The 56,380-nt window shown below is 64.3% G+C and carries 50 protein-coding genes, 2 tRNA genes and 1 riboswitch (2 of these 53 only partly in view); of the genes, 23 read left to right on the forward strand and 29 right to left on the reverse strand.

All coding sequences use genetic code 11. The features are described 5' to 3' along the window. On the reverse strand, positions 1-170 hold the 5' portion of the coding sequence (locus AAIH46_RS11530) for a hypothetical protein (RefSeq protein WP_430305997.1). Its footprint begins 28 nt before the window's first position; 170 of the gene's 198 nt are visible here — the first part of the coding sequence; its start codon is at positions 168-170; its stop codon lies off the left edge, out of view. A 159-nt stretch (positions 171-329) separates the two neighbouring features. Here AAIH46_RS11530 and AAIH46_RS11535 point away from each other — a divergent pair. Then, a tRNA-Thr gene (locus tag AAIH46_RS11535) sits at positions 330-404 on the forward strand. A gap of 173 nt (positions 405-577) precedes the next feature. Next, positions 578-1,081, forward strand: a complete 504-nt coding sequence (locus tag AAIH46_RS11540; RefSeq protein ID WP_430305998.1) for a hypothetical protein — start codon at positions 578-580, stop codon at positions 1,079-1,081. Positions 1,082-1,104: 23 nt separating this feature from the next. Here AAIH46_RS11540 and galE read toward each other — a convergent pair whose 3' ends face one another. The 3 genes from galE to mscL all read right to left on the reverse strand — a co-directional run bounded on the left by galE (position 1,105) and on the right by mscL (position 4,021). Next, positions 1,105-2,136 carry a UDP-glucose 4-epimerase GalE gene (gene galE, locus AAIH46_RS11545; protein WP_430305999.1) on the reverse strand — a complete coding sequence of 344 codons (1,032 nt, stop codon included), beginning with the start codon at positions 2,134-2,136 and terminating at the stop codon, positions 1,105-1,107. 159 nt (positions 2,137-2,295) lie between these two features. Continuing rightward, complete coding sequence (locus AAIH46_RS11550; protein WP_430306001.1) at positions 2,296-3,462, reverse strand: pyridoxal phosphate-dependent aminotransferase; 1,167 nt, start codon at positions 3,460-3,462, stop codon at positions 2,296-2,298. A 136-nt stretch (positions 3,463-3,598) separates the two neighbouring features. Further along, complete coding sequence (gene mscL, locus AAIH46_RS11555; RefSeq protein ID WP_430306548.1) at positions 3,599-4,021, reverse strand: large conductance mechanosensitive channel protein MscL; 423 nt, start codon at positions 4,019-4,021, stop codon at positions 3,599-3,601. Positions 4,022-4,239: 218 nt separating this feature from the next. Between mscL and AAIH46_RS11560 the strand changes: the two genes are divergently transcribed. Continuing rightward, the gene (locus AAIH46_RS11560; RefSeq protein WP_430306002.1) at positions 4,240-7,743 is read left to right on the forward strand and encodes a PAS domain-containing hybrid sensor histidine kinase/response regulator; all 3,504 of its coding nucleotides are present in this window, start codon (positions 4,240-4,242) and stop codon (positions 7,741-7,743) included. A gap of 179 nt (positions 7,744-7,922) precedes the next feature. Then, positions 7,923-9,143 carry an OpgC family protein gene (locus AAIH46_RS11565; protein WP_430306003.1) on the forward strand — a complete coding sequence of 407 codons (1,221 nt, stop codon included), beginning with the start codon at positions 7,923-7,925 and terminating at the stop codon, positions 9,141-9,143. 72 nt (positions 9,144-9,215) lie between these two features. Here AAIH46_RS11565 and AAIH46_RS11570 read toward each other — a convergent pair whose 3' ends face one another. Next, positions 9,216-10,340: a sensor histidine kinase gene (locus AAIH46_RS11570; RefSeq protein WP_430306004.1), complete on the reverse strand. Its 1,125-nt coding sequence runs from the start codon at positions 10,338-10,340 to the stop codon at positions 9,216-9,218. Between the two features lie 231 nt (positions 10,341-10,571). On the opposite strand from AAIH46_RS11570, the gene AAIH46_RS11575 reads away from it, so the two are divergent. After that, the gene (locus AAIH46_RS11575; RefSeq protein ID WP_430306005.1) at positions 10,572-10,940 is read left to right on the forward strand and encodes a CidA/LrgA family protein; all 369 of its coding nucleotides are present in this window, start codon (positions 10,572-10,574) and stop codon (positions 10,938-10,940) included. Further along, the gene (locus AAIH46_RS11580; protein ID WP_430306006.1) at positions 10,940-11,659 is read left to right on the forward strand and encodes an LrgB family protein; all 720 of its coding nucleotides are present in this window, start codon (positions 10,940-10,942) and stop codon (positions 11,657-11,659) included. Before AAIH46_RS11575 ends, AAIH46_RS11580 begins: the two co-directional genes overlap by 1 nt. A gap of 13 nt (positions 11,660-11,672) precedes the next feature. On the opposite strand, the gene AAIH46_RS11585 is transcribed toward AAIH46_RS11580, so the two are convergent. Both AAIH46_RS11585 and AAIH46_RS11590 read right to left on the reverse strand, forming a co-directional pair. After that, on the reverse strand, positions 11,673-12,287 hold the full coding sequence (locus tag AAIH46_RS11585; protein WP_430306007.1) for a hypothetical protein: 615 nt from the start codon (positions 12,285-12,287) through the stop codon (positions 11,673-11,675). An 11-nt stretch (positions 12,288-12,298) separates the two neighbouring features. After that, positions 12,299-13,474, reverse strand: a complete 1,176-nt coding sequence (locus tag AAIH46_RS11590) for a zinc-dependent alcohol dehydrogenase (RefSeq protein WP_430306008.1) — start codon at positions 13,472-13,474, stop codon at positions 12,299-12,301. A gap of 232 nt (positions 13,475-13,706) precedes the next feature. Between AAIH46_RS11590 and AAIH46_RS11595 the strand changes: the two genes are divergently transcribed. Together AAIH46_RS11595 and AAIH46_RS11600 are read left to right on the forward strand one after the other, a co-directional pair. Beyond that, the gene (locus AAIH46_RS11595; protein WP_430306009.1) at positions 13,707-14,099 is read left to right on the forward strand and encodes a hypothetical protein; all 393 of its coding nucleotides are present in this window, start codon (positions 13,707-13,709) and stop codon (positions 14,097-14,099) included. A 102-nt stretch (positions 14,100-14,201) separates the two neighbouring features. Beyond that, entirely contained in the window at positions 14,202-15,608 is a 1,407-nt protein-coding gene (locus AAIH46_RS11600) for a PepSY-associated TM helix domain-containing protein (RefSeq protein WP_430306010.1), read from the forward strand. A 70-nt stretch (positions 15,609-15,678) separates the two neighbouring features. On the opposite strand, the gene AAIH46_RS11605 is transcribed toward AAIH46_RS11600, so the two are convergent. From AAIH46_RS11605 to AAIH46_RS11620, 4 genes are all read right to left on the reverse strand, one after another. Further along, positions 15,679-17,892 (reverse strand): 3-hydroxyacyl-CoA dehydrogenase NAD-binding domain-containing protein, encoded by a 2,214-nt coding sequence (locus tag AAIH46_RS11605; protein ID WP_430306011.1) that lies wholly within the window; start codon positions 17,890-17,892, stop codon positions 15,679-15,681. Positions 17,893-17,907: 15 nt separating this feature from the next. Further along, positions 17,908-18,291, reverse strand: coding sequence for a cupin domain-containing protein (locus tag AAIH46_RS11610; RefSeq protein WP_430306012.1), 384 nt, complete (start codon positions 18,289-18,291; stop codon positions 17,908-17,910). Positions 18,292-18,293: 2 nt separating this feature from the next. Next, a complete protein-coding gene (locus AAIH46_RS11615) occupies positions 18,294-19,502 on the reverse strand; it encodes an acetyl-CoA C-acetyltransferase (protein WP_430306013.1) in 1,209 nt (402 codons plus the stop codon). A 207-nt stretch (positions 19,503-19,709) separates the two neighbouring features. Then, positions 19,710-21,503 (reverse strand): acyl-CoA dehydrogenase C-terminal domain-containing protein, encoded by a 1,794-nt coding sequence (locus AAIH46_RS11620; protein WP_430306014.1) that lies wholly within the window; start codon positions 21,501-21,503, stop codon positions 19,710-19,712. A gap of 399 nt (positions 21,504-21,902) precedes the next feature. On the opposite strand from AAIH46_RS11620, the gene AAIH46_RS11625 reads away from it, so the two are divergent. The 3 genes from AAIH46_RS11625 to AAIH46_RS11635 all read left to right on the forward strand — a co-directional run bounded on the left by AAIH46_RS11625 (position 21,903) and on the right by AAIH46_RS11635 (position 27,614). Then, a complete protein-coding gene (locus AAIH46_RS11625; RefSeq protein WP_430306015.1) occupies positions 21,903-25,646 on the forward strand; it encodes a peptidoglycan-binding protein in 3,744 nt (1,247 codons plus the stop codon). A 232-nt stretch (positions 25,647-25,878) separates the two neighbouring features. After that, the gene (locus tag AAIH46_RS11630; RefSeq protein WP_430306016.1) at positions 25,879-26,808 is read left to right on the forward strand and encodes a sulfite exporter TauE/SafE family protein; all 930 of its coding nucleotides are present in this window, start codon (positions 25,879-25,881) and stop codon (positions 26,806-26,808) included. Further along, entirely contained in the window at positions 26,805-27,614 is an 810-nt protein-coding gene (locus tag AAIH46_RS11635; RefSeq protein ID WP_430306018.1) for a TIGR02186 family protein, read from the forward strand. The genes AAIH46_RS11630 and AAIH46_RS11635 overlap by 4 nt, the downstream gene beginning before the upstream one ends. Before the next feature lie 32 nt (positions 27,615-27,646). Here the strand turns inward: AAIH46_RS11635 and AAIH46_RS11640 are convergent, their stop codons facing one another. Continuing rightward, on the reverse strand, positions 27,647-28,435 hold the full coding sequence (locus AAIH46_RS11640) for a DUF4394 domain-containing protein (protein WP_430306019.1): 789 nt from the start codon (positions 28,433-28,435) through the stop codon (positions 27,647-27,649). A 223-nt stretch (positions 28,436-28,658) separates the two neighbouring features. Between AAIH46_RS11640 and AAIH46_RS11645 the strand changes: the two genes are divergently transcribed. Together AAIH46_RS11645 and AAIH46_RS11650 are read left to right on the forward strand one after the other, a co-directional pair. Then, positions 28,659-29,201, forward strand: coding sequence for a sigma-70 family RNA polymerase sigma factor (locus AAIH46_RS11645; protein WP_430306549.1), 543 nt, complete (start codon positions 28,659-28,661; stop codon positions 29,199-29,201). After that, complete coding sequence (locus AAIH46_RS11650) at positions 29,198-29,923, forward strand: anti-sigma factor (RefSeq protein WP_430306020.1); 726 nt, start codon at positions 29,198-29,200, stop codon at positions 29,921-29,923. The genes AAIH46_RS11645 and AAIH46_RS11650 overlap by 4 nt, the downstream gene beginning before the upstream one ends. Before the next feature lie 11 nt (positions 29,924-29,934). Here the strand turns inward: AAIH46_RS11650 and pdeM are convergent, their stop codons facing one another. The 5 genes from pdeM to AAIH46_RS11675 form a co-directional block, all read right to left on the reverse strand. Next, complete coding sequence (gene pdeM / locus AAIH46_RS11655; protein ID WP_430306021.1) at positions 29,935-30,663, reverse strand: ligase-associated DNA damage response endonuclease PdeM; 729 nt, start codon at positions 30,661-30,663, stop codon at positions 29,935-29,937. Positions 30,664-30,752: 89 nt separating this feature from the next. Then, positions 30,753-33,299: a ligase-associated DNA damage response DEXH box helicase gene (locus AAIH46_RS11660; protein ID WP_430306022.1), complete on the reverse strand. Its 2,547-nt coding sequence runs from the start codon at positions 33,297-33,299 to the stop codon at positions 30,753-30,755. Between the two features lie 235 nt (positions 33,300-33,534). Continuing rightward, the gene (locus AAIH46_RS11665) at positions 33,535-34,098 is read right to left on the reverse strand and encodes an RES family NAD+ phosphorylase (protein WP_430306023.1); all 564 of its coding nucleotides are present in this window, start codon (positions 34,096-34,098) and stop codon (positions 33,535-33,537) included. 447 nt (positions 34,099-34,545) lie between these two features. Continuing rightward, the gene (locus AAIH46_RS11670) at positions 34,546-35,181 is read right to left on the reverse strand and encodes a YitT family protein (protein ID WP_430306024.1); all 636 of its coding nucleotides are present in this window, start codon (positions 35,179-35,181) and stop codon (positions 34,546-34,548) included. 99 nt (positions 35,182-35,280) lie between these two features. After that, positions 35,281-36,216 (reverse strand): methyltransferase, encoded by a 936-nt coding sequence (locus AAIH46_RS11675; RefSeq protein ID WP_430306025.1) that lies wholly within the window; start codon positions 36,214-36,216, stop codon positions 35,281-35,283. Between the two features lie 152 nt (positions 36,217-36,368). Here AAIH46_RS11675 and AAIH46_RS11680 point away from each other — a divergent pair, with 152 nt between their 5' ends. The 3 genes from AAIH46_RS11680 to AAIH46_RS11690 are packed head-to-tail and all read left to right on the forward strand — an operon-like array spanning position 36,369 to position 38,516. Next, positions 36,369-36,623, forward strand: coding sequence for a DUF6460 domain-containing protein (locus tag AAIH46_RS11680; RefSeq protein ID WP_430306026.1), 255 nt, complete (start codon positions 36,369-36,371; stop codon positions 36,621-36,623). Next, the gene (locus tag AAIH46_RS11685) at positions 36,623-37,117 is read left to right on the forward strand and encodes a CAP domain-containing protein (RefSeq protein ID WP_430306027.1); all 495 of its coding nucleotides are present in this window, start codon (positions 36,623-36,625) and stop codon (positions 37,115-37,117) included. The genes AAIH46_RS11680 and AAIH46_RS11685 overlap by 1 nt, the downstream gene beginning before the upstream one ends. A gap of 49 nt (positions 37,118-37,166) precedes the next feature. Continuing rightward, entirely contained in the window at positions 37,167-38,516 is a 1,350-nt protein-coding gene (locus AAIH46_RS11690) for an MATE family efflux transporter (RefSeq protein ID WP_430306028.1), read from the forward strand. A 239-nt stretch (positions 38,517-38,755) separates the two neighbouring features. Here AAIH46_RS11690 and AAIH46_RS11695 read toward each other — a convergent pair whose 3' ends face one another. Further along, entirely contained in the window at positions 38,756-39,838 is a 1,083-nt protein-coding gene (locus AAIH46_RS11695; protein WP_430306029.1) for a quinone-dependent dihydroorotate dehydrogenase, read from the reverse strand. Further along, the gene (locus tag AAIH46_RS11700) at positions 39,838-40,182 is read right to left on the reverse strand and encodes a DUF952 domain-containing protein (RefSeq protein WP_430306030.1); all 345 of its coding nucleotides are present in this window, start codon (positions 40,180-40,182) and stop codon (positions 39,838-39,840) included. The genes AAIH46_RS11695 and AAIH46_RS11700 overlap by 1 nt, the downstream gene beginning before the upstream one ends. Before the next feature lie 112 nt (positions 40,183-40,294). On the opposite strand from AAIH46_RS11700, the gene AAIH46_RS11705 reads away from it, so the two are divergent. The 3 genes from AAIH46_RS11705 (at position 40,295) to AAIH46_RS11715 (ending at position 42,389) form a co-directional block, all read left to right on the forward strand. Continuing rightward, positions 40,295-40,717 (forward strand): hypothetical protein, encoded by a 423-nt coding sequence (locus tag AAIH46_RS11705; RefSeq protein WP_430306031.1) that lies wholly within the window; start codon positions 40,295-40,297, stop codon positions 40,715-40,717. A gap of 104 nt (positions 40,718-40,821) precedes the next feature. Then, a complete protein-coding gene (locus AAIH46_RS11710; protein WP_430306032.1) occupies positions 40,822-41,469 on the forward strand; it encodes a response regulator in 648 nt (215 codons plus the stop codon). 218 nt (positions 41,470-41,687) lie between these two features. Further along, positions 41,688-42,389 carry a S24 family peptidase gene (locus tag AAIH46_RS11715; RefSeq protein WP_430306033.1) on the forward strand — a complete coding sequence of 234 codons (702 nt, stop codon included), beginning with the start codon at positions 41,688-41,690 and terminating at the stop codon, positions 42,387-42,389. A gap of 18 nt (positions 42,390-42,407) precedes the next feature. Here AAIH46_RS11715 and AAIH46_RS11720 read toward each other — a convergent pair whose 3' ends face one another. Continuing rightward, entirely contained in the window at positions 42,408-43,307 is a 900-nt protein-coding gene (locus AAIH46_RS11720; protein ID WP_430306034.1) for a transporter substrate-binding domain-containing protein, read from the reverse strand. 114 nt (positions 43,308-43,421) lie between these two features. Between AAIH46_RS11720 and AAIH46_RS11725 the strand changes: the two genes are divergently transcribed. Beyond that, positions 43,422-45,329 (forward strand): glycosyltransferase family 2 protein, encoded by a 1,908-nt coding sequence (locus AAIH46_RS11725; protein WP_430306035.1) that lies wholly within the window; start codon positions 43,422-43,424, stop codon positions 45,327-45,329. Between the two features lie 35 nt (positions 45,330-45,364). Here AAIH46_RS11725 and AAIH46_RS11730 read toward each other — a convergent pair. Both AAIH46_RS11730 and AAIH46_RS11735 read right to left on the reverse strand, forming a co-directional pair. Then, positions 45,365-45,438: transfer RNA gene (locus tag AAIH46_RS11730), tRNA-Gly, on the reverse strand. Between the two features lie 123 nt (positions 45,439-45,561). Beyond that, positions 45,562-46,656: a 2'-deoxycytidine 5'-triphosphate deaminase gene (locus AAIH46_RS11735; RefSeq protein ID WP_430306037.1), complete on the reverse strand. Its 1,095-nt coding sequence runs from the start codon at positions 46,654-46,656 to the stop codon at positions 45,562-45,564. A 69-nt stretch (positions 46,657-46,725) separates the two neighbouring features. Then, a riboswitch (SAM riboswitch) is annotated at positions 46,726-46,804 on the forward strand. Between the two features lie 40 nt (positions 46,805-46,844). Between AAIH46_RS11735 and AAIH46_RS11740 the strand changes: the two genes are divergently transcribed. Then, positions 46,845-48,029 (forward strand): O-succinylhomoserine sulfhydrylase, encoded by a 1,185-nt coding sequence (locus tag AAIH46_RS11740; RefSeq protein ID WP_430306038.1) that lies wholly within the window; start codon positions 46,845-46,847, stop codon positions 48,027-48,029. Positions 48,030-48,159: 130 nt separating this feature from the next. Beyond that, the gene (gene apaG, locus AAIH46_RS11745) at positions 48,160-48,552 is read left to right on the forward strand and encodes a Co2+/Mg2+ efflux protein ApaG (protein ID WP_430306039.1); all 393 of its coding nucleotides are present in this window, start codon (positions 48,160-48,162) and stop codon (positions 48,550-48,552) included. Between the two features lie 86 nt (positions 48,553-48,638). Here the strand turns inward: apaG and AAIH46_RS11750 are convergent, their stop codons facing one another. The 3 genes from AAIH46_RS11750 to AAIH46_RS11760 all read right to left on the reverse strand — a co-directional run bounded on the left by AAIH46_RS11750 (position 48,639) and on the right by AAIH46_RS11760 (position 51,995). Further along, the gene (locus tag AAIH46_RS11750) at positions 48,639-49,628 is read right to left on the reverse strand and encodes an Hsp33 family molecular chaperone (RefSeq protein ID WP_430306040.1); all 990 of its coding nucleotides are present in this window, start codon (positions 49,626-49,628) and stop codon (positions 48,639-48,641) included. Positions 49,629-49,829: 201 nt separating this feature from the next. Continuing rightward, positions 49,830-50,747 carry an ornithine carbamoyltransferase gene (argF, locus tag AAIH46_RS11755; RefSeq protein WP_430306042.1) on the reverse strand — a complete coding sequence of 306 codons (918 nt, stop codon included), beginning with the start codon at positions 50,745-50,747 and terminating at the stop codon, positions 49,830-49,832. Positions 50,748-50,798: 51 nt separating this feature from the next. Then, positions 50,799-51,995 carry an aspartate aminotransferase family protein gene (locus AAIH46_RS11760; RefSeq protein WP_430306043.1) on the reverse strand — a complete coding sequence of 399 codons (1,197 nt, stop codon included), beginning with the start codon at positions 51,993-51,995 and terminating at the stop codon, positions 50,799-50,801. A 416-nt stretch (positions 51,996-52,411) separates the two neighbouring features. Between AAIH46_RS11760 and AAIH46_RS11765 the strand changes: the two genes are divergently transcribed. After that, the gene (locus AAIH46_RS11765; protein ID WP_430306044.1) at positions 52,412-52,951 is read left to right on the forward strand and encodes a GcrA family cell cycle regulator; all 540 of its coding nucleotides are present in this window, start codon (positions 52,412-52,414) and stop codon (positions 52,949-52,951) included. Positions 52,952-53,101: 150 nt separating this feature from the next. Here AAIH46_RS11765 and phoB read toward each other — a convergent pair whose 3' ends face one another. The 4 genes in view from phoB to pstA are tightly spaced (at most 48 nt apart) and all read right to left on the reverse strand, a layout consistent with a single transcriptional unit that may run on beyond the window. After that, positions 53,102-53,785, reverse strand: a complete 684-nt coding sequence (gene phoB, locus AAIH46_RS11770; RefSeq protein ID WP_430306045.1) for a phosphate regulon transcriptional regulator PhoB — start codon at positions 53,783-53,785, stop codon at positions 53,102-53,104. Between the two features lie 28 nt (positions 53,786-53,813). Then, a complete protein-coding gene (gene phoU, locus AAIH46_RS11775; protein WP_430306046.1) occupies positions 53,814-54,524 on the reverse strand; it encodes a phosphate signaling complex protein PhoU in 711 nt (236 codons plus the stop codon). A 48-nt stretch (positions 54,525-54,572) separates the two neighbouring features. Continuing rightward, positions 54,573-55,388: a phosphate ABC transporter ATP-binding protein PstB gene (pstB, locus tag AAIH46_RS11780; protein ID WP_430306048.1), complete on the reverse strand. Its 816-nt coding sequence runs from the start codon at positions 55,386-55,388 to the stop codon at positions 54,573-54,575. Positions 55,389-55,401: 13 nt separating this feature from the next. Then, on the reverse strand, positions 55,402-56,380 hold the 3' portion of the coding sequence (gene pstA / locus AAIH46_RS11785; RefSeq protein WP_430306049.1) for a phosphate ABC transporter permease PstA. 338 nt of this gene lie beyond the right edge of the window; 979 of the gene's 1,317 nt are visible here — the last part of the coding sequence; its start codon lies beyond the right edge, outside the window — the gene reads right to left on this strand; its stop codon occupies positions 55,402-55,404.

Raw genomic sequence — 56,380 nt, forward strand, 5'->3', positions numbered from 1 at the left:
GCAGGCAGGCCGTCCGTCATGTCGGCATCGCCGGCGCGGCGGGCGCGCGCCTGGCTTTTGCGGCGCATCAGGTTCTCGCGCAGCTTTTCGGCGGCACGCGCATTGCGACGGTCTACTTCGCTTTGCAGACGGGCCTTGCGCTGCGCTTTCTGGTCGTTCGATTCGTCCATGACAGTCATCCCACTTGCATAACCGAAACCGTGACGAAGCCAAAGAGCGGCGTCAAATCCGGGCTTTCCGCAAAGAAGTGGAATTTGCGGCTTGCACTCCCCGATCAGCTATGGCAATAGGCCGCTCACCCGCAGCGCTGACACAAAAACGGCGCCGATGCTGCTATAGCTCAGGGGTAGAGCACTCCCTTGGTAAGGGAGAGGCCGAGAGTTCAAATCTCTCTAGCAGCACCATTACCCTTCATCATCTTCAAGCACTTAGCCGCCCAGGCGTCCCGAAGGCCGGGCACCGCCGGCCGATCGAAGCCGGATGATCGCCGGCCGGCATGCCTGCAGCCGACTTGGGGTTCGGGAACGTTTCGAGACCAAGCGTTGTTGTCACCGATCAACAATCGGAGTTTATGACCATGCGTCTCCTTGCTGCTGCAGCGCTTGCGTGCGCCACTCTCGTTCCGGCCGGGGCCATGGCCTCCGAAGAGGATTTCCTGAAGTCGATCGCCGGCCAGTGGACCGGCAGCGGCACGGTCCTGCGCAAGCTGGGTGGCGAGAACGTCAACGTCACCTGCAACATGAAATCCAGCGCCAATGCGGCGAGCTATGCGATGGACGGCGCCTGCCGGGCGCTGGTCGTCGTCAGCCGTAGCTTCAATGCCCGCGTCAAGGCGGCGGGCACACGTTATTCCGGCACCTATACCGGCGTCTCGGGCAAGCCGTCGTCGCTGGCCGGCAGCCGCCGGGGCGACACCATCAATCTGGACGTCACCTGGGCCAACGAGATCTACGGCGATCGCAAGGCGACGATGACCATCCAGAAGGTCGGCACAGACGGCCTTCGCATCCGCACCATCGACAAGGATCCGACCTCGGGCAAGTCGATCGTCACGACGCAGCTCAACCTGAAGCGCAGCTGAGCAGCTCCCATCCGGGCGCAGCCTTAGAAATTTGCCGCAAGCTTGCGGTGGATGGCGCGCAGGTCGCCGAGGTTGCGCACCGACAGCGACCGTTCCCAGGCAAGCGCGGTGGAGACGATCTGATCGAGATCGTCGTGGCTCGGCGTCCAGCCGAGCAGCCGCCGGGCGAGCGTCGAATCGGCGATCACGGCGGCCGCATCGCCGGGACGTCGGGGGCCGTAATCGATGTCGAATTCACCGCCCTCGATGCGCTTTACCGACTGCAGCACCTGGAGCACGGAGTAGCCGCGTCCGTATCCGCAATTGGCAACCAGCGGCTCGCCACCCCGGCGAAGGTATGACAGCGCCCGCAGATGCGCCGCGACCAGATCGCTGACGTGGATGTAGTCGCGAATGCCGGTGCCGTCGGCTGTCGGATAATCCGTGCCGTAGACGTCGACGGAGCGACGCTTGCCGAGAGCGGCCTCGCAGGCAATCTTGATCAGATGGGTTGCGCCCTGCGTCGACAGGCCCGTGCGGCCCTTGGGGTCGGCGCCGGCGACGTTGAAGTAGCGCAGCGCCACGTAGCGGAACGGATGCGCGTGGGCGGCGTCGCGCAGCATGAACTCCGACATCAGCTTCGACTGGCCATAGGGGTTCTTCGGCAGCGTCTGGGCATTTTCGCGCACCGGCGCGTCATCCGGCTGGTCGCCGTAGACGGCGGCGGTCGAGGAGAAGACGAAGTGCTCGATGCCGGCCTTGATCGCCGCATCGGCGAGCATGCCGGTCTTCGACGTGTTGTTCTCGTAGTAGTCCAGCGGATGGGCCATCGACTGGGGCACGACGATCGAGCCGGCGAAATGCAGGATCGCATCGATGGCGTTTTCGGCAAAGATCTTCTCGAGCATCTGCCGGTCGCCGACATCGCCGAGATAGAAACGGGCAGCGTCGGGCACCGCCCAGCGGAAGCCGGTCGACAGGCGGTCGAGAACCACCACGTCTTCACCCGCATCCAGCAACGCCCAGACCATGTGGCTGCCGATATAGCCGGCGCCGCCGGTGACAAGTACTGCCATGTCGATGCTCCCTGCCTGTTTTCGCTGGCAGCATCGAACCATGTCCCCCGTTCACCACTGATTACCGTGTGACGGAGCGGCAAACTATTGTTGCCGCTTAGGAAAACGCAAAGTCACGGAAGTCGCTAAAAGTTTAGCGACTATCCCCCGGCGCGACGTTCAGAGCTTGCGGATATAATCCGCCAGCCGGTTTGCCGCCTCCTCAACCTGCTTCGGATCGCGCAGGAAGCAGGCCCTGAGGAAAGCGCCGCCGCCCTGCCCGAAGGCGGTGCCGGGCGCCAGTCCGACGAGCGTCTTGTCGACGATATCGAAGGCGGCGCGGCGCGGATCGTCGATGCCGTCGATCTTCAGGAAGGCGTAGATGGCCCCATCCGGCTTGCGGGTCTGCACGCGGTTGGTAGCGATCAGCGTATCGCAGAGCAGGTCGCGGGAAATGCGCGCCCGCTCGATGTTGGAGCGGACGAACTCGTCGCCCTCATCGAGCGCTGCGATGGCGCCGCGCTGCATGAACGGCGTCACGCCGGAGCTCGAATACTGGATGAGGTTTTCCATCACCTGGCCGATCTCCGGCGGCGCGACGATCCAGCCGACGCGCCAGCCGGTCATCGACCAGTTCTTGGAGAATGAGTTGGCATAGAGGATCCGGTCACCCTCTTCCTGCACGTCGAGGAAGGACGGGGCGCGCGTGCCGCCATAGAAATAAAGGGCATAGATCTCGTCGGCGATGATCCACAGGCCGTGACGCCGCGCCAGCGACAGGATGGCTTTGAGATCCTGCGTGGTGGCCGTCCAGCCGGTGGGGTTCGACGGCGTGTTGACGAACAGCGCCCTGGTGCGCGGAGTGATCGCCGCCTCGAGCTTGGCGACATCCAGCGACCAGCTGCCGTCGACGAAATCCACCGGAACCGCGACCGGCTTTGCACCGGCAATGCCGACGGAGGCCACGATGTTCGGCCAGCTCGGGGTCAGGTAGACGATCTCGTCGCCGGGCGCGGTGACAGCCTGGACGCAGAGGTTGATGGCATGCATGCCGGAGCTCGTGGCGAAGAAATGATCCGGCGAGAGCGTCACCGAGAAGTGCCGTTCGTAGTAGCGCGACAATGCCTGGCGCATCTCCGGAAGGCCGCGCTGCCAGGTGTAGAAGGTTTCGCCGGCGTCCAGCGAGGCCTTGGTGGCGCGATGGATGAAGTCGGGGCTGGGCAGATCGCCCTCGCCTGCCCACAGCGGGATCAGCCCGGCCCTGCCACGCGCATAGTTGACCAGTTCGACGATACCGCTCTGCGGGGCGGCAAGCGCCCGGGCGCTGAGACTTTCCATCAGTGACATGCAAGTTTCTCCATCTCGACGAACAGGAGCTGCCGGTGGCTGGCACGCACCTGACGCCCTCATAGCGCATGCGCCTGGCGAAATCTCATGAGTTTCGGTGAGCGCAGGATTGATAGCGTTGATGGATCAGCCCGCCTCAGCGGGTCTTCAGCAGGTCGCGGATTTCCGTCAGCAGCTGGACGTCGGCCGGCGGCGGCGCGGGGCTTGCTTCCGGCGGCTTCTTTTCCTCATTGGCGCGGATGCGGTTCACGCCCTTCACCATCAGGAAGATGATCCAGGCGAGGATGAGGAAGTTGATGAGCACGGTGACGAACTTGCCGTAGGCGAAGACGGCGCCCTGCTCCTTGGCGGCCTCGAGCGTCGTTGCCGTGACACTGGAATTCAGCGGGAAGAAATAGTTGGAGAAGTCGATGCCGCCGGCGACGACACTGACGACCGGCATCACCACGTCATTGACCAGTGAGTTGACGATGCCGGTAAACGCACCGCCGATGATGATGCCGACCGCCAGATCGACAACATTGCCCTTCGCTATGAAGGACCGGAATTCGCTGATCATCGACATGTGCTCTCCTACTCGACATCTGATGCAACATTTGGCGACGACTATACCCGCTCTTCCGGCAGAGGGAAGGGATGCCCCACCCCGAAATCCGACGGTGAAAACTGCGGATGCATTCAACTTTTTACCGAGACCTCATCGATTTCCCACGCGCCGGTTTTGGCCTATCATTTGCGCAGCAACGGTGATGGCGAGAGCCAGGGAGCGGAGGATCGATGCTGCCAGGCTGGATCATTTTGCTCGCCGCATGCGCCTATGTCCTGCTGCTGTTTGCGGTGGCAAGCTACGGTGATCGCCGCAGCAGGCGCTTCGGCGTCCCCCGCCAGGGCCGGCCGGTCGTCTATGCGCTGAGCCTTGCCGTCTATTGCACCTCCTGGACCTATTTCGGCGGCGTCGGGCTGGCGTCCGAGCGGGGGCTGGAATTCCTCGGCATCTATATCGGGCCGGTGCTGGCCTTCACGCTCGGCATGCCGGTGCTGCGGCGGATCATCGAACTGGCAAAGGCCGAGAAGCTGACTTCGGTCGCCGACTTCATGGCCGCACGCTACGGCAAGAACCCCGCCGTGGCGCTGCTGGTGGCGATCATCTCGCTGGTCGGTGCCATTCCCTACATCGCGCTGCAGCTGAAGGCGGTGTCGAGTTCGGTCGCGGCGATGGTCGATCCGTCCGCCTACGGCATCGGCAGCGGCAATCTCTACTTCATCGACCTGGCGCTGATCGTGACGCTGATGATGGCGTGCTTCGCGGTGATCTTCGGCACGCGCCATACGGATGCGACGGAGCACCAGGACGGGCTGATCCTTGCCGTGGCGATGGAATCGCTGGTGAAGCTCGTTGCCTTCTTCACCGTCGGCCTGTCGGTGGTCTTCCTGATCTTCGACGGTCCGGCCGATCTCTGGGCCAGCGCTGCCGAAAACCTGCTTGTCCAGTCGGCGTTCAACTACCATACGCCGTTGCCGCGCTGGCTGATGCTGATCGGCCTGTCGGCCTTCGCGATCATCATGCTGCCACGGCAGTTCCACGTCACGGTGGTCGAGAACCGGACGGAGCGCGAGCTGAAGATGGCCGGCTGGCTGTTTCCGGCCTACCTCATCGCCATCAACTTGTTCGTGCTGCCGGTGGCGGCAGCCGGTCTGATCCGCTTCGGCGGCTCCGGCGATGCCGACCTCTACGTGCTGCAGCTGCCGCTGACCAATGAACTACCGCTGGTGACGCTGATCACCTTCCTCGGCGGCTTCTCGGCCGCCACCGCCATGGTCATCGTCGCCTCGGTGGCCCTGTCGATCATGGTGTCCAACGACATCGTCATGCCGATCTTCCTCAGGCGCAAGCTGATGACATCCGGCGGTCATCGCGCCGATTTCGCCAAGTCGCTGCTGCGCATCCGGCGCACAGCGATCTTCGTCGTGCTGATCTTCGGCTACGCCTATTACCGGGCTGCCGACAGCCAGACCGGTCTCGCTTCGATCGGCTTGCTGGCCTTCGCCGCGATCGCGCAGATCGCGCCGGCGCTGTTGGGCGGGCTGTGCTGGCGGCGCGCCAATGCCCGCGGCGCGCTGGCCGGCATGTCGCTCGGCTTCATTGCCTGGGGATACCTGCTGTTCGTGCCGAGCCTCGGCGGACCGGACAATTCCGCCTTTGCCGCCACCGTGCTGGACTTCGTCTTCCCCGGCACGGTCGTATTTTCCGGCAACGAGGCCGATCCGCTGGTCAATGCGGTGCTGTTCAGCCTGGTGATCAACACCGTTGCCTTCATCCTCGGGTCGATATCGCGCAATCCGCGCCCGGTGGAGCGGATCCAGGCGGGCATTTTCGTCAAGCGTCACCTGCGGTCGCAGTTCGCCACCCGCGGCTGGAAGACACGCGTTACGGTCGGCGACATGAAGGCGGCCATCGCCCGCTATCTCGGCGAGGAGCGGATGCGCCGGTCGTTCGCCAATTACGAGCGCAATGCGGGTCGGCGACTGACCGACGAAGAGGCCGCCGACATGGCGCTCATCCATTTTTCCGAACAGCTGCTCGGCAGCGCGATCGGGTCGTCGTCGGCCCGGCTCGTGCTGTCGCTTATCCTGCAGAAGGCCGAGGATGCCAGTTCTGACACCGCCTGGCTGCTGGATCAGGCCAGCGAGGCGCTGCAGTACAATCAGGACATTCTCCAGACGGCCCTATCGCAGATGGACCAGGGTGTCGCCGTGTTCGACAGCTCCGACAGGCTGGCCATCTGGAACCGCCGATTCCGCAAGCTGCTCGATCTGCCGGAGCAGGTCGGCCAGGTGGGTTATCCGCTGAGCGACATCGTCGGCGTTCTCACCGATCGCGGCGATCTGGCCGAAGAGGATGCCGACGGCATCATCGCCCGCATCAAGCAGCTCGACGCGCCCTTCTCGCTTGCGCTGCGCGGCGGCGAACGCATCCTCGAGGTGCGGTCGAACGCCATGCCGGACGACGGAATCGTCGCCACCTTCACCGACATGACAGACCGCGTGGCGGCAGCGCTGGCGCTGGAGCAGGCGAACGAGACGCTGGAGCAGCGGGTCGAGGAACGGACCGCCGAACTGATGCGCGTCAACCGCGCACTGGCCGAAGCCCGCTCTGCGGCCGACGACGCCAATCTCGGCAAGACCCGCTTCTTCGCCGCCGCCGGCCATGACATTCTGCAGCCTCTGAACGCGGCGCGCCTGTATTCCTCGTCGCTGGTCGAACGGCTGGGCGATGCCGAGGATGGCCAGCTGGTTCACAACATCGACTCGGCGCTCGAATCGGTCGAGACCATCCTTGGTGCTGTGCTCGACATCTCGCGGCTCGACACCGGGGCCATGAAGCCACGGCTGAGCGCCGTGCCGCTCGGCGAATTTTTCCAGCGCATCGAAACGGACTTCGCCCCGGTTGCCCACAGCAAGGACCTGACCTTCAAGGTGATGCCAACGACGCTGACGGTGCGCACGGATCCCAACCTGCTGAGACGGCTCGTCCAGAACCTGGTGTCGAACGCCATCAAGTACACGATCAGCGGCAAGGTGCTGGTGGGTGCACGCAGGCGGGGCCAGGACGTCGTCATCTGTGTCGTCGATTCAGGGATCGGCATACCCTCCTCGAAGTTCAAGACAGTGTTCAAGGAATTCGCGCGGCTGGACGAAGGGGCACGCACCGCGGCCGGCCTTGGTCTCGGACTGTCGATCGTCGACCGGATTTCCCGCGTCCTGTCGCACCCGGTGGAGCTCAACTCCACACCCGGACGCGGCACGATATTCCGGGTGCGCATGCCGCGCGAGACCAGCGCCGGACGCACAAGGCCGGCCGAGGTTGCCGCGCGCCGCACACCACTGCCGCTGTCGGGCCTCAAGGTGCTGTGCATCGACAACGAACCGCAGATCCTCGACGGCATGGCCGTCCTGCTCACCGGCTGGGGCTGCAGCGTGTCGAAAGCCAGCTCGCTTGCAGCACTTGAAAAGGACATACCGCTGGACGAAGGGGCTCCCGATATCGTGATCGCCGATTACCATCTGGGGGATGGCAACGGGATCGATGCGGTCTTGAAAGTGCGTGCCAGGTATGGTGCGCCGATCCCGGCACTGCTGATCACCGCGGACCGCAGTGTCGACGTGCGGGCGGAAGCGGAAAAACAAGGACTTGGCGTACAGCACAAGCCGGTAAAGCCGGCAGCATTGCGCGCCTACATCACCCAGGTCGCCGTCCTTCGACGGACCGCGGCCGAATGACGGGCTGCCATTCAGCTTCGATTCAGGACCTTCTTGCCAGATTACATCGGCTCTGGTTGAGGTTGCGTTGCGGGAACCGCCCCGCTTAAACCGCGTTACCTGCCCAAATATCCCGCCCGAAGAGGCCAACGGACCGACCGGTGTGACACCCATCGGGCCGCACGACGGAGACGCGACCGATGAAACGTTACGACCTTATCGACGGGATGCGGGGCTACTTCCTCGTCTTCATGTTGATCAACCACCTGATCTTCGCAGGCGGTTACTGGCTCGTCCAGATCAACCACAACCAGCTGGCGTTCGTGGAAGACGCACAAGGGTTCGTCTTTCTGTCGGGCCTGCTGATCGGCATGGTCTACGTGCGCAAGATGGCCAAGAACGGCTATGCTGCCGGACGCCAGGCGATCTATTCGCGTGCCTTCGAGCTCTACCGCTATGCGATGGGCATCGTCATCTGCGTGCTGGCCGCACAGATGGTTCTGCCGGGCGCCTATTACGTCTGGTTCAACTGGCTCGGCTACACGACCTTCGACGACCCGTTGCGTCTGGCTGCCATCGCCACCTTCGTCTTCCAGCCGACCTTCATGGACATCCTGCCGCAGTACATCGTCTACATGCTGTTCTCGCCGATCCTGGTGAAGCTGATCATCGACGGCAAGTGGGCGCATGTAATGGCCGGTTCGCTGATCCTGTGGATGGCCGGCCAGCTTGGCCTGCAGAAGCTCGTCACCGGGCCGATCAACGAGTTCTTCATGCGGCCGGACGAACAGGGCATCCGCGCCTCGTTCAACCTGCTCGGCTGGCAGATCGTGTTCTTCTCCGGCCTTGTGCTGGGGGCGCTGACATCCCTCAACCGCATTCAGTGGACGAAGATCTTCTCGCCTGAAAACACCTTCATCCCGACGATCTGCGTGCTGATCTGCGGCTTCTTCCTGCCGCTGCGCATCATGACCGCGCATGGCCTGATGCCGGCCGAGCTGGCTGGCAAGTTCGCCACCATGGAGATCCGCGCCGATTTCGGCCCGGTCTACCTCATCAACTTCGTCGCCGCCGCAACACTGATCACCTGGCTGATCATTGCCGGCCCGAAGCACAAGGCACTGTGGGTGCAGCGGATCGCCAACGCCATCATCTGGGTGCTGTCGCTGCGCTTCCTGCAGCTCATCGGCCGCCATTCGCTCTACGTCTATGTATGGCATGTCGGCATCGTCTATGGCGTCTACTATCTCGACGGCCGCACGCCGGAGCTCTCCGAGTTGTCGAAGACGGCCATCGCCGCGATCTGCATCGCCCTGCTTGCCGTGCCGGCCCTGTGGCGGGAGCGCGACAAGTGGTTCGGTCAGCCGAGCAACGGCCGCCCGCCGCAGACGCTCAAGGTTGCTACCGGCAACAAGAGCTGAAACTGACTATTCTTTGGAATGGATCGACGGCGCCTTCGGGCGCCGTCTGTGTATTGGGGTGATTGTCGCTCGTCATGCCTGAACGAGTGCGGCCCGCATATCGAGGCTGACGGTCAGGCCCGCCGGCGAGTAGTCGAATACGCTGGTGCCAAAGCTGCTCGCCATGCGCCGGACAAGCTCGGTGCCGAAACCCTGCGTCGTCGGAACGGAAACGACAGGCCCGCCCCTCTCCTCCCAGACGAAGGCTATCATCGGTCCTTCGTCATCGGCGGCAGCGGCCGGCCGGGCGTGACGCCAGGCAATGCGGATGCTGCCACCCTCCCGCGTCAGCGCTCCATACTTCAAGGCGTTGGTCCCGAGCTCGTGGAGGATCAGGCTGAGGGAAATGATCATCGCGCCCTTGAGCTCGATCTTCGGGCCGTCGAAAGCCAGGCGGTCGCCCTCCGTCAGGCCGAGCGGTTCAAGCGCGGAGAGCACGGCCTGGCGCATATCGGCGCTGCCGCCGTGCAGGGAGCCGCGCAGCAGGGCTACCGAGTGCCCCATGGCCTGGATGCGCTGCCTGAGCTGCCGGCCCAGCTGTTCCGGCGTCGTGGCATGGCGTTGCGACAGGGTAATCAGGCCACTGGTGGTGGCAAGCAGGTTCTTCAGCCGGTGATCAACCTCTTCCGAGACCACCTGCTGCATCTGCATGTGACGCGTCAGATCCTCGCGCATGCGCACCTGCGCGCCGTATCCCTTCAGAAGCAGGTGCAGAAGTCCGAGATCGATGGCGACGACGAAGAAATAGAAGCCAAGCGCGGTGACCGACTGGCCGTTCAGGGCAAAGCTCCCGGCCGGCGGAATGAACCAGTACCAGGCGACGCAACCACAGATAATGCTGCTGATGATCGCCGGGCGGATGCCGAAAAAGAAGCCGGTAAGAATGATCGCCGGGAAGAAGGTCAGGTAAGGAAAGCCCGGCGGCAGATACGGATCGACGACGAAACGGACAGCGATGGCTGTCAGGCCGATGGCCAGCGAAATGGCATAGCTCGTCAGGCGTTGGCGAGGGGTCTGCGCCTGCACCATGGACCGGAACGCCGGCAGTCGGGCAAGCAAGGCGGAGAGCCGTCCCTCTCCGATCTCGACGTCCAGGGCGGGCGAGCCGGCATCTACCTTTGCCAATCCGGACACTCCGGTGCCGCCGTCTGTCGCCATCTATGTCGCTTCCTAGCCTGTGTTTCGATAATCCTCTTAACCGAGATCGTCAGCCTACGCAGCACCTTACTCTGCGAAATCTGCGGCTATGATACCGAAAAGCGCCTATGACCGGGGGCATCGTCCTTGTGCCAGTGAACGGTAGGCCCAAGCCCGCGACGCGCTGCGGATGACCCGGGGGAGCGGCTGCGATATGCTTCAGGGACATATCTTTTGGAATGGAGTTCTCCCATGTTGCGCGGTATCGCGGCACTCCTGGTGTTTCAGCTGATCGGCGAAAGTTTCGTCTTCCTGCTCAAGTTGCCCGTCCCCGGCCCGGTGGTCGGCCTCGTCCTGTTGTTTGCCGCCTTGCAGTTCGGCCGCCGGCGCGGCATCGCCTCCTTCCCGCACACCGAAGCGGCTGCAGCCGGACTGCTCGGCAATCTCGGGCTGCTGTTCGTTCCGGCAGGCGTCGGCGTCGTGTCCCTGTGGAGCATCGTGCAGGCGCAAGCCGGACCGATCGCTGCGGTTCTCGTGCTGTCGGCGGTCGTGACGCTTGCCGCGACGGTGTGGACCTTCGTCGCCGCACGGCGGCTGATTGACCGCGGGCGGAAGAACTGATGCGCAGCCCCGTCGAACTCTGGGTCTACCTCTCTACCTCGCCGCTGATCTGGCTGACGCTGACCGTCTGCACCTGGATTGCCGCGACCGAACTGTCGATCCGCCTGAAGCGCAATCCGCTGGTCAACCCGGTGCTGACGTCGATCCTCTTCCTGTCGGTGGTGATGGCCGTGTTCGGCATCCCCTACGAACGCTTCTTCGCCGGCGCGCAGTTCGTGCACTTCCTGCTCGGTCCGGCGACGGTGGCGATCGCCGTGCCGCTCTACAAGCAGTGGCACGAGGTGAAGCGGGTGCTGGTGCCGATCGGCATCGCGCTCACCGTCGGATCGGTTATCGCAATCGTGTCGGTGGTCGCACTCGGCACGCTGGTCGGGCTGCCGCGCGAGGTGATGATCGCCTTCCTGCCAAAATCGGCGACGGCGGGCGTTGCCATGGCAGTCTCGGCATCGCTCGGCGGCAATCCGTCGCTGACGGCGGTGCTGGTGATCCTGACGGGTATCATCGGCGCACTGATCGTCACGCCGATGATGAACCGCATGGGCATCCGCGACTATGCGGCGCGTGGCTTTGCCGTGGGCCTGACGGCTCACGGCATCGGCACGGCACGGGCCTACGACGTGGACCCGACAGCCGGCCTGTTCGCCGGGATCGCCATGGCGCTGAACGCCGTGGCGACCTCGATCCTCGTGCCTGTCGCGGCCAGCCTGCTTCTCGGCTGACCGCTGCTTCTCATCAATGCACCGGCTGCGACGATCCGCCATCCTGCGACGCCGGCTTCTGCGCCGCGGAGGACGCATCTCCCGAGCCATCGGTGCGCATGTCGGCGATCTTGTTGCGCGCCGCGCCGCGGGCGGCAGAGACCCCACCGGGATAGCCGCTGCGGTCGCTGTAGGAGCGGATGGCGCCGCTGCGCTTCGGACGCTGATGGCGGACCGTGGTGGCCTGCGCGGCGATGATGTCGAGAAGCGTGATGCCGACCACCATCGACAGCGCCAGGCCGACATTGCCGCGCTTCGGGTTGTCATGCCGCAGTGCCGGCAGGAGCGTCGCGATGTCCAGTCCGTCGCCGGCGACGCGGCTGACGAGACCGGCCTGCTTGTCGACCGACAGCGTCAGTATGCCGGCACCGATCTCGCGCGCACCATAGGCGCGCATCAGGTTTTCCTTGCCCTGCATGCCGAGTGCTGACGTGATCTTCTCGGGCATCAGGATCTGCGCCAGCCCCAGGCCGATGCTGAACCAGCCGAGGCCGCGGGCGAGCGTGTCGGATGGGCCGAGCGAACTCGGGCCAGTGGAGACGACCTTCGGGTCGCCTTCGGAACGCATGTAATTGGTGAGGAAAGTCATGGAAGAACCTCCTATGGCTTGAGCACGACCTTGATGCAGCTGTCCTGCTTGTCGCGGAACACCTTGTACATCTCCGGCCCCTCTTCGAGGGTGGCTGTGTGAGTGATGACGAAGGACGGATCGATCTGGCCTTCCTCGATGCGGCGCAACAGGTCGTCCGTCCAGCGCTTGACGTGGGTCTGGCCCATGCGGAACGTCAGGCCCTTGTTCATCGCCATGCCGAACGGGATCTTGTCGACGAGGCCGCTATAGACCCCCGGAACGGAAATTATGCCGCCCGGCCGGCAGACATAGATCATCTCGCGCAGCACGTGCGGACGATCGTTCTCCATCATCATCATCTGCTTGGCACGGTCATAGACGGTGTCCGGCTGACCGAGCGAGACATGGCTTTCCAGGCCGACCGCATCGATGCACTTTTCCGGGCCCTTACCGCCCGTCAAGTCGTTCAACCGCTCGATGACGCTTTCCTCCTCGAAGTTGATGGTGATCGCACCGCCGGCCTCGGCCATCGACAGCCGTTCGGGAAGGCAATCGATGGCGACCACCTGCTTGGCGCCAAGCAGCACGGCACTGCGGATGCACATCTGGCCGACGGGACCGCAGCCCCAGACCACCACAGTATCGGTCGGCTCGATGTCGCAATGGACGGCCGCCTGCCAGCCCGTCGGGAAGATGTCGCCAAGGAAGAGCACCTGCTCGTCGGTCAGGCTGTCAGGCACCTTGACGTGGGTGGAATCGGCGAACGGCACACGCATGTATTCCGCCTGTCCGCCTGGATAGCCGCCGGTCAGGTGCGTGTAGCCGAACAGGCCCGCCGTCGTGTGGCCGAAAGCCTTGTCGGCGATCTCCTTCTTGCGGTTGGTGCGCTCGCAAACGGAGAAGTTGCCGCGCCGGCACTGGTCGCATTCGCCGCAGGTGATGGTGAACGGAACGACGATACGATCGCCCTTCTTCAGCTTGCCGCGCATGTCGGAGCCGGTCTCGACGACCTCGCCCATCATCTCGTGGCCCATGATGTCGCCCGGCATCATGGCTGGAATGTAGTTGTGGAACAGGTGCAGGTCCGAGCCGCAGATGGCGCAGCTGGTGACCTTGATGATCGCATCACGCGGGTGCTCGATCTCCGGATCCGTGACGGTGTCGCAGCGGATGTCTTCCTTTCCGTGCCAGACGAGGGCTCTCATGTAGCATTCTCCTGATGTTGCGGCGGCCTGTGGGGCCATGTCGAAGGGATTGGCCGCGCCTTGTCCGCGTCGACGGGGCATGAAACTTGCCAAGTGAAAGACGAACCGGAGAGGCTGGAAAAGGTTTCCGCGATGGCTGCATTTACGTCTGAGGCGGATGGACCTCGTGCCGGATTGCCGCACAGCCGAGATCCCGGGTGACAGTCATCCGAATCTCTGGCATGCGGGTTTCATGAGGTTCTGGCGCGACATCATTGCGGACAGGTATTCGGCGGGACTGCTCGGCGTCCTGCTGACGCTGGCCTTCGTCATCCAGGTGATGGTGGCCGGATGGGCGAATGCCGCGATGCTGGCGCCCGATCCGACGGAGATCATCTGCACCTCGTCTCCCGACGGCGTTCACCAGCCCGCCGGTCCCTCCCAGAAGCACGACTGTCCTTGTAGCCTGCTCTGCGGCGCCGGCGTTCATCTGCAGACGGTGCTCAGCCCCAGCGACGGAACCGGTGCACCGGTCCGGTTTGCCGAGCCGGTCGTCATCTCCGCCGATACCGACACGGGCATGCGGCCCGCTCCGGCCGACGAGCGATACCACGCGAGAGCGCCACCAATTTCCTTGATGACCTGAACCGCCCGGGCCAAGCCCTAGTTCAGTCGGACACTTTCCCATCGCCATGCCATTCACGATGGCCGCGCGGGCGCATCGTGTTCCGGTTTCGAGGTTTCTCACATGACCGAAATTTTCGCATCGTCGCCGGCAGGCGTCTCGACGCTGTCCATCGACACCTACCGTGCCATCTGGCGCTGGCACTTCTATGCCGGCCTGATCGCCGTGCCATTCATGATCCTGCTTGCCGTCACCGGCTCGCTGTACCTGTTCCGCGACGAGATCGACAACACCGCGTTCGCCTGGCGCAATGTCGTCACCCAGCAAGCGACGCACCCGCTGTCACCCATGACGCTCGCTGACACGGCCACGGCCAGCGTGCCAGGCTCGACGCTTGCGGCCTACCGGGAGCCGTCGGGCCCGACCGGATCGGCACGCATCTCGCTGCGCGCCGATGGCGGCACCACTTATGTCTTCGTCGATCCCTACACCGGCAAGGTTCTCGATAGGGTCGCCAAAACCAACGAGTTCAACGAGGTGGTCCGCAAGCTACACAGCCTCCAATATTTCGGGGCCTACGCGAACCGGGTGATCGAGGCGATGGCGGGCTTCGCCATTATCCTCGTCGTGTCGGGATTGTATCTCTGGTGGCCACGCCGGCAGTCAGGCGGTGTCGTCAGCGTTCGGGGTACACCGTCAAAGCGCGTCTTCTGGCGCGATACGCATGCGGTGACCGGCGCCTTTGCCGGCGTGCTTATCGCATTCCTCGCGCTATCCGGCCTGCCATGGTCGTCGTTCTGGGGCGGCAAGCTGACCGAGATCGCGACGGCCACCGGCACCGGCTATCCGGCCGCGCTCTGGGACAATGTGCCAACCTCGGGCGAGCACGCCGAGCATGCGCTGGCGACCGTCGGCTGGACGATGGAAAAGTCGCCGATGCCGGTATCGACGGCCATGCCCGCTGCGATGGATCACATGCACATGCAGCCGACTGCCCCCATGCAGGCGATCGGGCTCGACAAAGCGGTCGAGACGGCCCGTGTCCGGGGCCTTGCGCCGGGGTTCGAGGTGACGGTTCCGGCCGATGACAAGGGCGTCTATACCGCCGCCGTTTTCCCGGACGACCTGCAGAAGGCGCGGACGATGCACATCGACCAGTTTTCCGGGGAGCCGATCGTCGACATCAGCTACGCCGATTATGGTTCGCTCGCCAAGCTGACGGAACTCGGCATCAACATCCACATGGGCCAGGAGTTCGGGCTGGTGAACCAGTTCCTGATGCTGGCGACGTGCCTGGCGATCATCCTGTCTTCGGTCGCCGCAGTCGTGATGTGGCTGAAGCGCCGGCCGGCCGGCCGCCTCGGCGTGCCGCCCTACCCGACCAGCCGGCGGGTCTATGGAGCGCTGTGGGGGATGGCGATCGTCTTCGGCGTGCTGTTTCCGCTGTCGGGCCTACTGATCCTGGCGATGATTGTCATCGACCTCATGATCATCCGCAATGTCGCGCCACTGCGCCGGGTGTTTGCCTGAGCCCAGAGCGCTTGTAAGAACGGAACAGGCCCCGGAGGGCCTGTTTCAACATCAATGGGGCAGTGGTGACTTACGCCGCCTTCTCCACCGCGCCGTAGGGATCGAAGCGGGTGTAGAAGGTGTCGCCCTTGGCGGCCATGTCGATGAGCAGCGGCGTCGGCTTGAAGTGGTCGCCGTACTGGGCAGCCAGCGTCTCGCAGAGTGCCACGAAAGTCTTGACCCCCATGCCGTCGATGTAGGACAGCGTGCCGCCGGTATAGGGCGCGAACCCGAAGCCGAGGATGGAGCCGACATCGGCCTCGCGCGGATCGGTGACGATGCCCTCTTCCATGGTGCGGGCCGCTTCCAAAGCGATGGTGACGAGAAGGCGCTGCTTCAGCACGTTCACATCCACGTCCGCTGCCGGCTTCTGCGGATAGAGGTCCTTGAGGCCCGGCCATAGCGACTTCTTGGCGGGCTTTGCCGGATAATCGTAAAAGCCCTTGGCGTTCTTGCGGCCGCGACGATCGAGATCGTTCACCAGCTTGTCGACCAGCGCCATGTGCTCCGGCTTCACCGAGGCTTCGCCCAGATCGGCAATCGAGGCCTTCATGATCTTCTGGCTGAGATCGACGGCGACCTCGTCGTTCAAGGACAGTGGGCCGACCGGCATGCCGGCCATCTTGGCGGCATTCTCGATCATGGTGGCCGGTACGCCTTCGATCAGCATGTCATAGGCTTCGTTGATGTAGCGGAAGACGCAGCGGTTGACGTAGAAGCCGCGGGTATCGTTGACGACGATCGGCGTCTTCTTGATCTGGGCGACGTAATCCAGCGCCACGGCCAGAGCCTCGTCACCGGTTTCCTCGCCGAGAATGACCTCGGTCAGCATCATCTTTTCGACCGGCGAGAAGAAGTGCACGCCGATGAACTGCTTCGGCCGCTTCGAGTTCTTGGCAAGACCGGTGATCGGCAGCGTCGAGGTGTTGGAGGCGAAGATCGCGCCTTCCGGCAGCACGGCCTCGACCTTTTCGATGACGTCCTTCTTCACCTGGCGGTCCTCGAAGACTGCCTCGACGACAAGCGAGACATCCGCAAGGGTGGAATAATCGGCGGTCGGGGTAATCAGGGAGAGCAGCTTCTCGCCATCCTCCTTGGTCATCCGCCCCTTACCGACCTGGTCCGCCACCAGCTTTTCCGAATGAGCCTTGCCCTTGGCGGCAGCCTCTTCGTCGCGGTCGATCAGCGACACGGCAATGCCGGCGGCGGCCGTGACATAGGCAATCGAGGCGCCCATGAAGCCGGCGCCGACGACGCCGATCTTCTGGAGCTTCTTCTTCTCGATGCCGGCCGGGCGGCGGGCGCCCTTACCGAGTTCCTGCATGGAGATGAACAGCGAACGGATCATCGAGAAGGCCTCGGTCGTCCGCAGGATCTGCGCAAAATATCGCTGCTCAACCTTCAGCGCCGTGTCGAAGGGCAGCTGCAGCCCTTCATAGACGCATTTGAGGATGGCGAGCGCACCGGGATAATTGCCGGCAGTTTCGCGGCGCAGGATCGCGGGAGCGGCAGGCCACAGCTGAGCGGCAGCCGGCGTCCAGATACCACCACCGGGCACCTTGAAGCCCTTTTCGTCCCACGGCGCGATGGGCTTCAGCCCATCCTTGATCATCTGCTTGGCGGCCGTCACCAGCTGGTCCGGCTCGACCACCTGGTGGACGAGGTTCATGGCCTTGGCGCGGCTCGGCGTCAGCGTCTGGCCGGTGGTCATCATCTGCAGGGCATCCTGCGTGTTGGCGAGACGCGATACACGCTGCGTGCCGCCGGCGCCGGGGAAGATGCCGACCTTGACTTCCGGCAGCGCCAGCTTGACCGACTTGGCATTGGAGACCACGCGGCCGTGGCAGGCGAGCGACAGTTCCAGAGCGCCGCCCATGCACACGCCGTTGATGGCGGCAACCCAGGGCTTACCGTTGGTCTCGATCTTTCGCCACAGCCAGGTCATCCGGCCGGCTTCGTCGAACAGCTTCTGCATGGCGGTTTCGGGGTTCTTCGCCTGCTCTTCCTGGAGCAGCGTGAACATGCCGCGGATCATGGTAAGATCGGCGCCGCCGGAGAAGGTTGGCTTACCGGAGGTGAAGACGACACCCTTGACGGCCTCGTCCTTGACGGTCGCATCGACGATCGCATCAATCTCCTGCATCACCTCGACGGTGAAGACGTTCATCGACTTGCCGGGCATGTCCCAGGTGACGAGGGCGATGCCGTCTGCGTCGATCTCGACGGTGAAATTGGTGTAGGTCATGGGTTCTCCTCCCGCTCAGGCCGACAGATGGCTGCGCTGCGCATCCAGTGTCTTGGTCTTTTCGACCACGACATCGCCGGTATGTTTCGTCTCGGACGGCTCGAACAGCATGATCCAGCATTCCTCGGCGGCAACCGGATTGTGCTCGACACCCTTCGGCACGACATGGAAATCGCCTGCCTTCAGGTGGACATGCGGCCGGTCGCGATATTCGATGGTGAGCGCGCCTTTCCAGATCAGGAAAAGCTCGTCCTCGTCGCGGTGGGAGTGCCAGGTCAACTGGTCCTTGACCTTGGCCACCTTGAGGCTCTGGCCGTTCAGGTCGGCGATGACCCGCGGCGACCAATGGTCGGCGACATGGGCGTATTCGTCTTCGATGGTGCCGGTGTTGAAGCTCATGGTCAGACCCTTTCGATGACGGTGGCGGTGCCCATGCCGGCGCCGATGCAGAGCGTGACGAGCGCGGTGTTCAGATCGCGGCGCTCCAGCTCGTCCAGAACCGTGCCGAGGATCATCGCGCCGGTGGCGCCGAGCGGATGGCCCATCGCGATGGCGCCGCCGTTGACGTTCATCTTGTCGTGGGAAATCTCAAACGCCTGCATATAGCGGAGCACGACGGCAGCGAAGGCTTCGTTCAGCTCGAACAGGTCGATATCGGCAAGCGACATTCCGGTGCGCTTCAGAAGCTTTTCCGTCACGTCGACCGGGCCGGTCAGCATCAGCGCGGGGTCGGAACCGATATTGGTGAAGGACTTGATGCGGGCGCGCGGCTTCAGGCCCATCGCCTCGCCGCCGGCCTTCGAGCCGAGGAGGACGGCGGCCGCCCCATCGACGATGCCCGACGAGTTGCCGGCATGGTGGACATAGGTGATACGCTCGACTTCCGGATGCGCCTGCAGGCCGACGGCTTCGAAGCCGCCCATTTCGCCGGGCATCTGGAAGGACGGATTGAGGGCTGCCAGCGACTGCATGTTCGTCTCGGGCCGCATGTGCTCGTCGCGGTCGAGGATGGTCAGGCCGTTCTGGTCCTTCACCGGAATGACGGACTTCGAGAAATAGCCCTTTTCCCATGCATTGGCGGCGCGCTTCTGGCTTTCCACCGCATAGGCATCGACGTCGTCGCGCGAGAACCCGTATTTGGTGGCGATGAGATCGGCCGATACGCCCTGCGGCATGAAGTAGCCGGGGAAGTTGACCGAGGGGTCCATGTACCAGGAGCCGCCGGACATGCCCATGCCGACGCGCGACATCGATTCCACACCACCGGCGATGACGATGTCGTCGGAGCCTGCCATGACCTTGCCGGCGCCGAAGTTGACGGCGTCCAGACCCGAGGCGCAGAAGCGCGAGATCTGCATGCCGGGCGCCCTGTTGGAATAGCCGGCCTCGAAGGCGGCGGCCTTCGGGATGACGGCGCCGGCATCCATGACCGGATCGACGCAGCCCATGATGATGTCGTCGACGGTCGATGTGTCGAGCCCGTTGCGGTCGCGGATGGCTTCCAGCGTTTTCGCGGCGAGCCGGACGGAGGGCACCTCGTGCAGCGATCCATCCTTCTTGCCACGGCCGCGCGGCGTGCGCACGTGGTCGTAGATGAAGACTTCGGTCATTGTTTCTCTCCCTTGCTGGCGCGCAGGGCGCCGCATCGATTTCACTCGCGGAAGCCGCAGGGTTGCCCCTCATCCGCCTGCCGGCACCTTCTCCCCGTCTGGACGGGGAGAAGGGATGTGCGTCACCGTTTTCCTGCACCTAGACCCTTGTGGTGTGCCACGTCCCCTCTCCCGCCTGCGGGGAGAGGGTTAGGGTGAGGGGCTATTTCAAAACGCTTCCGCGGCCAGTTCCATCAGTGTGTCGCTGCCCGCTTCGATGCGGACCTTGCGAAGCTGCGTCTCCGGCATGATCTTGTCCATGTAGAAGCGCGCCGTGACAAGCTTGGCGGCGAGGAAATCGGTGCGTTCGTCGCCGGCGGCCGTCAGATCCTGCGCAGCCTTTGCCATCTTCGCCCACATGTAGCCGAGCATGACGATGCCGAACAGGTGCATGTAGTCGGTGGAGCCGGCACCGGCATTGTCAGGCTTGGCCATGGCGTTCTGCATGAACCACATGGTGGAGGCCTGCAGGTCGTTCAAGCCCTTCTTCAGGGCCTTGGTGAACGGCGCCATTTGCTCGTTGTCGCGGTTCTCCTCGCAGAAATCACCGATCTCCTTGAATGCCGCCATCACCGCGCGGCCGCCGTTCAGCGCCAGCTTGCGGCCAACGAGATCGAGCGCCTGAATGCCGTTTGCACCTTCGTAGATCATCGCGATGCGGGCATCACGGACATACTGGCTCATGCCCCATTCCTCGATGTAGCCGTGGCCGCCATAGACCTGCTGGGCCATCACCGCGTGGTCAAAACCCTTGTCGGTGAGGACACCCTTGAGGATCGGGGTCGCAAGGCCGAGCAGATCGTCGGCGTCCTGGCGCTCCTTCTCGTCGGCGGAGCGGTGGGCGATGTCCGATTTCAGCGCCGTCCACAGCATGAAGGCGCGGCCGGCCTCGTTGAAGGCCTTGATGGTCATCAGCGTGCGGCGGATGTCCGGATGGACGATGATCGGATCGGCCGACTTTTCCGGCGCCTTGGGACCTGACAGCGAGCGGCCCTGCAGGCGATCCTTGGCGTAGGCGACAGCGTTCTGGTAGGCGATTTCTGAGATCGCCAGACCCTGCAGGCCGACACCGAGGCGGGCCTCGTTCATCATCACGAACATGGCGTTCAGGCCGCGGTTCTCTGCGCCGATCAGGTAGCCCGTGGCATCGTCGTAGTTCATGACGCAGGTGGCGTTGCCGTGAATGCCCATCTTGTGCTCGATGGCACCGCAGGCGACGCCGTTGCGCTCGCCGACCGAGCCATCCTCGTTGACGAGGAATTTCGGCACGATGAACAGCGAGATGCCCTTGGTACCGGCCGGAGCGCCCTCGATGCGGGCAAGCACCAGATGGACGATGTTGTCGGTCATGTCGTGTTCGCCGGCGGAGATGAAGATCTTCTGGCCGGAGAGCTTGTAGGATCCATCACCCTGCGGCACGGCCTTGGTGCGCAACAGGCCGAGATCGGTGCCGCAATGCGGCTCGGTGAGGTTCATGGTGCCTGACCAGGAGCCCTCGACCATCTTCGGCAGATAAGTTTCCTTCTGCTGCTGGCTGCCATGCACGAGGATCGCGGCGATGGCGCCCTGCGTTAGGCCGGGATACATCATCAGCGACATGTTGGCGGCGGATGTATATTCGCCGACCATGGCATGCAGCGTATAGGGCAGGCCCTGGCCGCCGAATTCTTCCGGCACGGCAAGCCCGATCCAGCCGCCTTCGCAATAGGCGTCATAGGCAGGCTTGAAGCCCTGCGGCACGGTGACCGAACCGTCCTCGTGGCGCACGCAACCTTCCTGGTCGCCCAAATAATTGACCGGAAACAGCACTTCCTCCGACAGACGGGCGGCCTCCGAGGCAATCGCCTCGATCATTTCCGGCGTCGCATCGGCAAAGCCCGGCAGATTGTTGTAGCGGTCGATGCCGAGCACATCCTTGAGGATGAACAGGCTATCATTCACCGGGGCCTTGTAGACGGGCATTGCGCGAACTCCTCCAGATCAGCGGCCGGACACACCGGCATTCAAGGTTCTACAAAATATTGACGTGCGCGTAAACGTCAATCCCGTCAAAGCGTCGCATCCTGGATATTTCGTCCTCTGCGTTTCCTCAACCTGAGGTCGTTTATTAGGCGCCCGGAAGCAAAACCTGACGCTGCGTTAACGCAGTATTAACTACGTTTCGCGACATGATGCCTCTACGTCGTGGCGTCTTGCGCTTCGGCTGCCGGGAAGCACGGATACCGAGCCCGCGCATGGCGCGCCGCGAACGAATGGTTCAAGGCCGCAGCCACGCCGAGATGCCGATGCCGACACTTTTCGGACCGACGCCTGAAGCATCAGAAATTCCCTCGGGACGCGCGCAGCCGAAGCGAGATCGATATGAACGGATCACGGTTACATTCCCAGCCTCGTGGAGACGGTTCGTCGCTCGACGCGCTGAACCGCACCATCGAGGGGCTGGAGGCGCGGATCGAGGGCCTTCTGAAGGCATCAGGACGCCAGCCCCGCTCGCCGTCCGAGCGGGTGGCGGAGGCGACCCGACACCTGGACCGCAAGACGGCACCGGTCGATGACAAGCCGCTGCTTATCGACACCGGCATGCTGGAGGAAATCCGCCAGCGCCAGCGCCTGCTGGATGCCCAGCGGGAGCCGGTTCGCCGCGATGTCCCGGTCGACCCGCAGCCGGCACCGGCAGCTCAGTCCAACCCCATCGTCCCGCCGCGGCCGCCGGCTGAACCACGTCGCGCCCCGCCTGCGGCGACCGATGTGCGCCCGCCCTACGCCGAACCGCACGTGTTCGCCACCCGAGCGACCCAGCCGCAGCCGCAGCCGGCCGTGCATGATATCGCCCGGGCGCTGGCCGAACTGCGCCAGGAACTGAAACGTGACATCTCCGACAGCATCGCTCGCGAAATGCAGACGCTGCGCGGCGACATTCACTCGATCCGCGATATCTCCGGCGACGGTCACCTGACGCAGGATCTGCGCGAGGAACTTGTTCGACTGGCCGAAGGCGTCGAAGGGCTCAGCCGCCGCGCGCCGTCCGGTGCCGCCGACCTGCGCGCCGATCTCGACGAGCTGAGGCAGATGATCGAGGGGCTGGCGACGCGGGATTCGATCCAGCACATGGAAGTTCGCTGGGACGCCCTGGAAGATCGCTTTCTCGATCTCGACACGGGCAGCATCCAGAAGGAGCTGATCGCGCTCGCCTATCGCATCGACGGCATGAAGGCGGAACTCGGGACCATGGCCGACAGCCCCGCGCTGCGGACACTCGAGGACAAGGTGCTGATGCTTGCAGCGGCCGTCGAGGAGCTGAACGCCCGCCCCGGTACTGGCCAGGATCTGTACACCGACCATTTCTCCCAGCTCGACCAGCGGCTCGACGAGATCAGCCGGGCGGTTGCCGTCAGCGGCCGGTCGCGCAGTTCCGAACTTGAGGAACAGGCGCTGCTGCGCCGGCTTGAGGAGCGGGTCGCCGGCCTGACCGACCGTCTCGACGGCCTTTCGCAGGTGCAGGACGCACATCGCCTCGAGGAACGACTGGACGAACTGGCGGCGAACCTGATGCAGGGCTCGCAGGCCGAGCTGACTGGCTACCTCGCCGACCTGTCGCGCAAGATTGATGCGCTGGCGGGCGAGCAGGGCCAGGATCTCGGTGAGCGGCTGGATGCGCTGACCCGCCGTATCGACGACCTCGCCTACCTGCCGTCGCCGGCCGATGGTTCCACCCACGGCGGCTTCGGTCGCCTGGAAGTGCGGCTGGACGAGATTGCCGCACGGCTCGACGAGGTGTCGCTTGGGCCGCAGGGCGACAACCAGTCGATCCGCAATCTCGAAAAGCAGATCGCCCACCTCTCCACCCTGCTCAGCGAACCGCGGCATGAGGGCGGCCTTGCCCTGCCGAACGACCTCGACGAGCGCATGGCGTCGATCGAGACCTACATGGCCACCAGCGACGAGTACGTTCTCGAAGCGGCACGCCATGCGGCGGAATCGGTGATCGAAACCTATGCCCGCAACGGCCAGGCCGGTGGCATGACCGGACCGGACGCGGCGACCTTCGTTGGGCTCGCCGAAGACCTGCGGCACCTGGAAGCGCTCGCCCGCAATACGGATGAGCGCACGCAGGCGACCTTCGACGGCGTGCACCGCACGCTGGTCAAGATCGCCGAGCGACTGGACACGATGGAGCACCACTTCGTCCCACGGGCCGGCTCGATGCTTTCGGCGCAGACCCGCGACCGGCAGCCGGCACCCGCGGCAATGGCGCCCATGGCGGCGACAGCCGCGGTCGACACCGCTTCCGATCCGCGCGGCGTTTTGGCCAGGGCAAACGACGAACTGATGTCCGAGACCGCCGTCAACCTGGAACTGCTGGAGACGGAGCACCCGTCGCATGCCGAGCCGGAGCCCGCCCGCAAGGGCCTGCTCGGCGGCCTGACGAAGCGCCTTCGCCCAGGCAGCAAGGCAGACGCGCCCAAGCCTGCCCGCGCCGTGGTTCAGCCGACGCCCTCCATCGATCCGGCCGGAGTGCTCGACGTCGAGCCTGCTGAAGGGAACGGCAACGAAAACGAGCTGCTCGAACCCGGCTCGGGAATGCCCGACGTGCGCAAGATCCTCGAGCGCGTGCGCGCCAGCCAGGCGATGAATAGCCAGGGCGCCACTGCCGCCATGCAGGACGATGACGGCGAGCGGGTGGATTATATCGCTGCCGCCCGTCGGGCCGCCAAGGCAGCGGCGCAGGAGACCGAACCGACACGCGCCATTCCGGTCGATCCGGCCGTCAGACAGGAGCGCGGCGCCAAGGGCAAGGCCGCCAGCCGCCTTCCGCAGCCGCAAGCAGCCGGACTGCAGGGCGTGCTCGCCCGTCATCGCCGGCCTATCCTCATGGCGGTTGGCGCGATCCTCCTGGCGATGATGGCGATGCCGCTCGTCAGCACCCTTACCCGCGGCGACAAGACGGCACCCGCCGCCGCATCCAACACGCAGACCCCGACCGTCGCGCCGGAGGCCGCCGCTCCGGAAACCTCAGAGGCATCTCCGGCTGCCGTCCAGCAGCCGACCACGACTGCCGCCTCTACGGAGGCCGAACAGGCCCCCACCTCCACCGCAACCCCTGTTGGCACTGTCGCGATGGCACCGCTTGCCGCCACTGCCGATCCGCTGGCTGTCGAGCCCGGCGCCGCTGCAGAAGCGATGGCAACGGCCGGCACGGACCTGGCCGCCGGCGACAGCATCGCCGATGCTCCGGCCATCGAAATCCCTGCGACCATCGCGCCGAAATCGCTGTCGGATGCTGCAGCCAAGGGCGATGCCCAGGCGCTGTTCGAGATCGGCTCGCGGTTTACCGAGGGACGCGGCGTCACCACCGACCTCGCCCAGGCGGCACACTGGTACCAGCTGGCCTCCGACCGCGGCTTCTCGCCCGCCAAGTACCGGCTCGGCAACCTCTATGAGAAGGGCACGGGCGTCGCACGCGACCTGCCCAAGGCCGCCGGCCTCTATGAAGAGGCAGCCCGCGCCGGCAATGCCAGCTCGATGCACAATCTCGCCGTCCTCTATGCCTCCGGCGCCACCGGCACCGCCAACTACAAGGCGGCCGTCGAGTGGTTCAGCAAGGCGGCCGATCTCGGGGTTGCCGACAGCCAGTTCAACCTCGCCATCCTCTATGCGCGCGGCAACGGCACGGCGCAGAACCTCGAGGAATCCTACAAGTGGTTCGCCATCGCGGCGAAGGGTGGCGACAAGGATGCCGCCCAGAAGCGTGACGAAGTGGCCAATGCACTGAAGCCGGAGCAGCTGCAGAGCGCCCGCGCCAAGGTGGAGCAGTGGAAGGCACAGCCGCTCGACGACCGTTCCAACAGCGTCAACCTGCCCGACGAATGGGTTGGCAAGAGCCTGACCACCGCATCGATCGACATGGAGAAGGCGATCCGCAACATCCAGGCGATCCTCAACCGCAACGGCTACCAGGCCGGGACGGCAGACGGAATGATGGGCAAGAAGACGGTGATGGCGATCAAGGCCTTCCAGAAGAAGAACGGCCTTGCCGAGGACGGCACGATCAGCGAACCGCTGGTGAGAAAGCTGCTTGAACAGAACGAGGCGAAGGGCGCCTGAGGCGTCACGCTTTCGGTCGTTTGCGCCAATCTCAGGCGTCGGTGTCGGCGAAAGGCCCGCCAGCGGCGCGTTTAGGAATTGACTCGCGGACCGCCCGCAGGTCATGACGGAGTGACCGGTTCGGGATCTGCCAGATCCTTGATCCGGCACACAGTTTACGCCGCAACGGGCGGTCCACCCTCTCTCGCGCTCCGCCCGCGACGGCGAAGCTTTTGCTTGTCGTGAGGCGCCCGTGACTGTCTACCTGCCGATTGCAGAGCTCTCGGTGAACATCTTCATCATCCTCGGCATGGGGGCGGCAGTCGGATTTCTCTCCGGCATGTTCGGCGTCGGCGGCGGCTTTCTGATCACGCCGCTGCTGATCTTCTACAACATTCCCCCGGTGGTCGCGGTCGCCACCGGCGCCAACCAGGTGGTCGCCTCGTCGGTGTCCGGCGCCATCAGCCATTTCCGCCGCGGCTCGCTGGACATGAAGCTCGGCTCGGTGCTCCTGGTCGGCGGCCTTGCCGGCGCCACTGTCGGCGTCTGGATCTTCTCCTGGCTGCGCCGCCTCGGCCAGCTCGACCTGATCATCTCGCTGCTCTACGTGGTCTTCCTCGGCACCATCGGCAGCCTGATGCTGGCCGAAAGCATCCGCGCGCTCCGCCGCGCCGCCCGCAATCAGCCGCTGCCGCTGAAGCGACCCGGACACCACAACTGGGTCCACCGGCTGCCGCTGAAGATGCGCTTCAAGAAGTCGAAGATCTACCTGTCCGCCATCCCGGTCATCGCGCTCGGCTTCGGCATCGGCGTGCTGACCTCGGTGATGGGCGTCGGCGGCGGCTTCATCATGGTGCCGGCTATGATCTACCTCCTGCGCATCCCGACGAATGTGGTGGTCGGGACATCGCTGTTCCAGATCATCTTCGTCACCGCCTACACGACGCTGGTGCAGGCGGCGACGAACTATTCGGTCGACATCGTGCTGGCGACGATCCTGATGGTTGCCGGCGTGATCGGCGCCCAGTATGGCGTCCGGGTCGGCCAGAAACTGCGCGGCGAACAGCTGCGGGCACTGCTGGGAATGCTGGTGCTGGCCGTTGGCCTGCGCCTGGCGGTCGACCTGGTGCTGACCCCGGACGACATCTACTCGATCTCGGTCGGAGGGTTTTCCAGCCGATGATCCGCCGACGCCTCACCCGTCTCCTGCTGCTGCTTGCCGCAACGCTTGTTTCGCTGCCCGCCGGGGCACAACTGCTCAACAGCGAAATGCCGACTGTCCGCGAGGGGCTGGAAATCGGTACTTCGACCGGCGAGATCGCCATCACCTCGGATTTCCGGGGCGCCGACCTGACGATCTTCGGGGCGCTGACGAATGCCGACGAGCTGTTCCTGGCGATCGGCCAGTATGATGTGGTGGTGACGCTGGAGGGACCGCGGGATCTGGCGACCGTCCGGCGCAAGGAGCGGGTGTTCGGGATCTGGATGAACACCCAGTCGATGATCTTCGAGCAGGTGCCGGAATCCTACTCGATTGCCAGCACGCGCCAACTCGAGGACATCCAGGGCACGCCGTCGCTCAACCGTATCGGCGTCGGCATCGATCACCTGACACTCTCGCCGGTCGGCTATGTCGGTAACGCCGGGGCGGTGACCGATTTCCGTCAGGCCTATCGCCGTCTCAAGCTGTCGAACGGTCTCTATCAGCGCGACACGACCGGCGTGCGCTTCGTCAGCCCCAGCCTGTTTCGCGCCACGCTGCGCCTGCCGGCCAATGTGCCGGACGGCGTCCATACGGTACATGCCTACCTGTTCAAGACCGGCGACCTGATCATGCAGAAGGACCTGCCGCTGAGGGTGGTCAAGACCGGCCTCGAGCAGGCGATCACCGATGCCGCGCATAACGAGCCGATCGGCTACGGCCTCGTCTGCATCCTGATCGCCATCGTCACCGGCTGGGGCGCCAGTCTGGTGTTCCGCAAGGATTGACGGGGCCGCCACAAGGGCGACCCCATGGTGCATTACATGGCCGGCAGGATGGCGATGTCGCGGATCTGGCCGCTGGTGCCGGTGATGTCGGCGGACTTGGTGGCCTTGCCGGAGGTCAGGTCGACCGTGTGCAGCATGTTGTCGGCGACCAGCCATGCGGTGTTCTTGCCGTCTGCCGTGGTCTGCACGTCGAAGGCGTAGGTCATCGGCTTCATGGTGCCGCCCAGCTTGCCGATCGACTTCAGCGTCCCGTCGTTCGGCTTGGTCTGCTGGATCAGGCCGCCGATCGTTGCGTCGATGTTGTACATCGCAGTCTTTTCCGGCTTGCCATGGCTGTTGGTGTAGGCGGCGGCGGCGATGTTCGGCATCTCGCCCTTGTGCATGTCGCCTTCCTCGAAGGCGAGGCTTCCGTCGACCGTCACGGCACCGGTATCGGGGTGGACGCGGTGGTTGGTGGTGCCGGTCATGAAGCGCAGGCGGTCGGCCATCGGGTTGAAGTCGACGACGACCGGCGCGTCGCCGATGGTCAGCGGCTTGTCCATCCTGGCAACTTCGGTCGCCTTGCCGGTCTTCATGTCGATGGTGACGATGACGCTGTCAGCCGTGACGCCGACCAGCATGTTGTTGGACGGGCGAAGATCGATGCCGACAAGCTTCGTCACGCCCTCGACGTCCATGCTCTGCGACACGGCCGGCTTATCGGTGTCGAACATGACCAGCGTCTTGTCGCCGACCAGGCCGATGGCCGGTGCGGAGAATGCGGCGCCTGCCGAAGCGGCAAGCACGGTGGATGCGATCAGCGCGGTGTGGGTCAGTCTCATGTCAGTTCTCCCGTTGACTGTTTGAAGGAGCGCAATCGACGTCGCCGAATGCCTTCCTGTATCGAAGACACACGGGCGGCGGCCTCTGGATGCAGCGGACCGGAATATTTTTCGGAATTTTTTGCGGCACCTGCATCCGGGGCGGCATTGCCCGGCGTATCGGGTTATGAGACATGCAAGGCGACGACGGCCCGAGGAGCTTGAGGTGGTGGCATTGGAGGCAATGGCGGACGGTCTGGAACGCGAACTTTCTGCCTGCGCCGGTGGCGACCGGCAGGCGCTGAAGCGGATCTTCGATCGCGAGGCGGGCCGTCTGGTCGCGATCGCCGAGCGCATCGTCAAGCGCCGCGACCTAGCCGAAGAGGTGGTTCAAGAAGCCTTCATCGCCATCTGGACCAAGGCACACCAGTACGCGCCCGACCGTGGTTCGGCGCGCGGCTGGATCCACGCCATTGTCCGCAATCGGGCGCTCAACCTCCTGCGGGACGCAAAGCGCGAGGATCTCGTCGACACCGAGCGGCTGGACGCAATGCGCGACGCCGACCAGATCGAGCACGTGCTCTCCGCATTCGCCGCACTCGATCGCAACAGCCGCCTGCGAACCTGCCTGCAGACGCTGGACGACACCCGCCGCAAGGGCATCCTGATGGCCTATGTCGGCGGCTACAGCCACGGCGAGATCGCCGGCCGCCTCCGCCTGCCGCTGGGCACGGCGAAAAGCTGGATCCGTCGCGGCCTCGCCTCGCTTCGGGAGTGCATGGCATGACGTTTGAAGATCTTCCCGCCATCGCCGACGACTACGTTCTGGGGCTGCTGGACGAGGCCGAAACCGCAGAAGTCGAGGCCGAACTGCAGCGCAACGCGGCGCTGAGCCGGGCAGTCGCGGCCGCCCGCGAACGTTTTCTGCCGCTCGACATGACGGCGACCCCCACTGACTTTCCGGCCGATCTGTGGGCGCGCATCGAGGCGCAACTCCCTGGACAGCAGCCAATGGATGTTGTGACGGCTCCTGCGGCAGAGGTTGCCCGACCGGATGCTGCTGCGGCCAACGACAACCGCGTCTGGCGCTGGCGTGCCGGAGCGTTTGCCGGACTTGCGGCGAGCCTGATCCTGGCGGCGGGGCTGACCTTCAGCGTGACCCGCACGGTCGAGCCGCTGGTGGTGGCGGTGCTCGTCAACGAGGCGGGCGATGTGCAGGCCGTGGTCGAGGATTTCGGCTCGGAACGGGCGGTGATCCGACTGCTCAACGACGTCAGCGTACCGGACGACCGGACGATGCAGGTCTGGACGCTGCCGTCGCGCGACATGGGGCCGGTGTCGATCGGCCTCCTTGATGAGCGGCGGTCGGCGCGTCTCGATCCGCCGCCGCTGCCGCTGCCGCAGGACGCGCAGCTCTACGAGATCACGCTGGAGCCGAAGGGCGGTTCGCCGACGGGACGCCCGACGGGACCGATCCTCGCCAAGGGGCTGGCCAAGCTGACGCGGTAGGAGCGGTGGGATTATCCGATCAGGCTGTCGAACCGTACCGAATAGATGCGGTCGCGGCCGAGCAGATGGGCGATCAGCGCGGAGCGGTCGAACAGGCCGTGCATCGCCTTGTGCTTCAGGTCCAGCCCGCCGCTCAGCACGCCGCAGGCCGGCATGACCATGCGGCTGCCATCCGTCGCGAAGCAGGGGCGCCGGACGTATTTGCCGCGCCGGCCAACGGTTGCCGAAGGATGAAGGTGTCCGGCAATCTCGCCGCGGCCGGCAACCAGGCTCGGCTCGTGCCGGAAGACCAGGCCACCATAGACCAGCTCGTCGACCGACTGGCCGGGCAGATCGACCGTGCCGTCCGGATCGTGGTTGCCGTTGATCCAGATCCAGTCGCGGCCGCGCGCCAGGCCGTTGATCATCTGCCGGAACGCCTCGGGCATCAGCGCCGATCCGCGACGGTCGTGAAAATTGTCGCCGAGCGAAACGACCACCTTCGGATCGTAACGGAGGATGACGGCGGACAGGATGTTGAGGGTGGCCAGCGTATCGTAAGGCGGCAGCATCATGCCGCGACGGGCGAAGGCGGAGCCTTTTTCCAGATGCAGATCCGACACCACCAGGACGTCGTGATCGGGCAGGTACAGCGCGCCCAGCGGATCGCACAGGGCGGCGACGCCGTTGACGGCGATCTCTGCAGCGGTTGCGGGGCTGGCCATTTCTGCGGCGGAAAACGCCAGTCTCTGATTCATCATCGTCGTCATCTGTGTGTGGCAGGGCCGGCGCTTGCCGCCCCGCGATGTGTCGAGCACCGCTCGCCTCGCCGTCTATTGCTGCTCGCCGTCTAATGCTGGCCTTCGCCCATCGCCTCGGCGATCAGTTCGTCGGCGGCTTCCTGCAGCACCGCATCCTGTGCTTCGCCGGGAACCGTTTCCCGGCCGATCTCCAGCATGATCGGTACCGCAAGCGGCGATACGCGCTCCAGATCCCGGTGGGTGATGTGCCCCTTGATTCGCGCCAGCATATCGCCAAGCCGGCCGATATCCAAAAGACCAGTTGCCGCATCCCTGCGCGTCGCCTCCAGGAGCACGTGGTCCGGCTCGTGGCTGCGCAGCACGTCGTAGATGAGATCGGTCGAGACCGTCACCTGCCGGCCGGTCTTTTCCTTTCCCGGATGACGGCGCTCGATCAAACCGGAAATCACGGCGCAATTGCGGAAGGTGCGCTTCAGCAGATAACTTTCCGCCAGCCACTCCTCCAGATCGTCGCCGAGCATGTCTTCGTTGAAGAGGTCGGAGAGGCTGAGCCGTCGGTCGGCGACCATGCCGCCCATGTCGTTCATGCTGTAGACGGCCAGCGAATAGTCGGTGGCGACGAAGCCGAGCGGCCGCGCACCGGCGCGCTCCAGCCGGCGGGTCAGAAGCATGCCCAGCGTCTGGTGGGCCAGCCGGCCCTCGAAGCAGTAGGCGATCATGAAGAACCGCTTGCCGCGCGGAAAGGTCTCGATCAGCAGCTCGTCGCGCTTGGGGATCATCGAACGCTCCCGCTGGATCGCCAGCCAGTCGCGCACCTGGTCCGGCAGGACATGCCAGCGGTCGGGGTCGGCAAGCATGCTGCGCACCTGATCGGCGAGATAGGTGGTGAGCGGAAACTTGGCCCCGGCATAGGTCGGGATCATCGGATCGGTGGAATAGGTGTTGGAGACGAAGCATTCGTTCTCGCGGATGGCTTCGAACCGCAGCACCTTGCCGGCAAACAGAAAGGTATCGCCCGGCACCAGCTGTTCGAGGAACTGTTCCTCGACCTTGCCGAGCGACATGCCGCCGCGGCCAAGGCCACCCTTGGCATTGCGCTTCACCAGCCGCACGTTGAGCTCCGTCGCCTCGACGATGGTGCCGAGGTTCAGCCGGTACTGCTGCGCCACCTGCTGGTTGGAGACCCGCCAACGGCCCTCCGCCGTCTTGCGGATCTTGGCATAGCGCTCGTAGGCGCGCAGCGCATAGCCGCCGGTCGCGACGAAATCGACGATGCGCTCGAACATCTCCCAGCTTAGATCCGCATAGGGCGAGGCGCTGGTGATCTCGTCAAACAGCTCCAGCGGATCGAAGGGCTCGGCGCAGGCCATGCCGAGCACGTGCTGGGCCAGAACGTCGAGCGCCCCCTCGCCTACCGGCGGCGTATCCTGCGCGCCGAGATAGTTGGCATCGAGTGCTGCCTGGCATTCCATCACCTCGAAGCGATTGCCGGGAACAAGGATCGCCTTGGACGGCTCGTCCATGCGGTGGTTCGCACGGCCGATGCGCTGGGCGAGACGCGAGGCGCCCTTCGGTGCACCGATATGGAGAACGAGGTCGATATCGCCCCAGTCGATGCCCATGTCGAGCGTCGAGGTGGCAACGACGGCGCGCAGCCGGTTGTCGGCCATCGCCGCCTCGACCTTGCGCCGCTGACCGGCATCGAGCGATCCGTGGTGAAGGGCGATGGCGAGGTTGTCGTCGTTGATCGTCCACAGCGCCTGGAACAGGAATTCGGCCTGGAAGCGGGTGTTGACGAAGATCAGCGTCGTGGCGTGCTTCTTGATCTCGCGATAGACGTCGGCGATGGCATAGGCCGACACGTGGCCACCCCAGGGAATGCGACGCTCGGTCTCAAGGATGCTGATGTGGGGCGGCGCGCCTCCCGTCACATGCACGAGCCCGGCCGGCGGCGCCGGCTCCTCCGCCTCGCCGGCCTTTTGCGGAACAAGCCACCGCTGCAGGTCCATCGGATCGGCAACCGTCGCCGACAGGCCGATCGTCTGCATGCCGGGCGCGTGGCGGCGCAGGCGCGCAAGGCCGAGCGACAGAAGATGGCCGCGCTTGGAGGTGACCAGCGAATGCAGTTCGTCGAGCACGACGTATTTCAGGTCCTTGAAGAACCGCTCCGCCTCCTTGTTGCCCAGCAGCAGCGCCACCTGTTCGGGCGTCGTCAGCAGAATGTCGGGCGGGTTGAGCTTCTGGCGCTGGCGCTTGGCTTGAGGCGTATCGCCGGTGCGGTTCTCGACCGTGACGGACAGCCCCATCTCGCTCACCGGCTTCATCAGGTTGCGCTCGATATCGACGGTCAGCGCCTTCAAGGGCGAGATGTAGAGCGTGTGGATGCCGGTAAAGGCGGAGCCCGGCGGGATCTTGCCGCGGCGCACGAGGCTGGTGAGGGACGGTAAAAAGCCCGCCAGCGTCTTGCCGGCGCCGGTCGGTGCGATCAGCAGCATGTTTTCGCCGGCATTCACCCGGGCCAGCAGTTCCAGCTGGTGGGGACGCGGCTGCCAGCCCTTTTCGCCGAACCATTTCGTGAATGGCCGGGGAAGAAGAGCTAGGTCAAAGGTCGGGCGCTCAGTGAGGGTTTTGTCCACGCCTCATAAGGTAAGGGCTTGGACGGGAAAGAGAAGCCGGGGAGAAGCGAAATGTGGGATGGGGGGCCGATCTGCTCCCGCCAGCCCAAGCCAGGTTCACTGATCCTTGGCTCTGCGATCGAGCTATCCGGCCCCAATGACCGGTTCCGACCCTTGTAGGTCATTCCGAGGGGATTCCTGAAAGCTGAATTTCGCCGCCTCATTGGGATGCCGGCTACGCGCGCGTTCGTGCAGCTCAGTCAGGTTGCTGCTCGATTTTGTGTGAAATGTCTTTCACTTGAAAGAGCCGACACCACCCAACTTCAAAATCATCGATATTGAAAATCGCGACATTGTAGCCCTCCTCCCCGAACGCGCTTTTGTAAGCCACGCCGTCGTAACCAAGGGAGCGGAACAATTCCGCGAGGATCTGTGTCGGAGCGTACTCCGCCGCGTCGTCGGACCTATCTGCCGGAGCTGAAAATGCTCGATCAATATCCGACCAAACGGCTTTCTCCATTTCCTCACGCCCTGGCTCTTTGAAGTATATTATGTGCTTTCTGGCGAGAACGCTGCAGTCGATCAGTCTCAGTTCGCGCAAGCATTTCATACTGGCGACCGTCACGTAGGCGCCGATGGCAGGCCTGACCTCCGATACCGCCGTCGCGTCGTCTGTCGCCATATAGAGACACGGTATTCCGCGAGGGTTCACGCGTCCGTCGCCGGCCCGGTAACGCAGCGGGATCATGCGGGCCTGGTTGGCCGCGCACTTGATGTCGTCGATGTGGATTTCTTCACCGTCGTCGCTGGTTTGATACATCGGTCTCCAGTCATGTGCCACTTGGGCTCGCCTCAATCCCGCGCCTACGTTGACGATTCTCTCTCGGGCATGACAGGTCGCCGCGACGGCTTGCAGAAATGCTTCGGTCTCCGGAGACCGAATGAAACGACGTGACTTCACGACCTCGCGTCGGAAGTGATGGTAATCAGAATGCGTTTTAAAAGTCGGAGGCGAGTTCTCTTCCGTCACGAACGTGGTCCCCAAATTCGACAATCATTAGGTCAATGAAGCACGCACCTGTCAAAGCCGGATTTCGCCATCATCTGTGAAGACAGAGCGGACTGCCCCACCACCGTGATCCTCGGGCCCTTGACCCGAGGATCCATGCGGGGCGCACCAATCTCAACCGTTGCGGCTCGGAACTGTGGATCCTCGGGCAAAGCCCGAGGATGACGTCGCGGGTGTGGCCCTGCCCGCGCCCTTCCCTCACCGCACGACGATGTAGCGGTCGGAGCGGTGGTTGATGGCGAGGAACAGGTTGAGGATGACGGCGCCGATGATTGACCAGAGGACGATGACCGGATCGAGCACGAAGAAGGCGCAGGCCATGACGCAGGCGTCGAAGGCAAGCTGGATCAGCCCCGCCTGAATGCCGAAGCGCTCCTGGATGTAGATGGCTAGGATGCCGACGCCGCCGAGGCTCGCCCGGTGCCTGTAGAGCGCCAGGAGCCCGTAGCCGAGCAGCAGGCCGCCCATCAGCGCGCCCCAGAACGGGTGCAGGTAGTCGATGATGAGAAACCGCGATTCCATCTCGGTGATGACAGAGACAAGGCCGATGGCGATGAAGGTCTTGGCCGAGAAGGCGATGCCGAGCCGCTTGAACGACAGGTAGTAGAAGGGCAGGTTGACGAGGAAGAACAGCAGGCCGAACGAGATGTTGAAGGCGTAGTGGACGAGGAAGGCAACGCCCGCCGTGCCGCCGGTCAGGAGGCCGACGCGGTTCAGCAGGTAGAAACCGAGAGCCGAAACCAGTGCACCGGTGAGCAGGCCCTGGCTGTCCTCCAGCAGCGTGTGCTGGGATGGATCGGTGCTGTATAGACCGAGCGTCTTCTTCTGCGGCACGGACTGTCTTCCCCTGTTTTCACGCGATTGTGCACTGCGTGAGGACCGGCTTTCAAGAGCCGCTCAGAGGCGTCGGGCAAAAGGCAAGAAAGCGTCGATTCAGCCCGCAAGGCGGGCAAGAAACAGAATGCCGAACACCGGCTTTCCGGCATCCATGCGAATGTCCGTCCGCTGCGTTTCCTGCGTCTCGAAGCCGAACGTCGCCAGACGCTCGCGCACATATCGTTCCGAATGCGCGTAACGCAGCGAACCCTGCAGGCGGAAACCGATCTCGACGTCGCCGGCATCCTCGACGGAGAAGGCGAACAGGCCGCCTGGCGACAGCAGGTCGCGGGCAAGCGCGAAGGGCGCATCAAGGCTCCCGAGATACATCAGGACGTCAGCCGCCGAGACGAGATCCGCGCGGCCGCGCGGCAGATCCTCGCCGAACAGGCCTGATGCGTCTGCCGGCTCCGACAGGTCGGCCTGCGCCAGGCGATGGTAGATCCGCTTCTCCTCGGCCTTGGCAAGCATGTTGGCCGACAGGTCGAAACCTTCCAGGCGGGCGGTGGCGGACGCCACCTCGGCACCGAAAAGACCGGTGCCGCAGCCGAGATCGACGGTCAGGCGGAAGGGCGCCAGCGGCTGCACAAGCGCAAACAGCTTCTGCGGCACGGTGTAGTTGAGCTTTTCGACGAGGGCCGTCTCGAAGCGATCGGCATAGTCGTCGAACAGACCTTCGACATAGGCCGACGGCGGATGCTCCGGGGTCGGCGCGGCACCGAGCAATGCAAGCTTCAACGGCGCGCCGAACAGACCGGTCGTGTCCAGCCGCGCCACCGTTTCGAAGGCCTCGATGGCTCCCTCCGTCAGCCCGGCCTTGTCGCGCGCCTCGCCGAGCATGACCCAGCCGGCCGTCCATCCGGGCACCAGCTCCAGCGCCTGCTCGAAGAGTTCTGCGGCAGCCGCAAAATCGCCGGCCTCCGACAGCATGCGCGCGTAATCGGCGCGGCGGTCGGCGATGGCGTCACCGGAGGAGAACTGGGTGGTGATCATTGAAGTCTGGTTCCAGCGATGCGCGCTTCTCGCCGAAGCCACAAAAAAACTCAAGTTCTATCGGAGCAAGCGGCACGTTTGCTTGCGGGACTGTCGCCCAGGACCTATCTCAGGCGCGCAAGGCAACCGAACAAGGGGCACGCATGGCCGACATGAGCAGATTCCTGGGCGACAGCCCGGCACGCACGATCGTCAAGCTGATCGTCGTGTCGCTGATCGTCGGCTTTGTGATGGCGATGTTCGACGTGCGCCCCTTCGACATCTTCTACGGCATCCGCGATTTCGCCCAGGATCTCTGGCACCGGGGCTTCAACGCTCTGGGTGCCGTCGGAGATTACCTGTTGCTCGGCGCGACGATCGTCATCCCCGCCTTCATCCTCCTGCGCATTGTGAACTATCGACGCTGATGACACTGAACTCCCGTATTGAAGCCCGGCGCGGCTTCCTCCTCCTGTCCGGTGGCGCCCTGCTGGCGCTTGCCGGATGTTCGACGATGCGTGCACCCGTCTCGCTTGCCGGGGCGACCGACGAGACCCGTGGCGCCCTGCCGCTGGTCAACGCGCTGCGGGCAAGACAAGGCCTTTCGGCGCTGTCTTCGAGCGGGCCGACCGGACGCGCGGCTGCCGAACAGGCGGTCCGGATGGCCAAGGCCGGCGAGATGAAGCACCTGATCGGCCTTGGCGACAGTTTTGGCGACCGCATGAAACGCAGCAGCGTGCCACTTCCGGCGGCGGAAAACATCGCCAGCGGCCAGGCAAGTATCGGCGCCGCCGTTCAGGCCTGGATCGATTCCCGCAAGCACCTGGAAAACATGCTTGGTGACTACCGGTCGGTTGGCGTCGCGGTGGCGCGCTCGCCCTCGACAGGCCGCTCCTATTGGGCAATGGTCCTGTCGGCCTGAGCCGGTTCGACATGACGACACCCCTCGGGCGAGTTCCGGGGAGACGTGCATGCAAGAGGCCAAGGGCGACAATCCGTACGCGTTCGAGGTGACGCATCGGCTGGTGCTGTCGATCGCCGTGCCTATGACGCTCGGCTATCTGACGACGCCGTTGCTGGGCCTGACTGATACCGCGGTCGTCGGGCAGCTCGGCGATCCGGCGGCGCTGGCGGGCCTGGCGATCGGCGCCATCCTCTTCGACCTTCTCTACGGCAGCCTCAGTTTTCTGAGGACGTCTACCACGGGCCTCGTGGCGCAGGCGTTCGGCCGTCGGGATCTCTTCGAACAGCAGGCAGTGCTTCTGCGGGCGCTGCTGGGTGCGCTTGGACTCGGGGCGCTGATGCTGCTTCTGGCACCGGTGATCTGGCGCTACGCGCCGGGGCTGATGAGCGAGGACCCCGCTGTGATCGTGGCAACCCGCAGCTATTTTGCCATCCGCGTCCTCACCAGTCCGGCGACCTTCGCCAACTTCGTCATCCTCGGCTTCGTGCTTGGGCGGGGCGAAGGCATGCTCGGCCTGAAGCTGCAGATCCTGCTGAACGGCACCAACATCCTGTTCACCCTCCTCTTCGGCCTCTGGCTGGGCTGGGGCATCCCCGGCGTCGCCATCGGCACCGCGATCGCCGAGGTGGTGGCGATGCTCGCCGGACTGACGATCATCTTCCGCCGGCTGCGCGGCGTCACGCGACCGGGCCGCGCGGCGCTCTTCGACCGGCAGCAACTCTCACGACTGTTCCGGCTGAACGGCGACATCCTCATCCGCTCGCTGGTGCTCAACACCGCCTTTGCCCTGATGACGCGGCTTGGATCCAGTGCCGGCGCGGTGACGCTTGCCGCCAATGCCGTGCTGATGAACATCTTCCTGCTAGTGTCGTTCTTTCTCGATGGGCTTGCCGGCGCCGCGGAGCAACTGTCCGGCCGCGCCGTCGGCGCATCGCACCTGCCGAGCTTTCGGCGGGCACTGTGGCTGACCGGCGGCTGGTCGATCGCGCTCGGCCTCGTGCTCGCCGGCCTGTTCCTCGCCATCGGCACGCCGCTGATTGCGCTCCTGAGCACGTCCGAAGACGTCCGACGGATGGCTGGGATCTATCTGCCCTGGGCGGCTGCGACCGGGGTCACCGGCGCGCTCGCCTTCCATATGGACGGGATCTTCATCGGCGCGACCTGGTCGCGCGAGATGCGCAACATGATGCTGGCATCGCTTGCCTGCTACTGCGTCGCACTCGCTCTCCTGGTGCCATCTTTCGGCAATCACGGTCTATGGGCCAGCCTCAACCTGTTTCTGCTGATGCGGGGCGTGTTTCTGGTGTGCAACCTGCCGCGCAAGAGACGCGACAGCTTCGCGAGCACCATTCCCTAGATCCCGGGCGCAACGGCCCATATCGCCAGACGCAGCGCCAAAGCGCCGGCCAGAAGGCCACCGATCGTCAGACCGGGGAGGCTCAGATGTTCTTTCAGCATGAGAGTAACCTCATCGAATGTTACCTGATGTAACATATGGTGAGGACTATGGCAAAATGAGAGAAGAGCGACGCAACTTCTCGTGATCCGGGATGGCGATCCGCACCTCGTTTCCGCCAGACGCCCAGCAGCCGGAGTTTAAAGCGCTTCGGCGGCCCAACGCTCGGTCTCGATGCCGCGTAGGTCGCTGATCGACGCGACGCCCAGCCGATCGAGGCTGCGCGCCAGGCCTTTGACGATCTCGCCCGGCAGGCCCGGCCCGCCATAGACCATCGAGGAATACAGCTGCACCAGATCGGCGCCGGCTCGGATTTTTTCCAGTGCCGTTTCCGCCGATGAGATGCCGCCGACACCGATGATCGGCAGGGCGGTGCCGATGCGCTTGCGCATGCGTGCGAGAACGGCCGTCGAGCGGCGGAAGAGCGGCTTGCCGGAGAGGCCGCCCGCTTCGTTTGCCTGCTGCCGGTCGGTGAGCCCGTCGCGCGCCAGCGTGGTGTTGGAGACGATCAGTCCGTCCAGGCGATGCGAGAGGATCTCGGCGGCGATGTCGTCCATGCCTTCCTCAGTCAGGTCCGGAGCGATCTTCAGGAAGACCGGCACGCCGCGGCCGTGACGCAGAGCTTCTTCGTCGCGCGCGCCAAGCGTGGCAGACAGCAGTGCGGCCAGGCTGTCGCGGGCCTGCAGGTCGCGCAGGCCCGGCGTGTTGGGCGAGGAGATGTTGACGGTGAAGTAGCTCGCGAGCCCGGCAAAACGGCGGATTCCGGCGACATAGTCGCCGATGCGGTCGACAGTGTCCTTGTTGGCGCCGATGTTGACGCCGACGATACCCTCGCCCCGCGGCGCGCTCAGACGCCGTAGCGCCGCCTCATGCCCCTCATTGTTGAAGCCGAGCCGGTTGATGACGGCCTCATCCTCGACAAGCCGGAAGATGCGCGGGCGCGGATTGCCGGCCTGCGGCTTCGGCGTCAGGGTGCCGACTTCGGTAAAACCGAAGCCGAGCCTCAGGATCGCCTGGGGCACCTCGGCATTCTTGTCGTAGCCGGCGGCCAGCCCCAGGGGATTGGGAAAGCGCAGACCGGCGACTGTGACGGCCAGCCGCGGGTCGGGGCGCATCCGGCAAGCGGGCACTAGACCCGATTTCAAGGCGGCGATCGAGGCCCCATGCGCAGTTTCCGGCTCGAGCATGAACAGCGCGCGGCGGGCGATATCGAACACGGGCATCAGAGTGTCTCCGGAAACTGGTGGACGCCGTCGGCGCCGAGCGGCAGGGGATTTTCCCAGATCACTGCATCAAGGTTCAGCGGTCCATAGAGATGCGGGAAGAGATCGCCACCCCGCGACGGTTCGAAAACCAGGGCCTCGCCGAGCCGGCCGGCATCGATCGCGACCAGCAGCAGGTCGGCCTGGCCGGCAAAATGACGGGCGGCAGTCTCGCGCAGCTGGGATGCCGTGGAGAAATGCAGGAAGCCATCGGCGATATCCACCGCTGCGCCGAGAAAAACACCGGCGTTCCGGGCCTGTTGCCACAGTTCTTCCGGCACGATCTTGTATATAGTTCCGCTCATCCTCAGCTTCCGGTCTCGTGGAGATGAGGAGGCTTTGCCGCAAAGTGGTCCGGTTGTCCATGCCGGAGCCGGCGGACGAGCGCAGTTCGCCGGTCGAACAGGAGGTATGGTCATGACGCATGCAGGCTTGGCAATGATTGCCGCTCTGATCCTTTCAGCGATCCCCGCAATGGCCCAGACGCCACCCGCGCCAACGGCCGACAACCGCTATCGTCTGGAAAAGACCGAGACGGGCTTCGTACGGCTGGACCAGCAGACGGGCGCGGTGAGCTTCTGCCGCGAGGAAGCCGGCGGGCTGACCTGCCGGATGGCAGCCGACGAGCGGATGGCCTTCGAACAGGAGCTCGACATGCTCGCCAGGCGGGTCGAGGCGCTGGAGAAGAAGGCGGATGCTTCCGTAAGCAGGCCTGCCGGTCCGCCAAGCGAAGCCGAGATCGAACAGTCGCTTTCGATCATGGAGCGCTTCATGCGTCGCTTCATGGGTCTTATCGAAGAATTCCGTGAAGAAGACCGCCCGGTACCCGACCGTACGTGAGGCGCGGTTGCAGCCGCTAAACTTAGGCTTGTCTCGAACAGTCGCGAGGATTAAGACTAACGGCGGGTAGGACGCGGACTATGCTCTTGGGAGGGGGTGTGGACATGCAAGCGATCACGATCATCATTGCCGACGATCATCCGCTGTTCCGCGGCGCACTGCGCCAGGCGGTCAACGACATCTCGACGCGGACGGAGATCATCGAGGCAGGCACATTCGAGGATGCCCGCCGGGCAGCCGGCGCCTGCTTGGAGGCCGATCTGATCCTGCTCGATCTGGCGATGCCCGGCGTCAGCGGCTTTTCCGGCCTGATGTCGCTGCGCGCCGAATTCGCCAACCTGCCGATCGTCATCGTCTCGGCGAGCGATGATACGTCCACCGTGCGCCGGGCGCTCGATCTTGGTGCGTCCGGCTTCATCTCCAAGTCCTCCGGCCTCAACGAGATCCGCAGCGCCATCGAGACGGTGCTGGAGGGTGGCCTCTGGGTGCCCGCCTGCGTCGAACGGGAAGGCCAGGAGGATCCGGTGGTTCTGGAGCTGATGGGACGGCTGAAAACGCTGACGCCGCAGCAGAGCCGCGTCCTGTCGATGCTGGCGGAAGGCCTGCTGAACAAGCAGATCGCCTATGAGCTCGGCGTTTCGGAGGCGACCATCAAGGCGCATGTTTCGGCCATCCTGCTGAAGCTGGACGTCGACAGCCGCACGCAGGCGGTCATCAAATTGGGCAAGGTGAATATGGCCATGGTCGCCTGATCACGGCCAAGAGGATTTTATTCCTTTTTTTCTTTACTCCAGCTGTGTGTTTCAGTACAGCTACACCACAATCCGCTACAATCGGATGCCACTTCTGAAGCCTTTGAAGGCCTTCCGCCTGCCTGCTTTCGAGCGGGCGCACGACGTTGGAAAGAGGATCGCCCCGACAAGCGTTGCCCTTCGATGGGCGGCGGCGGGACGCCGGAGCAAGTATCCTGATGTTGTCGCACGAGACGATCTGGAAGGCGATCGATACGCTGGCGGAACGCCACCAACTGACCGCGTCCGGTCTCGCCCGCCGCGCCGGTCTCGATCCCACGTCGTTCAACAAATCCAAACGCCTCGGCCCCGACGGGCGGCTGCGCTGGCCATCGACGGAATCGATCGCCAAGGTGCTGGAGGCGACGGGCGCGACGATGGACCAGTTCGTCGGCTACCTGCCGCAGGCGGTTCGCGCCAATGGCGATGCCCGCACTAAGCGGGACGATACGACGACCGGCCTGCCCGACGGCATCTTCCCGCCACAGTCGAGCGCCATCCCGCTGCTCGGCTTTGCCCAGGCCGGCGCCGGCGGCTTTTTCGACGATGGCGGCTTTCCGGCCGGCCAGGGCTGGGACGTGGTGGATTTTCCGATTGCGGCATCCCGCAAGGCCGGTGTCTACGCGCTGGAAGTCCAGGGTGAATCGATGCTGCCGCTCTACCGCGACGGCGACCGGCTGATCGTCGAACCGGGGGCGCAGATCCGCCGCGGCGACAGGGTGGTGGTGAAGACCCGCGATGGCGAGGTGATGGCCAAGGTCCTGCTGCGCCAGAGTGCCCGCAGCATTGAGCTGACCTCGCTCAATCCCGACCATCCGAACCGTGTCTTCGACCGGACCGAGGTGGAGTGGATGGCGCGGATCATCTGGGCGAGCCAGTAGGCCGCACCTGCCGGGGTCTCAGTAGAAGCCGTTGGGGAAATAGCGCAGGTAGATCTCCTGCAGGCGGCCCTTTTGCGCCAGCTGCGCCAGTGCGTGATCGACTGCCGCGACCAGTTGCGGCGCATTCGGGCGCAGCATGATCGTCAGCCCCTCGCCGAGAAAGCGCTCCGACAGGTAAGGCCCGTCGAACAGCGCGCAACAGGCCTCCGACGCGGCGCTCGCCGTCCAGAAAGGCAGCCTCAGGCCGTCGGAAAAGACGGCATCCACCTCGTTCGCCTTCAACGCCTGCAGCAGGGCGTCCTGATTGTCGAAGCCGACCCGACGGAGGCTGGGGAAGAACGCCTGCAACATGGCATCATGCGCCGTTCCAGCCACCACGCCAACCGGCCGACCGGCGAGCACTGTCGCCGCATTTCCCTTGGCGTCCACCTTCAGGTTGCGGGCGAAGCGGCCAGGAATGGTGATGTATGGCCTCGAAAAGGCGAACCGTTCGCGCAGCGCCGGCGTCACTGCGATACCGGCTGCGACCGCCTCGCCATCGCCATTGGCCAGCGCCGACTGGAGCGTGTCGAAGGGCATGGCCTGGATCTGGCACTTGGGGCCGATCGCCAGCTCGTCGCAGATTTCCCGCATCAGATCGACATGGAAGCCGGACAGCCGACCGCTTTGATCGACAAAGCTAAACGGCGGAAAATCGACCGTCGTCAGCACACGGAAGCGCACGAGCGTTGAAAGATCCGGCTTTGCCAGGCGCTCGTTCGGATCCGCCAGGATCGGCATCTCAGCGCCGCCCTGAGCACCGCCGTTCGACGCCGGCAACTCGGCTGCGGAAGCGCTGGCGACGCTGATCGGCAGCAGGACCGCCACAACCGCAAGGAAGTGTCGACAAGACCCGTACATTTTGAGGGATGAAACCATTGCGTGTATGTATATGATCCGGTGTGGAGCAGGCCGTGGGGCGCCAGCTCGACATGGTGTACCAGTTTGACGGATGTAGGGGAATATCCGCCGACAGCTGCCGTACGGGGTGGGATGGCGGCCGACGTCGGACTGGAGCAATCCGGCGACGGTACCGTGCAGCCTTCAGGTGCCGAGCCGGGTAGCGCTTATGCCGAGGAAGCCGCCGTTCTGGCGGCGCTCGGTTTCTCCAAGCCGCTGGTGGCGCGCCTGACGAGGCTTGCCAGCCTCAACGGCACGACGCTGGAAGCCGAGCTCCTGCATTGCGGCGAAGTGGAGGAGGCAGCCTATTACGGCGCCGTCGCTCGCGCTTTCCGGCTGCCGCTGATCGAGGTGATCGATCCGGCGACGGTGCAGGATCTGCAAGGGATCGACGCGCAGCTGCTGCAGCCCAAGCAGATCCGCATCAACCACCGGCACAAGCCGCCGCAGGTGGCCATCGTTCCCCAAGCCGGCCGGCTTGCGGAATTCTCGGCGCTGCTGATCCGCCTGCCGGAGCTCGGCCGCGGGCTCGCCATCACCACGCCATCGGCGATGCGGCGGGCCGTCTGGGCAGCGGGCGCGGCGCGTCGCGTGCGACATGCAGTGACCGACCTGTTCGACCGCGAGCCGCATTATTCGGCACGGGTCGTCGCCACCGGTCGGCAGGGGCTGGCGGCCGGCTGTCTCGTCACCGCTATTGTCGGCCTCTGCCTGTCATCGCCCGGCCTGCTGCTGCCGCTGGCGCATGCCACGCTGTCGTTCCTCTATCTCGCCGGTCTGATGCTGAGAATCGCGGCTGTCCTCCAGCAGCGGCAGAAGCGCAACCTGCCGCTGCAAATGCCGGAAGATCCCTTGCCCTGCTACACCGTCATGGTGGCGCTCTACCGGGAAGCGGGCATGGCGCAGCAACTGGTGACAAGTCTGCGGCGGCTAGACTGGCCATCGTCGCTGCTCGACGTCAAGCTCGTCTGCGAGGCCGACGACCGGGAGACCATAGAGGCGCTCAAAGGGCTCGGCCTGCCGGCGCATTTCGAGATCGTCGAGGTGCCGCCGTGTCATCCGCGCACAAAACCCAAGGCGCTGACCTATGCGCTGGCGGGTGCCCGCGGCAGTTATCTCGCCGTCTACGACGCGGAAGACCGTCCGCATCCGCAGCAATTGCTCGAGGCCTGCAGCCGTTTCCGCTCGCGTCCGCCCGAAGTTGCTTGCCTGCAGGCGCCGCTGATCATCGCCAACCTGGCGGAAAACGGCGTCAGCACGATGTTTGCGGTCGAGTATGCGGCGCTGTTTCGCGGCCTGCTGCCGATGCTGTCGCGCTACCGCATGCCGATGCCGCTCGGCGGAACCTCCAACCATTTCAGGACCGACGTGCTGCGCAAGGTCGGCGGCTGGGATCCGTTCAACGTCACGGAGGATGCCGATCTCGGTCTCCGGCTCTACCGCATGGGCTACCGCTCGGAGACGCTGCGCTGCCAGACGCTGGAGGATGCCCCGACCTCGCTGCCGGTATGGACCGGCCAGCGGACGCGCTGGTTCAAGGGCTGGCTGCAGACGTGGCTGGTGATGACCCGTGATCCGCTCGGCACGACCCGGCAGATGGGACTTGCGGCAACGCTCGTCTTCCACCTGCTGATCGGCGGCATGCTGATCTCGGCACTGCTGCACCCGCTGATCCTCGCCTTCCTCGGCTACGGCATCTTCGTGCTGATCTCCAACACGGTGGTGGAAATCCCGGCAGCGACGCTCTTCCTGATGCTGGTCGACACCGCCAACGTCTTCGGCAGCTATGCCACGTTCCTGGCGCTCGGCGTCGGATCGATGATCGAGACGGAACGGCGCAAGGTGGGCTGGCGGTGGGTGGCCGTTCCGCTCCACTGGCTGATGAATTCCTATGCCGCCTGGCGCGCCGTCAACGAGCTGCGCACCAATCCGTTCTTCTGGAAGAAGACGCCGCACCGTCCGGTCCGCCAAGCGGATAAGACCGACAGCCGGCCGCTTTGACCGGATCGTTGACACCATGAGGAGACACTGGGGAGTGGAGCGGGTGAAGGGAATCGAACCCTCGTATTCAGCTTGGGAAGCTGCTGCTCTACCATTGAGCTACACCCGCCTGCGGTGCGCAGGATTAGCATCAACAGCGCGGCGGCTTCAAGCGAAAAGGCGGCAGCCAAGGGAACCGGTGCGTTGCTTGCAAACCGTCTTCAGTACACGGGAAGAGCCGCCTGGCGCTGCCTCAGCCGCGAAAATGCTTGGAGAGTTTCAGCCCTTGCGCCTGATAGTTGGAACCAAGCCCGGAGCCATAGAGCGCCTGCGGGCGTTCCTGCATATGCTCGAAGACAAGCCGGCCGACGATCTGGCCGTGCTCGAGAATGAACGGCACCTCGTGGCTGCGCACCTCGAGAACCGCACGGCTGCCCGACCCGCCGGACGGCGCGTGGCCGAAGCCCGGATCGAAGAAGCCGGCATAGTGTACGCGGAACTCGCCGACCAGCGGATCGTAGGGCGTCATTTCCGCGGCATAGAGCGGCGGCACATGCACAGCTTCTCGCGACACCAGGATGTAGAATTCGTCGGGATCGAGGATGAGGTCGTCGCGGCCGCGGCTGTAGAGCGGCTCCCAGAAATCCAGGACATCGAGCACTGCCTTGCGATCGACATCGACCACCGAGGTATGATGCTTGCCGCGGTAGCCGATCAGCCCGTCGGGGCCGGTGCCCTTCAGATCGATCGAAAGTGCGATGCCGCCGCCTGAAACGTTGGGGTTTTCGCTCGCCACCAGGGTTTCAGCCTCGTGCAGGGCGACGACGTCCGCCTCGCTCAGCAGCGCCTGGCCGGTCCGGAAGCGGATCTGCGACAGGCGCGAGCCGCGCCGGACGATGACCGGAAAGGTGCGCGGCGAGATCTCGAGGTATAGCTGCCCCTTATAGCCGGCGGGGATCTTGTCGAATTCCTGCGCGTGGTCGACCATCACCCGGGTGAAGATATCGAGGCGGCCGGTGGAGCTTTTCGGGTTGCAGGAGGCCGACAGGTCGTCAGGCAGATCGAGACTTTCCATCAGCGGCACGATGTAGACGCAGCCGGTTTCGAGAACCGCGCCCGGCTCAAGATCGATCTCGTGCAGCGTCAGCCGCGCCAGCTTGTCGGCCACCGTATGCTCGCGGCCGGGCATGAAGCTGGCGCGCACGCGCAGCGCCTTCGAGCCCAGCCGCAGGTCGAGGCTGGCCGGCTGGATCTGGTCGTGATCGAGCTGCGCCTCGCTTTTCAGCCTGCCGCCGTCGAAGAGTGCGCCTATGGCGCGGTCTGCCAGAATGCCCGCTGTGCGTATCATTGCCCTTATCCTTCCGGGGGACAAAAGCAAAAGCGGGGAATTGACGCAAGGATTGCTTGGGGCTATCCAAGCTTATCCCGTGGTGATTTGGCCGGTCGGCTTGCAGCCACGTTAAACAAGTGGCTAAAAAGACCGGGTGCGAAACCGGTCTGCTATGCGACCGGTTTTTTTGTTTGAAGTGGTGACACATGAGCAAGACTTGGCGCCCCGCAACCCAACTCGTCCACGAAGGCACGCTGCGCTCGCAGTACGGCGAAACGTCTGAAGCGATCTACCTGACGCAAGGGTTCGTCTACGAAAACTCAGCCGCTGCCGAAGCCCGTTTCAAGGGCGAGACCGACGGCTTCATCTACGCCCGTTACGGCAGCCCCACCAACGACATGTTCGAAAAGCGAATGATCGCACTCGAAGGCGCCGAGGATGCGCGCGCCACGGCATCGGGCATGGCCGCCGTTTCCGCCGCCATCCTCTGCCAGGTGAAGGCCGGCGACCACATCGTTGCCGCCCGCGCACTGTTCGGCTCCTGCCGCTACGTGGTGGAAACGCTGGCACCCAAATACGGCGTCGAATGCACGCTGGTCGACGGCCGGGATCTCGCCAACTGGGAAGCGGCGATCCGCCCCAACACCAAGGTGCTCTTCCTCGAAAGCCCGACCAACCCGACGCTTGAAGTGGTCGACATCGCCGGCGTCGCGAAGCTCGCCGACCAGGTGGGGGCAAAGCTGGTGGTGGACAACGTGTTTGCGACCCCGCTCTTCCAGAAGCCGCTGGAGCTCGGCGCGCACGTCGTCGTCTATTCCGCCACCAAGCATATCGACGGCCAGGGCCGCTGCCTCGGCGGCGTGATCCTGTCGGACAAGGAATGGATCAACGAGAACCTGCACGACTATTTCCGCCACACGGGTCCGGCCATGTCGCCGTTCAACGCCTGGACGCTTCTGAAGGGTCTGGAGACGCTGCCGCTGCGCGTCAGGCAGCAGACGGAGAGCGCTGCAAAGATCGCCGACTTCCTCGCCGATCAAAGCAAGGTGGGCAAGGTCATTTATCCGGGTCGCAAGGATCATCCGCAGGCCGATATCATCGCCCGGCAGATGTCGGGCGGCTCTACGCTCGTCTGCTTCGAGCTGAAGGGTGGCAAGGACGCAGCCTTTGCGCTCCAGGATGCGCTGGAGGTTATCAAGATCTCCAACAATCTCGGCGATGCCAAGAGCCTGATTACCCATCCGGCAACCACGACGCACAAGAACCTCACCGACGACGCACGCGCCGAGCTGGGCATTTCGCCCGGCACGCTGAGGCTTTCATGCGGGATCGAGGACGGCGACGACCTGGTCGAGGATTTGGCCCAGGCGATCGCCAAGGTCGCCGGCTGACGGACGCCGGCCGCTCGTCGCGAGCGGCATCAACTAGGCAAATACATGCAGCTCGCGCTCCGGCGCGGGCACGTTTCTTGACCTCAGCCACTTCCTGTACAATATCCCTAGCCACAGGATTGAGGTCTGCATGTATCGCGCACGGACGAGGGACATAGAGGTCGCCGTTGAACCCTATTATCTGGAGGAGCAATCCGACCCGGATGAGAGCCGCTATGTCTGGGCCTATCGCATCGTCATCGCCAACCATTCGGAGCTGACCGTCCGGCTGGTGCATCGCTACTGGAACATCACCGATCAGAACGGCCTGGTGGACGAAGTGGAAGGACCAGGGGTCGTCGGCGAACAGCCGCGGCTGAAACCGGGCGATACATACGAGTATTCATCCGGCTGCCCGCTCGACACGCCGTCGGGCCTGATGTTCGGCCACTACCAGATGGAGACTGACGAAGGGGAAACCCTGATCGTCGCCATCCCCGCCTTCTCCCTCGACAGCCCGGGCCTGATGCGGGTTCTCAACTAAGCGTCAGTCGACGCCCCGCGCTGCCACAGCCGCCAACAAGATGCACGCAGGCAACCGGCATATCTGCCGGCTGCCTGCGTAGATGATCAGGCGGCGGTAAATTCTGACGGATCGTAGCGGTAGGTGGTCGAGCAGAATTCGCAGGTGACGGCGATCTGGCCGTCTTCCTGGCTTGCCTCAATCTCCTCCGCGGTAAAGCCGTCGAGCACGCCCTTGATCTTGTCGCGCGAGCAGCTGCAGCGGTCGAGGACCCCCTGCGGCTCGTAGATGCGCACGCCGCGCTCGTGGAAGAGCCGAAACAGCAGCCGCTCGATGGCGACCTGCGGATCCGTCAGCTCGTCGGTGTCGACCGTCTCCACCATCATCCGGGCCTCCGCCCAGCTGTCGTCATTGACATGCTCCTCGTCGCGCTCGTCGCCGTCGCCGCCATGCAGGTCCGGCTGGCGCATGCGCTCCGGCGCCGGCGGCAGGAACTGTGCGAGAACGCCGCCTGCCCGCCAGTTGTGACGCGGCTTGCCGTCCTCGTCTCGATCAAGCAGTTCTGCGACACCGAGGCGAACCTTGGTCGGGATCTGCTCGGACTGACGGAAGTAGACTCCGGCGATTTCCTCGAGCGACGAGCCGTCCAGCGGCACGATGCCCTGATAGGGCTGCATGCCCTGACCCTGGTCGATGGTGAAGGCGAGGTAACCCTCTCCGAGCAGCTCCGGCGGCGATGTCCGGCCTTCCGAAATGGCCGCGTCCAGCGCCTCCTGATCGAAGCGCGCATAGGCGCGCATGCTTTCCGGGCTCGAAAAGTCGGCAACCAGCAGATCGACCGGACCATCGCCTTTGGTCTGCACCGTAAATCGGCCGTCGAACTTGAGCGAGGTGCCGATCAGCGCCGTCAGCACGATCGCCTCGGCGAGCAGGCGCGCCACCGGGGCCGGATAATCATGCCGACCGAGAATGGTGTTGAGCAGCGGACCGAGCTGCACGGCGCGGCCGCGGACGTCCATGCCCTCCACCTGGAAGGGCACCACATGGTCGTCGCCGGCCAGATTGATATCGGTCAGTTCAACTGTGGCTTCTGCCATGATCTGCTCCTTCACGCCGAAGCCATCCGTTTCGCACAAAAGACAGCCGAGCGGAACCGCTTGGCCGGGCGAGATGGGCCGACGATGTCATTGAAGCGCCGCCGCGACACTGATCGCCGGCGCGGGTTGGAAAACCGCCAGATGGGGGCGCGCCACCGGCAAATCAAGGTTTTCGGTCAGAGCCTGCGCGGACGCAGTCGTTCAGACCGCGCCGAAGCACCAGGCGAGAATGGACTTCTGCGCGTGCATGCGGTTTTCCGCCTCGTCGAAGACCACCGACTGCGGACCGTCAATGACGCCGTCGGTGACTTCCTCGCCGCGGTGGGCAGGCAGGCAGTGCATGAAGAGCGCCTCCGGCCGGGCGCGCCGCATCAGCTGCTCGTTGACCTGGAAGGGCTGGAATATGTTGTGGCCGCGCGCCTTGTGCTCCTGGTTCATCGACACCCAAGTGTCGGTGACCACCATGTCGACACCCTCGACGGCACGTTCGGCATCATGGCACAGCATGACCTCGCCGCCATTGTTGCGGGCCCAGTTGAGGTACTTGTCGAGCGGCTCGGAGCCCATCGGCACGGCCATGTTCATCTGGTAGCCGAAGCGGGCGGCACCTTCGACGAAGGAATGCAGGACATTGTTGCCGTCGCCGGTCCAGGCGAATGTCTTGCCGGAGACCGGACCGCGATGTTCCTCGAAGGTCAAGAGATCCGCCATGATCTGGCAGGGATGCGTCTCGTCGGTCAGGCCGTTGATCACCGGCACGGTCGCGTGCTCGGCCATTTCCATCAGCCGGCGATGATCGGTAGTGCGGATCATGATTGCATCGACGTAGCGCGATAGAACCTTGGCGGTGTCGCCGATCGTCTCGGCACGACCGAGCTGCATCTCGGTGCCGGACAGGAACAGCGTCTCGCCGCCCAGCTGGCGCATGCCGACATCGAAGGAAACACGGGTACGGGTGGACGGCTTCTCGAAGATCATCGCCAGCATCTTGCCGGCAAGCGGCTTGTCGGCTGTACCGGCCTTGGTTGCCTTCTTGCGGGTCAGCGCGTCATCCAGAATGGTGCGCAGTTCGCCCGAGGAAACGGCCGAGAGATCGAGAAAATGCTTGGGTGATGCCATGGTCCATTCCATCCGGGGCGCCATCCGGCGGCCCGCTCGCTACGGCAGCCGTCAGGCCGACTTCTTCAACTTTTCGCTCTGCAGCTTTTCGGCGGCGCGTTCGATACGAGCCAAGCCCTCGCGGGCCTCTTCGGCGGTCACCACCAGCGGCGGCAGGATGCGGATGACGTTGTCGCCAGCCGGCACGCCCAGCAGATACTCCTCGCGCATGGCAACCGTCAGTTCGGCGGCCGGCACGCGCGCCTTGATGCCGAGCATCAGGCCTTCACCGCGGATTTCCTCGATGACCTCGGGGAAGCGGTCCTGAATGCCCGCGAGTCCCTGGCGGAACACCAGCGCCACGTCGCGGACATTCTGCAGGAAGGCGTCTTCCAGCACGATGTCGAGCACGGCATTGCCGACCGCCATCGCCAGCGGATTGCCGCCATAGGTGGTTCCGTGCACGCCGGGCTTCATGCCGGACGCAGCTTCAGCGGTCGCAAGGCACGCTCCAAACGGAAAACCGCCGCCGATACCCTTTGCCACGGCCATGATGTCGGGCGTAACGCCGGACCATTCATGGGCGAAGAACTTGCCGGTCCGGCCGACGCCCGTCTGAACCTCGTCGAAGATCAGCAGCATGCCGTGCTCGTCGCAGAGATTGCGCAGTTGCTGCAGGAATTCCTTGGATGCCGTGCGGATACCGCCCTCGCCCTGGATCGGCTCGATCAGCAGTGCGCCGGTGTTCTCGGTGATTGCCGCCTTGAGGGCCTCGATATCGGCGAACGGCACCTGATCGAAACCGGGCGCCTTCGGGCCGAAGCCTTCGAGATACTTCTCCTGGCCGCCGGCAGCGATCGTCGCGATCGTCCGACCGTGGAAGGCGCCCTCGAAGGTGATGATGTGGAACTTGTCGGGATGGCCCTTGGAGTAGTGGTAGCGACGGGCGGTCTTGATGGCGCATTCCAGGGCTTCCGCGCCGGAATTGGTGAAGAACACCTTGTCGGCGAAGGTCGCCTCGACCAGCCGCTGTGCCAGCCGCTCCTGCTCGGGGATCTCGTAGAGATTGGAAAGGTGCCAGACCTTGTCGGCCTGCGCCTTCAGCGCCTCGACAAGATGCGGATTGGCGTGGCCGCAGGAGGTGACCGCGACGCCTGCGCCGAAATCGAGATAGCGCTCGCCCGTCTCCGTCACCAGCCACACCCCTTCACCACGCTCGAAGCGCAGAGGGGCCCGTGCAAACGTGTCGAAAAGCGCGGCTTCAGCCATGGCGACAGCACTCCTTGGGCATCATCATCTGTGCGGCGGCAACGTCCGCCGAAATCAAAAATGCCGCCCCAGCGGGCGGCGGCTGCACTATCCGCATTTCGCCGACGGCTGTCAACAAATCGCTCCAATTCCGGCGCATTGCCGGGCCATGGCGGTTACGGCGCCGGTTTCGGCCGCTGTGGCAAAAAAGACTCTGTCTGGCAGCAAGTTGGGGAAAACCCGGAAATCGATTCGCAGCGATTCGTACGACTCTTGTCAGCGAGTCCACCGCCCTCTAGGTTAAAGATCAATTACTAGACTGCATGCGGCGGAACTAGTCACCAAAAGTATAGATGTAGTATGCGCGACGAAATTGGTTTCGTCGTAACGGTGAGAGATTCTGTCTTGCTGATGTGTGCTCAAGGCGGAGAGACAGCATGAATTGGACAGACGAACGCGTCGAGAGATTGAAGCGGTTATGGGCCGAAGGGCTCAGCGCCAGCCAGATCGCTGCACAGCTTGGCGGCGTCAGCCGCAACGCGGTGATCGGCAAGGTGCATCGCCTCAACCTGCCGGGCCGCATCAAGGCCGGCGGCACTTCGGCTGCCGCCCGCACGCCCAAGCGCACTGCCCCGGCGCCACGCGCTCCGGCCTACACCGCTCGCCCGAACGTTGTACCGGCACGCACCATCGGCCGTCCGATGGGTGCAACCGCGGTGAAGGAAGATTTCGAGATCGAGGCGATCAACGCCACCCAGCTGATGACGACCAATGTCGTGGTTCCGATGGCGCGCCGCCTCGTCCTCACGGAGCTGACCGAACGCACCTGCAAGTGGCCGGTCGGCGATCCGCTGAAGGACGACTTCCACTTCTGCGGCGCTGAATCCTGCGATAACTCGCCTTACTGCAAGTACCACGCACGGCTTGCCTACCAGCCGGTCACCGAGCGCCGCAAGTCCGCGGCCGCACGGGCCTGATACGAGCACAGTCGATGCACTGGTGAAAACGGGCCTTGTGCCCGTTTTTTTGTGACCTGCATCCGGCCGGACCGGACGTTCGCCCGCGGCCCACGAAAAAGCCCGACCTCTCGGCCGGGCTTCGTCAGGACAGGGGATCGCCTCTAAACGTCAGGCTTCCATGGAATAGCCGGCGCCGCGCACGGTGCGAATTACGTCCTGCATGTTGGAAAAGTTCAGGGCCTTGCGCAGGCGACCGACATGCACGTCGACGGTGCGCTCATCGACATAGATGTCGTGCCCCCAGACGCCGTCGAGAAGCTGAGAGCGCGAGAAAACGCGGCCGGGCGACGCCATCAGGAATTCCAGCAGCCTGAACTCCGTCGGCCCCAGACGCACTTCGCGGGCCTTGCGGTGCACGCGGTGCGTATCGCGGTCGAGCTCGATATCGCCGCAGCGAAGCACGCTGGACAGGACTTCAGGACGCGCGCGGCGCAGCATCGCCTTGACGCGGGCCATCAGTTCCGGCGTCGAGAACGGCTTCACGACGTAATCGTCGGCACCGGTCGCCAAACCGCGGACACGTTCGCTTTCCTCGCCGCGGGCGGTGAGCATGAGAATCGGCAGACGCTCGGTCTCCGGACGCATACGCAGCCGTCGGCAGAGCTCGATGCCGGACACCCCCGGCAGCATCCAGTCGAGGATAAGCAGATCCGGCACGCGCTCCTGAAGACGGATCTCCGCCTCGTCGCCGCGCAGGATCGTCTCCACCTCGTAACCTTCAGCTTCCAGGTTGTAGCGAAGGAGAACGCTAAGCGCCTCCTCGTCCTCGACGACAGAAATCTTCGGCAGCATAATCAGGAACTCCTACAGGTCCGCGCAGCTATTCGGCCACAGCGCCGAGCATGTTGGAGCTGTCGTCCTTGGCCCGCTCGCCGACAGGCTGGGCGCCGGTCGCCATGTAGTAGATGGTCTCGGCAATGTTTGTCGCGTGGTCACCGATGCGCTCGATGTTCTTGGCGCAGAACAACAAATGCGTGCAGGTGGTGATGTTGCGCGGATCCTCCATCATGTAGGTGAGGAGCTCGCGGAACAGCGAGGTGTACATCGCGTCGATCTCTTCATCGCGCTGGCGTATCGCCTCGGCCTTCTGGGCAGACCGGTGCGAATAGACGTCCAGCACTTCCTTCAGCTGCACCAGCGCCAGGTCGGACAGATGCTCCAGGCCGCGGGCCAGCTTGCGCGGCACGCCGGTGCCCTGCACTGCGATCACCCGCTTGGCGGTGTTCTTGCCGAGATCGCCGACCCGTTCGAGATCGGCGGCGATGCGCAGCGTGCCGATGATCTCGCGCAGGTCCGCCGCCATCGGCTGGCGCTTGGCGATGGTGACGATCACCTTCTCCTGGATCTCACGCTCCGCATGATCGAGAATAACGTCGTCGGAGATGACCTTCTGCGCGAGAGCGCTGTCGGAATTGACGAGCGCCCGCACGGCGTCCGAGCACATCTGCTCGGCTAGGCCGCCCATCTCGGAGATGCGGCGATTGAGGTACTTCAGCTCTTCATCATAAGCCGACATGATATGGGATGGCATGTGTCTCTCCTCGGACGAATGGAACCAGTGGCAGGCGGCGCTGTCTGATCAGCCGAAACGGCCCATGATGTAGTCCTGCGTGCGCTGGTCATCCGGATTGGTGAACATCTTGTCGGTATCGTCTTCCTCGACGAGCTGGCCGAGGTGGAACATGGCGGTGCGCTGCGAAACGCGGGCTGCCTGCTGCATCGAGTGGGTGACGATGACGATCGTGTAGTTGGCGCGCAGCTCGTGAATGAGCTCCTCGACCTTGGCCGTCGCGATCGGATCAAGCGCCGAGCACGGCTCATCCATCAGGATGACTTCCGGCGAAACGGCGATGGCGCGGGCGATGCACAGACGCTGCTGCTGGCCGCCGGACAGGCCGGTGCCGGATTCCAGCAGGCGATCCTTCACCTCATTCCACAGGCCGGCGCGCTGCAGGCTTGCCTCGACGATCTGGTCCATGTCGGCGCGGTTCCTGGCGAGGCCATGGATGCGCGGACCGTAGGAGACGTTCTCGTAGATCGACTTGGGGAACGGGTTCGGCTTCTGGAACACCATGCCGACGCGGGCACGCAGTTCGACGACGTCGATCGAAGGGTCGTAGACGTCCTCGCCATCGAGCACGATGCGGCCGGTGACGCGGCACTGCTCAATGGTGTCGTTCATGCGGTTGAGGCATCGCAGAAAGGTCGACTTGCCGCAACCCGACGGTCCGATCAGCGCGGTCACGGTGTTTTCGCGGACGTTCAGGTTCACATCGAACAGCGCGCGCTTCTCGCCGTAGTAAACCGATACGTCCTTGCCCACCATCTTGTAGGAAACGTCATTCATTTTCTGATCCAGCGCCTTCTCAACTGCAGCTTCAGACATCATGTTCATTGTCCGTCTCCTTCTACCAACGCCGTTCGAAGCGACGACGCAACAGGATTGCGCCGACATTCATTACGATCAGGAACAGGAGCAGGATGATGATTGCTCCGGACGTGCGTTCCACGAAAGCGCGTTCCGCCTCGTTGGCCCACATGTAGATCTGCACCGGCAGCGCCGTCGACGGATCCATCGGCGTGGTCGGATAGTTGGCAACGAAGGCCACCATGCCGATGAGCAGCAGCGGCGCGGTTTCACCGAGCGCGTGTGCCAGGCCAATGATCGTGCCGGTGAGGATGCCCGGCATGGCGAGCGGCAGCACGTGGTGGAAGATCGTCTGCATCTTCGACGCGCCGAGGCCGAGCGCCGCAGCACGGATCGACGGCGGGACGGCCTTCAATGCGGCGCGGGTGGCGATGATGATCGTCGGCAGCGTCATCAGCGTCAGCACCAGGCCGCCGACCAGCGAGGCCGAGCGCGGCAGGCCCATGAAGTTGATGAAGACGGCAAGACCGAGCAGGCCGTAGACGATCGACGGCACGGCCGCCAGATTGTTGATGTTGACTTCGATCAGGTCCGTCAGACGGTTCTTCGGCGCGAACTCCTCCAGGTAGATGGAGGCCGCAACACCGATCGGCAGCGCCAGCACCAGGACGATCAGCATCATGTAGAACGAGCCGATCAGCGCAACGCCGACGCCGGCCGCCTCCGGGCGGCTCGACGCGCCGTTGAAGAAGATGCCGGAGTTGAAGTGCTTTGCCAGTGCACCCGCTTCGGCGAGCTTGTTCATCCAGCCGACCTGCTGGTCGGAGATCTTGCGGTTCTGCTCGGTCACTTCCAGGTTGATCTGGCCCTTGAAGGCCGAGTCGATGTCACCGGCGGCGAGCAGCGAGACGGTCTGGGTCGTGCCGATGATCTGCGGATTGGCGACGACCATGTCGCGCAGCTGGTTACGCACGCTGTTCGAGATCATCTGGTTGACGGCGCGAAGCTGGGCGGTGTCG

This window comes from Rhizobium sp. 0TCS1.26, assembly GCF_050455525.1.
In the GTDB taxonomy this organism is placed as follows: Bacteria; Pseudomonadota; Alphaproteobacteria; order Rhizobiales; family Rhizobiaceae; genus Neorhizobium.

Coding starts and splice junctions, on each gene's coding strand:
- AAIH46_RS11540 (WP_430305998.1), top strand. CDS start 578: ATGCGTCTCCTTGCTGCTGCAGCGCTTGCGTGCGCCACTCTCGTTCCG.
- galE (WP_430305999.1), bottom strand. CDS start 2,136: ATGGCAGTACTTGTCACCGGCGGCGCCGGCTATATCGGCAGCCACATG.
- AAIH46_RS11550 (WP_430306001.1), bottom strand. CDS start 3,462: ATGTCACTGATGGAAAGTCTCAGCGCCCGGGCGCTTGCCGCCCCGCAG.
- mscL (WP_430306548.1), bottom strand. CDS start 4,021: ATGATCAGCGAATTCCGGTCCTTCATAGCGAAGGGCAATGTTGTCGAT.
- AAIH46_RS11560 (WP_430306002.1), top strand. CDS start 4,240: ATGCTGCCAGGCTGGATCATTTTGCTCGCCGCATGCGCCTATGTCCTG.
- AAIH46_RS11565 (WP_430306003.1), top strand. CDS start 7,923: ATGAAACGTTACGACCTTATCGACGGGATGCGGGGCTACTTCCTCGTC.
- AAIH46_RS11570 (WP_430306004.1), bottom strand. CDS start 10,340: ATGGCGACAGACGGCGGCACCGGAGTGTCCGGATTGGCAAAGGTAGAT.
- AAIH46_RS11575 (WP_430306005.1), top strand. CDS start 10,572: ATGTTGCGCGGTATCGCGGCACTCCTGGTGTTTCAGCTGATCGGCGAA.
- AAIH46_RS11580 (WP_430306006.1), top strand. CDS start 10,940: ATGCGCAGCCCCGTCGAACTCTGGGTCTACCTCTCTACCTCGCCGCTG.
- AAIH46_RS11585 (WP_430306007.1), bottom strand. CDS start 12,287: ATGACTTTCCTCACCAATTACATGCGTTCCGAAGGCGACCCGAAGGTC.
- AAIH46_RS11590 (WP_430306008.1), bottom strand. CDS start 13,474: ATGAGAGCCCTCGTCTGGCACGGAAAGGAAGACATCCGCTGCGACACC.
- AAIH46_RS11595 (WP_430306009.1), top strand. CDS start 13,707: ATGAGGTTCTGGCGCGACATCATTGCGGACAGGTATTCGGCGGGACTG.
- AAIH46_RS11600 (WP_430306010.1), top strand. CDS start 14,202: ATGACCGAAATTTTCGCATCGTCGCCGGCAGGCGTCTCGACGCTGTCC.
- AAIH46_RS11605 (WP_430306011.1), bottom strand. CDS start 17,892: ATGACCTACACCAATTTCACCGTCGAGATCGACGCAGACGGCATCGCC.
- AAIH46_RS11610 (WP_430306012.1), bottom strand. CDS start 18,291: ATGAGCTTCAACACCGGCACCATCGAAGACGAATACGCCCATGTCGCC.
- AAIH46_RS11615 (WP_430306013.1), bottom strand. CDS start 19,502: ATGACCGAAGTCTTCATCTACGACCACGTGCGCACGCCGCGCGGCCGT.
- AAIH46_RS11620 (WP_430306014.1), bottom strand. CDS start 21,503: ATGCCCGTCTACAAGGCCCCGGTGAATGATAGCCTGTTCATCCTCAAG.
- AAIH46_RS11625 (WP_430306015.1), top strand. CDS start 21,903: ATGAACGGATCACGGTTACATTCCCAGCCTCGTGGAGACGGTTCGTCG.
- AAIH46_RS11635 (WP_430306018.1), top strand. CDS start 26,805: ATGATCCGCCGACGCCTCACCCGTCTCCTGCTGCTGCTTGCCGCAACG.
- AAIH46_RS11640 (WP_430306019.1), bottom strand. CDS start 28,435: ATGAGACTGACCCACACCGCGCTGATCGCATCCACCGTGCTTGCCGCT.
- AAIH46_RS11645 (WP_430306549.1), top strand. CDS start 28,659: ATGGCGGACGGTCTGGAACGCGAACTTTCTGCCTGCGCCGGTGGCGAC.
- AAIH46_RS11650 (WP_430306020.1), top strand. CDS start 29,198: ATGACGTTTGAAGATCTTCCCGCCATCGCCGACGACTACGTTCTGGGG.
- pdeM (WP_430306021.1), bottom strand. CDS start 30,663: ATGATGAATCAGAGACTGGCGTTTTCCGCCGCAGAAATGGCCAGCCCC.
- AAIH46_RS11665 (WP_430306023.1), bottom strand. CDS start 34,098: ATGTATCAAACCAGCGACGACGGTGAAGAAATCCACATCGACGACATC.
- AAIH46_RS11675 (WP_430306025.1), bottom strand. CDS start 36,216: ATGATCACCACCCAGTTCTCCTCCGGTGACGCCATCGCCGACCGCCGC.
- AAIH46_RS11680 (WP_430306026.1), top strand. CDS start 36,369: ATGAGCAGATTCCTGGGCGACAGCCCGGCACGCACGATCGTCAAGCTG.
- AAIH46_RS11685 (WP_430306027.1), top strand. CDS start 36,623: ATGACACTGAACTCCCGTATTGAAGCCCGGCGCGGCTTCCTCCTCCTG.
- AAIH46_RS11690 (WP_430306028.1), top strand. CDS start 37,167: ATGCAAGAGGCCAAGGGCGACAATCCGTACGCGTTCGAGGTGACGCAT.
- AAIH46_RS11695 (WP_430306029.1), bottom strand. CDS start 39,838: ATGCCCGTGTTCGATATCGCCCGCCGCGCGCTGTTCATGCTCGAGCCG.
- AAIH46_RS11700 (WP_430306030.1), bottom strand. CDS start 40,182: ATGAGCGGAACTATATACAAGATCGTGCCGGAAGAACTGTGGCAACAG.
- AAIH46_RS11705 (WP_430306031.1), top strand. CDS start 40,295: ATGACGCATGCAGGCTTGGCAATGATTGCCGCTCTGATCCTTTCAGCG.
- AAIH46_RS11710 (WP_430306032.1), top strand. CDS start 40,822: ATGCAAGCGATCACGATCATCATTGCCGACGATCATCCGCTGTTCCGC.
- AAIH46_RS11715 (WP_430306033.1), top strand. CDS start 41,688: ATGTTGTCGCACGAGACGATCTGGAAGGCGATCGATACGCTGGCGGAA.
- AAIH46_RS11720 (WP_430306034.1), bottom strand. CDS start 43,307: ATGGTTTCATCCCTCAAAATGTACGGGTCTTGTCGACACTTCCTTGCG.
- AAIH46_RS11725 (WP_430306035.1), top strand. CDS start 43,422: ATGGCGGCCGACGTCGGACTGGAGCAATCCGGCGACGGTACCGTGCAG.
- AAIH46_RS11735 (WP_430306037.1), bottom strand. CDS start 46,656: ATGATACGCACAGCGGGCATTCTGGCAGACCGCGCCATAGGCGCACTC.
- AAIH46_RS11740 (WP_430306038.1), top strand. CDS start 46,845: ATGAGCAAGACTTGGCGCCCCGCAACCCAACTCGTCCACGAAGGCACG.
- apaG (WP_430306039.1), top strand. CDS start 48,160: ATGTATCGCGCACGGACGAGGGACATAGAGGTCGCCGTTGAACCCTAT.
- AAIH46_RS11750 (WP_430306040.1), bottom strand. CDS start 49,628: ATGGCAGAAGCCACAGTTGAACTGACCGATATCAATCTGGCCGGCGAC.
- argF (WP_430306042.1), bottom strand. CDS start 50,747: ATGGCATCACCCAAGCATTTTCTCGATCTCTCGGCCGTTTCCTCGGGC.
- AAIH46_RS11760 (WP_430306043.1), bottom strand. CDS start 51,995: ATGGCTGAAGCCGCGCTTTTCGACACGTTTGCACGGGCCCCTCTGCGC.
- AAIH46_RS11765 (WP_430306044.1), top strand. CDS start 52,412: ATGAATTGGACAGACGAACGCGTCGAGAGATTGAAGCGGTTATGGGCC.
- phoB (WP_430306045.1), bottom strand. CDS start 53,785: ATGCTGCCGAAGATTTCTGTCGTCGAGGACGAGGAGGCGCTTAGCGTT.
- phoU (WP_430306046.1), bottom strand. CDS start 54,524: ATGCCATCCCATATCATGTCGGCTTATGATGAAGAGCTGAAGTACCTC.
- pstB (WP_430306048.1), bottom strand. CDS start 55,388: ATGAACATGATGTCTGAAGCTGCAGTTGAGAAGGCGCTGGATCAGAAA.